This is a genomic window from Exiguobacterium sp. SH5S13 (genome assembly GCF_004337085.1).
In the GTDB taxonomy this organism is placed as follows: Bacteria; Bacillota; Bacilli; order Exiguobacteriales; family Exiguobacteriaceae; genus Exiguobacterium; species Exiguobacterium aurantiacum_A.
In genome coordinates, this window is sequence record NZ_SJUS01000001.1 from 229359 (window position 1) to 273313 (window position 43955).

General features: G+C 50.5%; 47 protein-coding genes (1 of these 47 only partly in view). 13 read left to right on the forward strand and 34 right to left on the reverse strand.

The features are described from left to right. Window positions 1-239, forward strand: partial view of a transposase gene (locus EVJ30_RS01185; protein ID WP_131467794.1) — the 3' portion only. It extends 301 nt beyond the left edge of the window; only the last 239 of its 540 coding nucleotides appear in the window; the start codon falls outside the window, past its left edge; its stop codon occupies window positions 237-239. A 121-nt stretch (window positions 240-360) separates the two neighbouring features. On the opposite strand, the gene lpdA is transcribed toward EVJ30_RS01185, so the two are convergent. The 4 genes from lpdA to pdhA all read right to left on the reverse strand — a co-directional run bounded on the left by lpdA (window position 361) and on the right by pdhA (window position 5225). After that, complete coding sequence (lpdA, locus tag EVJ30_RS01190) at window positions 361-1773, reverse strand: dihydrolipoyl dehydrogenase (protein ID WP_131457242.1); 1413 nt, start codon at window positions 1771-1773, stop codon at window positions 361-363. Between the two features lie 4 nt (window positions 1774-1777). Further along, window positions 1778-3082: a dihydrolipoamide acetyltransferase family protein gene (locus EVJ30_RS01195; protein WP_131467796.1), complete on the reverse strand. Its 1305-nt coding sequence runs from the start codon at window positions 3080-3082 to the stop codon at window positions 1778-1780. Window positions 3083-3158: 76 nt separating this feature from the next. After that, window positions 3159-4136 (reverse strand): alpha-ketoacid dehydrogenase subunit beta, encoded by a 978-nt coding sequence (locus tag EVJ30_RS01200; protein WP_070327596.1) that lies wholly within the window; start codon window positions 4134-4136, stop codon window positions 3159-3161. A 3-nt stretch (window positions 4137-4139) separates the two neighbouring features. Next, on the reverse strand, window positions 4140-5225 hold the full coding sequence (pdhA, locus tag EVJ30_RS01205) for a pyruvate dehydrogenase (acetyl-transferring) E1 component subunit alpha (RefSeq protein WP_131457246.1): 1086 nt from the start codon (window positions 5223-5225) through the stop codon (window positions 4140-4142). 332 nt (window positions 5226-5557) lie between these two features. Between pdhA and def the strand changes: the two genes are divergently transcribed. Both def and EVJ30_RS01215 read left to right on the forward strand, forming a co-directional pair. Beyond that, window positions 5558-6097, forward strand: coding sequence for a peptide deformylase (gene def, locus EVJ30_RS01210; RefSeq protein ID WP_131457248.1), 540 nt, complete (start codon window positions 5558-5560; stop codon window positions 6095-6097). 1 nt (window position 6098) lies between these two features. Further along, window positions 6099-7724: an alpha/beta hydrolase gene (locus EVJ30_RS01215; RefSeq protein ID WP_131457375.1), complete on the forward strand. Its 1626-nt coding sequence runs from the start codon at window positions 6099-6101 to the stop codon at window positions 7722-7724. Between the two features lie 402 nt (window positions 7725-8126). Here the strand turns inward: EVJ30_RS01215 and EVJ30_RS01220 are convergent, their stop codons facing one another. Together EVJ30_RS01220 and rnjA are read right to left on the reverse strand one after the other, a co-directional pair. Then, a complete protein-coding gene (locus EVJ30_RS01220; protein WP_131457250.1) occupies window positions 8127-9584 on the reverse strand; it encodes a phospholipase D family protein in 1458 nt (485 codons plus the stop codon). 61 nt (window positions 9585-9645) lie between these two features. Beyond that, a complete protein-coding gene (rnjA, locus tag EVJ30_RS01225) occupies window positions 9646-11313 on the reverse strand; it encodes a ribonuclease J1 (protein ID WP_070327600.1) in 1668 nt (555 codons plus the stop codon). Window positions 11314-11533: 220 nt separating this feature from the next. Here rnjA and EVJ30_RS01230 point away from each other — a divergent pair, with 220 nt between their 5' ends. After that, entirely contained in the window at window positions 11534-12310 is a 777-nt protein-coding gene (locus EVJ30_RS01230) for a Cof-type HAD-IIB family hydrolase (RefSeq protein WP_131457377.1), read from the forward strand. Window positions 12311-12339: 29 nt separating this feature from the next. Here the strand turns inward: EVJ30_RS01230 and EVJ30_RS01235 are convergent, their stop codons facing one another. From EVJ30_RS01235 to EVJ30_RS01255, 5 genes are all read right to left on the reverse strand, one after another. Next, window positions 12340-13002 carry a potassium channel family protein gene (locus tag EVJ30_RS01235; RefSeq protein ID WP_131457251.1) on the reverse strand — a complete coding sequence of 221 codons (663 nt, stop codon included), beginning with the start codon at window positions 13000-13002 and terminating at the stop codon, window positions 12340-12342. A 108-nt stretch (window positions 13003-13110) separates the two neighbouring features. Then, window positions 13111-14142, reverse strand: a complete 1032-nt coding sequence (locus tag EVJ30_RS01240) for a cytochrome d ubiquinol oxidase subunit II (RefSeq protein WP_131457253.1) — start codon at window positions 14140-14142, stop codon at window positions 13111-13113. A gap of 14 nt (window positions 14143-14156) precedes the next feature. Further along, window positions 14157-15545, reverse strand: a complete 1389-nt coding sequence (locus EVJ30_RS01245) for a cytochrome ubiquinol oxidase subunit I (RefSeq protein WP_131457255.1) — start codon at window positions 15543-15545, stop codon at window positions 14157-14159. 267 nt (window positions 15546-15812) lie between these two features. After that, the gene (locus EVJ30_RS01250) at window positions 15813-16934 is read right to left on the reverse strand and encodes an N-acetyldiaminopimelate deacetylase (RefSeq protein WP_131467798.1); all 1122 of its coding nucleotides are present in this window, start codon (window positions 16932-16934) and stop codon (window positions 15813-15815) included. Further along, a complete protein-coding gene (locus EVJ30_RS01255; protein ID WP_070327606.1) occupies window positions 16931-17809 on the reverse strand; it encodes a transcriptional regulator CcpC in 879 nt (292 codons plus the stop codon). Before EVJ30_RS01255 ends, EVJ30_RS01250 begins: the two co-directional genes overlap by 4 nt. Before the next feature lie 110 nt (window positions 17810-17919). On the opposite strand from EVJ30_RS01255, the gene EVJ30_RS01260 reads away from it, so the two are divergent. Then, window positions 17920-18309, forward strand: a complete 390-nt coding sequence (locus tag EVJ30_RS01260; RefSeq protein WP_131467800.1) for a disulfide bond formation protein B — start codon at window positions 17920-17922, stop codon at window positions 18307-18309. 460 nt (window positions 18310-18769) lie between these two features. On the opposite strand, the gene nadE is transcribed toward EVJ30_RS01260, so the two are convergent. From nadE to EVJ30_RS01295, 7 genes are all read right to left on the reverse strand, one after another. Next, window positions 18770-19585 (reverse strand): ammonia-dependent NAD(+) synthetase, encoded by an 816-nt coding sequence (gene nadE, locus EVJ30_RS01265; RefSeq protein ID WP_131457259.1) that lies wholly within the window; start codon window positions 19583-19585, stop codon window positions 18770-18772. Between the two features lie 116 nt (window positions 19586-19701). Then, complete coding sequence (locus EVJ30_RS01270) at window positions 19702-20499, reverse strand: BsuPI-related putative proteinase inhibitor (RefSeq protein WP_236635960.1); 798 nt, start codon at window positions 20497-20499, stop codon at window positions 19702-19704. A 101-nt stretch (window positions 20500-20600) separates the two neighbouring features. After that, window positions 20601-20795 (reverse strand): hypothetical protein, encoded by a 195-nt coding sequence (locus tag EVJ30_RS01275; RefSeq protein WP_131457261.1) that lies wholly within the window; start codon window positions 20793-20795, stop codon window positions 20601-20603. Window positions 20796-21035: 240 nt separating this feature from the next. Continuing rightward, complete coding sequence (locus EVJ30_RS01280; protein WP_201738308.1) at window positions 21036-22127, reverse strand: virulence factor; 1092 nt, start codon at window positions 22125-22127, stop codon at window positions 21036-21038. A gap of 70 nt (window positions 22128-22197) precedes the next feature. After that, a complete protein-coding gene (locus tag EVJ30_RS01285) occupies window positions 22198-22437 on the reverse strand; it encodes a hypothetical protein (RefSeq protein ID WP_070327611.1) in 240 nt (79 codons plus the stop codon). Window positions 22438-22504: 67 nt separating this feature from the next. After that, a complete protein-coding gene (locus EVJ30_RS01290; RefSeq protein WP_161566943.1) occupies window positions 22505-23776 on the reverse strand; it encodes an alpha/beta fold hydrolase in 1272 nt (423 codons plus the stop codon). Window positions 23777-23778: 2 nt separating this feature from the next. Beyond that, the gene (locus EVJ30_RS01295) at window positions 23779-24345 is read right to left on the reverse strand and encodes a GNAT family N-acetyltransferase (protein WP_131457267.1); all 567 of its coding nucleotides are present in this window, start codon (window positions 24343-24345) and stop codon (window positions 23779-23781) included. A 151-nt stretch (window positions 24346-24496) separates the two neighbouring features. Here EVJ30_RS01295 and EVJ30_RS01300 point away from each other — a divergent pair, with 151 nt between their 5' ends. Both EVJ30_RS01300 and EVJ30_RS01305 read left to right on the forward strand, forming a co-directional pair. After that, a complete protein-coding gene (locus tag EVJ30_RS01300) occupies window positions 24497-25228 on the forward strand; it encodes a hypothetical protein (protein WP_070327614.1) in 732 nt (243 codons plus the stop codon). Between the two features lie 272 nt (window positions 25229-25500). Beyond that, window positions 25501-25788 carry a hypothetical protein gene (locus EVJ30_RS01305; protein ID WP_070327615.1) on the forward strand — a complete coding sequence of 96 codons (288 nt, stop codon included), beginning with the start codon at window positions 25501-25503 and terminating at the stop codon, window positions 25786-25788. Window positions 25789-25801: 13 nt separating this feature from the next. On the opposite strand, the gene EVJ30_RS01310 is transcribed toward EVJ30_RS01305, so the two are convergent. The 4 genes from EVJ30_RS01310 to EVJ30_RS01325 are packed head-to-tail and all read right to left on the reverse strand — an operon-like array spanning window position 25802 to window position 27652. Further along, entirely contained in the window at window positions 25802-25996 is a 195-nt protein-coding gene (locus EVJ30_RS01310) for a hypothetical protein (protein WP_131457269.1), read from the reverse strand. Next, a complete protein-coding gene (locus EVJ30_RS01315) occupies window positions 25993-26517 on the reverse strand; it encodes a hypothetical protein (RefSeq protein WP_161568810.1) in 525 nt (174 codons plus the stop codon). The genes EVJ30_RS01310 and EVJ30_RS01315 overlap by 4 nt, the downstream gene beginning before the upstream one ends. A 5-nt stretch (window positions 26518-26522) precedes the next feature. After that, the gene (locus EVJ30_RS01320) at window positions 26523-27107 is read right to left on the reverse strand and encodes a phosphatase PAP2 family protein (protein ID WP_131467804.1); all 585 of its coding nucleotides are present in this window, start codon (window positions 27105-27107) and stop codon (window positions 26523-26525) included. Continuing rightward, a complete protein-coding gene (locus tag EVJ30_RS01325; protein ID WP_131457381.1) occupies window positions 27107-27652 on the reverse strand; it encodes a phosphatidylglycerophosphatase A family protein in 546 nt (181 codons plus the stop codon). Before EVJ30_RS01325 ends, EVJ30_RS01320 begins: the two co-directional genes overlap by 1 nt. A gap of 174 nt (window positions 27653-27826) precedes the next feature. On the opposite strand from EVJ30_RS01325, the gene EVJ30_RS01330 reads away from it, so the two are divergent. Further along, on the forward strand, window positions 27827-28336 hold the full coding sequence (locus EVJ30_RS01330; RefSeq protein ID WP_071399504.1) for a YjcG family protein: 510 nt from the start codon (window positions 27827-27829) through the stop codon (window positions 28334-28336). 2 nt (window positions 28337-28338) lie between these two features. Here the strand turns inward: EVJ30_RS01330 and EVJ30_RS01335 are convergent, their stop codons facing one another. Both EVJ30_RS01335 and fabI read right to left on the reverse strand, forming a co-directional pair. Further along, entirely contained in the window at window positions 28339-28527 is a 189-nt protein-coding gene (locus EVJ30_RS01335; protein WP_016510315.1) for a hypothetical protein, read from the reverse strand. Window positions 28528-28610: 83 nt separating this feature from the next. Further along, window positions 28611-29384, reverse strand: coding sequence for an enoyl-ACP reductase FabI (fabI, locus tag EVJ30_RS01340; protein WP_071399503.1), 774 nt, complete (start codon window positions 29382-29384; stop codon window positions 28611-28613). A 149-nt stretch (window positions 29385-29533) separates the two neighbouring features. Between fabI and EVJ30_RS01345 the strand changes: the two genes are divergently transcribed. Next, window positions 29534-30700 carry an FtsW/RodA/SpoVE family cell cycle protein gene (locus EVJ30_RS01345; RefSeq protein WP_070327622.1) on the forward strand — a complete coding sequence of 389 codons (1167 nt, stop codon included), beginning with the start codon at window positions 29534-29536 and terminating at the stop codon, window positions 30698-30700. A 41-nt stretch (window positions 30701-30741) separates the two neighbouring features. Here EVJ30_RS01345 and EVJ30_RS01350 read toward each other — a convergent pair whose 3' ends face one another. The 3 genes from EVJ30_RS01350 to yjbM are packed head-to-tail and all read right to left on the reverse strand — an operon-like array spanning window position 30742 to window position 33069. Then, the gene (locus EVJ30_RS01350; protein ID WP_131457275.1) at window positions 30742-31611 is read right to left on the reverse strand and encodes an RluA family pseudouridine synthase; all 870 of its coding nucleotides are present in this window, start codon (window positions 31609-31611) and stop codon (window positions 30742-30744) included. A 3-nt stretch (window positions 31612-31614) separates the two neighbouring features. After that, complete coding sequence (locus EVJ30_RS01355) at window positions 31615-32412, reverse strand: NAD kinase (RefSeq protein WP_070327624.1); 798 nt, start codon at window positions 32410-32412, stop codon at window positions 31615-31617. A 12-nt stretch (window positions 32413-32424) separates the two neighbouring features. Next, a complete protein-coding gene (gene yjbM, locus EVJ30_RS01360; protein WP_131457277.1) occupies window positions 32425-33069 on the reverse strand; it encodes a GTP diphosphokinase in 645 nt (214 codons plus the stop codon). Between the two features lie 108 nt (window positions 33070-33177). On the opposite strand from yjbM, the gene EVJ30_RS01365 reads away from it, so the two are divergent. Both EVJ30_RS01365 and EVJ30_RS01370 read left to right on the forward strand, forming a co-directional pair. Further along, window positions 33178-33759, forward strand: a complete 582-nt coding sequence (locus EVJ30_RS01365) for a CYTH domain-containing protein (RefSeq protein ID WP_201738389.1) — start codon at window positions 33178-33180, stop codon at window positions 33757-33759. Window positions 33760-34092: 333 nt separating this feature from the next. After that, complete coding sequence (locus EVJ30_RS01370) at window positions 34093-34617, forward strand: DsbA family protein (RefSeq protein WP_236633983.1); 525 nt, start codon at window positions 34093-34095, stop codon at window positions 34615-34617. A 226-nt stretch (window positions 34618-34843) separates the two neighbouring features. Here the strand turns inward: EVJ30_RS01370 and pepF are convergent, their stop codons facing one another. Genes pepF through cls form a run of 3 tightly spaced genes read right to left on the reverse strand, consistent with a single transcriptional unit; the run spans window position 34844 to window position 39249 of the window. Next, window positions 34844-36646, reverse strand: a complete 1803-nt coding sequence (gene pepF / locus EVJ30_RS01375; protein ID WP_131457279.1) for an oligoendopeptidase F — start codon at window positions 36644-36646, stop codon at window positions 34844-34846. Between the two features lie 17 nt (window positions 36647-36663). Then, on the reverse strand, window positions 36664-37725 hold the full coding sequence (locus EVJ30_RS01380; protein ID WP_131457281.1) for a competence protein CoiA: 1062 nt from the start codon (window positions 37723-37725) through the stop codon (window positions 36664-36666). A 12-nt stretch (window positions 37726-37737) separates the two neighbouring features. Beyond that, window positions 37738-39249 carry a cardiolipin synthase gene (gene cls / locus EVJ30_RS01385; RefSeq protein WP_131457283.1) on the reverse strand — a complete coding sequence of 504 codons (1512 nt, stop codon included), beginning with the start codon at window positions 39247-39249 and terminating at the stop codon, window positions 37738-37740. An 82-nt stretch (window positions 39250-39331) separates the two neighbouring features. Between cls and EVJ30_RS01390 the strand changes: the two genes are divergently transcribed. Then, window positions 39332-40057: an SDR family NAD(P)-dependent oxidoreductase gene (locus tag EVJ30_RS01390; protein ID WP_131457286.1), complete on the forward strand. Its 726-nt coding sequence runs from the start codon at window positions 39332-39334 to the stop codon at window positions 40055-40057. Window positions 40058-40120: 63 nt separating this feature from the next. Here EVJ30_RS01390 and EVJ30_RS01395 read toward each other — a convergent pair whose 3' ends face one another. The 4 genes from EVJ30_RS01395 to EVJ30_RS15255 all read right to left on the reverse strand — a co-directional run bounded on the left by EVJ30_RS01395 (window position 40121) and on the right by EVJ30_RS15255 (window position 42968). Further along, the gene (locus tag EVJ30_RS01395; RefSeq protein WP_131457288.1) at window positions 40121-41356 is read right to left on the reverse strand and encodes a DUF2254 domain-containing protein; all 1236 of its coding nucleotides are present in this window, start codon (window positions 41354-41356) and stop codon (window positions 40121-40123) included. 68 nt (window positions 41357-41424) lie between these two features. Further along, on the reverse strand, window positions 41425-42081 hold the full coding sequence (gene mecA, locus EVJ30_RS01400) for an adaptor protein MecA (protein ID WP_131457290.1): 657 nt from the start codon (window positions 42079-42081) through the stop codon (window positions 41425-41427). A 175-nt stretch (window positions 42082-42256) separates the two neighbouring features. Beyond that, window positions 42257-42655, reverse strand: a complete 399-nt coding sequence (gene spxA, locus EVJ30_RS01405; RefSeq protein ID WP_015881217.1) for a transcriptional regulator SpxA — start codon at window positions 42653-42655, stop codon at window positions 42257-42259. Window positions 42656-42830: 175 nt separating this feature from the next. Then, entirely contained in the window at window positions 42831-42968 is a 138-nt protein-coding gene (locus tag EVJ30_RS15255; RefSeq protein WP_167331259.1) for a hypothetical protein, read from the reverse strand. Window positions 42969-43191: 223 nt separating this feature from the next. Here EVJ30_RS15255 and EVJ30_RS01410 point away from each other — a divergent pair, with 223 nt between their 5' ends. Then, window positions 43192-43722, forward strand: a complete 531-nt coding sequence (locus EVJ30_RS01410) for an HD domain-containing protein (RefSeq protein WP_131457292.1) — start codon at window positions 43192-43194, stop codon at window positions 43720-43722. The last annotated feature ends 233 nt before the right edge of the window (window positions 43723-43955 follow it).

Genomic DNA, 43955 nt, shown 5'->3' on the forward strand with positions numbered 1-43955 from the left:
TCAACCCGTCCTCGCTCACGAAATTCCGCCGCCAACGCATGGACGACGACAAACTGCTCGACAAACTGCTCGCACACACGGTCGAGGTCGCGAAAGAGATGGGGCTGCTGAAGGGACGGACGCTGATCGTCGATTCGACCCATTCCCGGGCCCGGTACGGGCAGAAGCCGATTGGGCAGGCGATCATCGCGGTAAACCTGAAGCGGATCATCACCCTCTCAAAAGAAAAAACAGGATAAGGGCAAGGAAAAAGAGCGATTGTCCCGACTTGAGTCGGTCCAATCGCCCTTTTTTCTGTTCACGCTCGGATAGAGCGGAGGTTTTTCAGTGCCCTCCGCGAGTAGCGAGAGAGTTTTTGTATTACTTAACGACGTGGATTGGCATACCCATTGCGATTTCTGCCGCTTCCATTGCCATCTCACCGAGTGATGGGTGAGCGTGGATTGTGAGCGCGATATCTTCAGCTGTCATGCCTGCTTCGATGGCGAGACCAAGCTCGGCAATCATATCAGAAGCGCCTGTACCCGCGATTTGAGCACCGATCAAAAGACCGTCCTCTTTACGCGTGATGAGCTTCATGAAGCCGTCTGGCTCGTCGAGGGCGAGGGCACGACCGTTCGCTGCGAATGGGAATTTCGATACTGTGAAATCGAGTCCTTCTTCTTTAGCGAGCGGTTCTGTGTAACCGACTGTCGCAAGTTCAGGGTCAGTGAAGACGACCGCTGGGATTGCTGAGTAGTCGAGGTAAGCCGGCTTACCTGCAGCTGCCTCCGCTGCAACTTTTGCTTCGTAAGAAGCTTTGTGTGCGAGCGGTGGTCCTGGTACGATGTCGCCGATTGCATAAATGTTTTCGTTCGACGTCTTGCACTGGTCGTCGATCTCGATGATGCCGCGGTCGCTGATTTTAACTTCAGCATTCTCGAGGCCGATGTCGCCAGTGTTCGGACGGCGTCCGACTGTGACGAGGACGTAGTCCGCTTCAACAGTCTGTTCTTCGCCGTTCACTTCAAACTTCACGATAACGCCGTCTTCCGTTTCCTCGACGCCTTTTGCAAGAGCGTTCGTGTGGATCGTGACGTTGCCTTTTTGTTTGAGTTTCTTTTTGACGATTTGCGTCATTTGTGGCTCGAAGCCAGACAAGATGTCGCTTGCGCCTTCAACGACTACGACTTCAGTATCGAAGTTCGCATACGCTGTTCCAAGTTCCATTCCGATGTAGCCGCCACCGATGACGACGAGCTTTTTCGGAACTTCTGTAAGAGCCAATGCGCCAGTTGAAGAAAGAACGCGTTTTGACCATTTGAACGATGGGATCTCGATTGGTGTCGAACCAGTCGCGATGATCGCTTTCTTGAACTTGTAAGGAGTTGAGCTATCTTCTGTGATGACACGAACTGTGTCTTCAGCTGCGAAGAACGCTTCACCTTGAACGATTTCGATCTTGTTGCCTTTCAAAAGACCTTTGACGCCGCCAGTCAATTTGTTGACAACCGACTGTTTCCAGTCTTGGACTTTCGTGAAGTCAACTGACACGTTGTCAGATGTGATTCCCATTGTCGAGTGACCTTTAGCGTGCTGGAAGTTATGTCCAGCCGTAATCAACGCTTTAGATGGGATACAACCGACGTTCAAGCAGACACCGCCAAAGTTGCCTCTTTCAACGATTGTAACTTTGAGTCCGAGTTGTGCGCCGCGGATTGCTGCGACGTATCCACCAGGACCGGCGCCGATGACAAGTAAATCAGTTTCTTGTGCGAATTCTCCTACTACCATGTTCTTATCCCTCCATCATTAGAAGTGCTGGATCTTGAAGCAAGCGTTTGACCATGTTGAGCGCGTTTTGAGCAGTCGCACCATCGATGAGACGGTGGTCAAAGCTGAATGAAAGTGCGAGCACTGGTGCTGCGACAATCTCTCCGTCTTTGACGACAGCTTTTTCAGCAATGCGGCCGATACCGAGAATAGCAACTTCCGGGTGGTTGATGACAGGTGTGAACCATTGTCCACCAGCTGAACCGATGTTCGTGATTGTGATCGATCCGCCTTTCATGTCGTCCCCAGCAAGTTTGCCTTCACGGGCTTTGCCAGCAAGCTCATTGATGTTGTTTGCAAGTGCGTAGACTGATTTACGGTCCGCATCTTTGACGACAGGAACGACGAGGCCGTTATCCGTGTCAGCTGCGATACCGATGTTGTAGTAGTTTTTGTAGACGATTTCTTCGTTTACATCGTCGATTGACGCGTTGATCGTTGGGTAAGCTTTCGCTGCCGCTGTCAATGCTTTGACGACGAATGGCAAGTACGTGAGTTTCACGCCTTGGTCAGCCGCGACTTGTTTGAACTCTTTACGGAGTGCGACAAGTTTCGTGACATCGACTTCGTCCATGAGTGTTACGTGCGGAGCCGTATGTTTCGAGTTGACCATCGCTTTCGAGATCGCTTTACGGATACCACGGATTTTCTCGCGCGTTTCGAGTTCAGGTGTAGCTGACTCGTAAGGCTTGATTTCCGTCTTCGCAGCCGCTGCCGGAGCTACAGATTCTGTTTTCTCTGTTGTAGCTTCCGCTGTCGGTGCTTCACCGTTTGCGAACGCGTCGATGTCTTCTTTAAGAATACGCCCGTTGTCGCCCGTTCCTTTGACTTCACGGATGTCGACGCCTTTTTCGCGAGCGTACTTGCGAATCGAAGGCATAGCGATGACACGCTCAGACTTGTGAAGTTGAACTTCACGTGGACCGTCTTCTTTCACGTCTTCTTTTACGTCTTCTTGAATCTCTTCTGTCTTCTCTTCAGCTTTTGGCTGTTCAGGAGCTGCTGCTTCTTCACCGGCTGGTGCGTCACCTTCAATATCGAACGTGATGAGCACGTCGCCGACGATGGCAACTGTTCCTTCAGAGACTTTAACTTCCTTGACTGTTCCGTCAACCGGAGCAGGAATCTCAACGACGGCTTTGTCGTTTTGAACTTCGAGGAGGATGTCATCCTCTTTCACTGTATCCCCTGCTTTGACGAACCACTTGACGATCTCACCTTCGTGAATTCCTTCACCGATGTCTGGTAATTTAAATTCAAATACTGCCACTGGTTTTTCCTCCCATCAAATAATCATGTAAATACGACAAGGGAGACAATTCTCCCTCATCGTTAAATGAACACGATCAGAAGTTGATAACTTCTTTAACTTTTGCAACGACATCTTTATGGTCAGGTAACCATGCATCTTCACCTTGTGCGAAAGCGAAGACCGTGTCTGGTGCAGTTACACGAAGCACTGGTGCTTCGAGGTGAAGAATCGCGCGTTCTTGAATTTCAGTTACGACGTTCGCCGCAATCCCTGCTTGACGCTGTGCCTCTTGAACGACGATCGCGCGGCCAGTCTTTTTAACTGACTCGACGATTGTGTCGATATCAAGCGGGCTGATTGTCATGAGGTCGATTACTTCGACGTTGATGTTTTCTTTTTCAAGCTCTTCAGCTGCTTTGAGTGAAGTATGAACCATCGCACCGTATGTGATGATCGAAACGTCAGTACCTTCGCGTTTCACGTCTGCTTTTCCAAGCTCGATCGTGTAGTCGCCTTCTGGTACTTCGCCACGGAACGAACGGTAAAGTTTCATGTGCTCGAGGAATACGACTGGGTCGTTGTCACGGATTGACGCGATCAAAAGACCTTTTGCATCGTATGGTGTTGACGGGATGACGACTTTAAGACCAGGTGTCTGAGCCATCAATCCTTCAAGGCTGTCCGCATGCAGTTCTGGTGTTTTAACGCCGCCACCGAACGGTGAACGGATTGTAACCGGCTGGCTGTAAGCGCCGCCTGAACGGTAACGCATACGTGCCATTTGGGCAGCAACTGAGTCAAACACTTCGAATACGAATCCGAAGAATTGAACTTCCATGATTGGACGGAAGCCTGTGAGTGCAAGACCGATCGCGAGACCGCCGATACCAGACTCAGCGAGCGGTGTATCGAAGACGCGGTCTTCGCCTAACTCGTCTTGGAGACCTTCCGTTGCACGGAAGACCCCACCGTTTTTACCAACGTCTTCTCCGAAAAGAAGTACTTTCTCGTCGCGCTTCATTTCAACGCGCATCGCATCAGTAATCGCTTGGATCATTGTCATTTGAGCCATAACTTACTTCGACTCCTTTGCTGTATATTCTTCAAGCTGCTCTTTCAAGTTTGAAGGGAGTGTTTCGAACATGTTGTTGATGAAGTCCGAAACTTTTTGTTTTGGTTCTTTGTCCGCGAGGCTGATCGCTTCTTTCACGTCTGCTTTCGCTTGTTCGATCACTTCGTTCTCCATGTCTTCGCTCCAAAGCTTTTTGCCTTCGAGGAAAAGACGGAAACGTACGAGTGGATCTTTTTCTTGGTACTCTGAATCGAGTTCTTTCGTACGGTAACGTGTTGGGTCATCCCCAGCGAGCGTATGTGGTCCGTAACGGTATGTGAGTGCTTCGATGAGCGTCGGTGTCCCATCAAGTGCGTCTTTACGCGCTTGTTGTGTTGCGGCGAAGACAGCAAGTACGTCCATACCGTCAACTTGGATTCCGTTGATGCCCGCTGCTACAGCTTTTTGCGCGATCGTTTTAGCTGCCGTCTGCTTCTCAACAGGTGTCGAGATTGCGAAGCGGTTGTTTTGAACGACGAAGATAGCTGGTGATTTGAATGCGCCTGCGAAGTTCATGCCTTCGTAGAAGTCACCTTGTGACGATCCACCGTCACCCGTGTAAGTAATGGCGACGTTCGTGTTGCCGTTGCGTTTGAGGCCCATAGCCACACCCGCTGCTTGAATGATTTGTGCGCCGATGATGATTTGCGGCATTAAGACGTTAACGTCTTCTGGGATGCGGTTTCCTGCCACGTGACCACGTGAGAACAAGAACGCTTGATAAAGCGGAAGTCCGTGGAATACGAGTTGTGGGATATCGCGGTAACCCGGAAGAATCCAGTCTTGCTTGTCGAGCGCGTATTGCGTCCCGATCATCGTTGCTTCTTGACCTGCCACTGGCGCATAGAAACCTAGGCGTCCTTGACGGTTAAGCGAGATGGCACGCTGATCCCAAATTCGAGTATAGACCATGCGGCGCATAAGCTCCTGAAGTTGCTCGTCCGTTACATCTGGCATTGCGTCTTGGTTGACGACCTCGCCCTTCTCGTCGAGAATACGGAACGTTTGGAAGTTTTCTTCCACGTTTTGAAGTACCTGAACGTTGTTCATTCGTTTCACCTCATCCTTTCAACTATGAGACAATTGTCTTTTTTTGTGATCAAACACTACCTCAAATCTTAAGTGTATCTGTCTAAAAAAGCAATCTGTATTAACGTGATTCAGGAAAGTATGACTTCTCCTGCCGTTTCCTAGTCAGTATAAAACGGGTTGTTACAATAACGCAAAAAATATGCTCACTCCATAAAAACGCTTACATGAACACATTTTTCGAATGTTTTACGCTCTGTATCATTTTCATTTCACCTTCTGTACCATCTGAGCGATTCGCTCATTAAATATGATATAATTGGACATATCGCAATTGGAAAGGAAGTTTACCCATGTTAACAATGAAAGACGTGATTCGTGAAGGAGATGAGCGGCTCCGTAACCGTTCAAGTGAAGTCTCGATTCCACCTACGGCAGAAGACCTCGCCCTGCTCGACGAGATGGAAACGTTCCTCGTCAACAGCCAAGACCCTGAGATCAGTGAAAAATATGAGCTTCGCGGCGGTGTCGGGATTGCCGCACCACAACTTGGTGTCAATCGCCGGTTCTTCACCGTCCTGCTAAAAGAGGAAGAAGAGACGTTCAAGCTGTCGATCTTCAATCCGAAAATCACGAGTCATTCGCTCGAACAGACGTATTTGAACGGCGGTGAAGGCTGCTTATCTGTCGACCGCATCGTCAAAGGCAACGTACCGCGTCACCGTCGCATCACCCTCGAAGGATTTGACCGTGACGGCAATCCGATCAAGTTACGTCTTCGCGGGATGCGAGCCATCGTCTGCCAACACGAACTCGACCACTTGGACGGAGTCCTGTTTTATGACCGCATTAATACGACCAATCCGCTAGAAACATACGGTGAACCGATCTGAGGTGACGAGCGTGAAAAAAAAGACACTGTTGTTCCTATTCCCATTCTTGTTTCTTTTAATCGGTGGATGCGTCCGGATCGAATATGACGCCACCGTCCACTATGATCAGTCTGTCACGCTCGAGACGACGTATGCATTCCGCGATCACCCGGTCATGAAGCTATTAAACTTACGGCTCGACTGGGAAACGTGGAAACAACAAGCGAACGATAACGGCTATGCGACTCGAGACTATTCGAGCGAAGACGATTACGAAGGTATGGTGTTAAAGAAGACGTTCAAAAACGCCGATGAACTGCGAAACATTAAACAGGAATGGAAGACCGGACCGGCCGGTGTCCTCGTTCCCCCCGACGTGAAATTTGACGTTCAAAAGGAAGACGGCATTTGGTTCGATTCATACGTATTGAAGACGAACTTGGATTTACGTCTCGATCGCGTTGACTTGCCTGGTGTCAACTTGAGCGGTTCCCCGAAAGAACTCGCCGAGCGTTACATCCGCCAAGCCGACATCCGTTTCAATTTGACGGTACCGACCGGTGTGTTCGTCGAGGACGGGACCGGTCTTGACCCTCGTTCAATGAAACAAGTCGAGTGGCAAGTGTACGGCGGACGCCAAAACAATATGATGCTTGTTGCGCACGTACCGAACGTCAAAGCGTGGACCATCACGATCGTCGTTGCCATCATTGCTAGTGTGACTGCTTTCTTCTTTTGGCGGAGATCTCGGAAAAATGTCGGAAACCCCGACCGGACATCGATTCGTTCGCGCGTGCTCGGTATGTTGATCATCCTGTTAGCGTTAGCCATCATTATCGTGACCGTACGTGAAGAGCTGACGAACGATCGAAAAGTCGAAGCCATCCGTCAAGCCGCCCAAACCGATGAATTCATCCCGACGTTCGCCGTCCACGGCCTGCTTGGGACCGACCGGACGTTCCTCCGCTTCTCCCAATACATGGAGCAGCGCGGACTCGCCAAAGACGGTGCGCTTTGTACGGTGACAGCGAAAGGAGCGGTCGACTGCGTCATCAATGATTACAGTTCGAACCGCCCGATCGTCCGGATTGAATATGAGGATGCTGAAGCGTCCTTGAACAACCAGACGAAATGGTTGAACCTCGCCATCGAAGAGTACAAATCGGAACGAAACCGTTCGTTCGACCGCATGTATGTGATCGGTCACAGTATGGGCGGTGTCGCCGCAGCCAACTACATTTTGAACCAAGACGAGTATATCGTCGATAAGCTCGTTACGTTCGATAGCCCGTTCGCCGGGACGCGCCTCGCCAACTTCGGTTTATCCGCCAGCAACTTCGGTGTGAACACGGGCAGTCCGGCCATCCGCGACTTGTCGCCGAGTTCTGATGGGCTCAAGTCGTTCCAGGCGAAGCTTGAGACGTGGCCCCGCTCCGTCCAAGTGTATTCGTTCTCAGGACGAGGCGGCGAGTTCAACTTGATCGAACCGTCGAGCTCGCTCTTGCTTGAGGAATACACGAACAATATCGGTACCGAGACCGTCCCATACGATCACTTCTCACTTCATCGGAAGACGGACGTGCTCCGTGAGACGGGCGAGTTCTTATACGAGTATTCAAATGAGTTCAATCCAGTCGAAACGCAATAAAACAAGCCCGTCCTCTGATGAGGACGGGCTTGGGCTGTTGACGAACCAATTCGCTTTTCGCGAATTGGTTCGTCTTTTTTATGTTCGATGACCTCGAGTCACTCTGCCCGACATAAAATTGAAAAACTGTTATGTATACGGTCTTTCTAGGCCAACAAATTGGCCAGTTCTTTCATAATTTATGCGGTGACCGCCGCCAGATGGCGACCGTGTGCGTTGCCCGTCCGATGGCGCCCCGTCCCCTGCAGGATAGCAATCCAACGGAGACCCAGCAGCGACGCGAGTCGCGATGCGGCTCCGGGATTGCCTGCGGAAAGCGTGGGCGCCGAAAGGACGAGCGATAGCAATCATGTTAGTCAACAAGTTGAAGCCCGCCCTCTGTTGAGGACGGGCTTGTTTAGGTCAGTAGGTCATCGTCCACGTCAACTTCTGTAACCAGTAGAGCAAGTACTTGCCAATCGGCAAGTCGGTCTGAATCTCATCATAAGCGACGGTGTACGTCCCGTCCTCGTTGTTCCAAAGCCGTTTGAAATAGCTATCGACTTCGCGCATGAACTCGGTCTCGGTCGCAGTCGTCACTTCGACGTCCGCCTCGAGGTTATAGTCGTTCATATTCCGGGTCGTATAGTTGCCAGACCCCATCACGACAACACGCTGCTCGCCTTCGACGTAGAGCATCTTCGGATGATATTGTTCTTTCCCGACTTCGTACCAGCGGACCTCGATCTGTTCCGGATTGACTTCGACGAGCTCAGCCGTGACCGGCAAGTTCGGGAGACCCGACTTATTACGCCCGAACGCGTTCGTGTTCGGGTCAAGGATGAGCTTGACGAACGCGCCGCGCTCGGCGGCGTCGTGGATCGACTGGATGATGTTCCGGTCGGCCAAATAGAACATGCCGATCCAAATCGTCTCGCCCGCTTTCGCCTCTTCCATCGCTTTCAGGACGGCTTCTTGAATTTTCGACTCGGTGACGTAACGAACCTGCATCGGTCCGTCCGAGTCCTCGTCACGTAAGGCGGCAAGTTTTTCTTCACTCGGGAAACGACTCGCATCCCCTTTCGAGAACCGGGCGATCGCCTCTTCCCCTTCAAGAATGTCAGCTAGGATCGGACCGTCGAGTCGGACACCGACATTTGAATGGTAACCGGACGCGTCATGCGGATTCGCCGAGAGGACGAACCCGTCGTTCTCCGTCACCATGACTTTGCGATGGTTCGCTTTCACGTTCAGTAACCGTAAATAAGAACGAATCGTGATGTCCGGTGCCGATTTCGCCATCGGGTTCGAAAGCCAACCGTTCTGGCTGTCCCCGAACCATTGGAAGCCGATGCGATACAACGTCGAGTACAAGATATTCGGGTCACGTAACGCGTCGAGGTTCGTGTAGACGACTTCAGCGCCCGCTTCCTTGAGCACGTCTAAATGGTCAGACGCGTGGCCGTTATACGTCGTGTTGATCTCGTCTGTGATCAACACGACGTTCAAGTCCGGATACAGCTCCATCTGTTCTAAGAGTGCTGACGACAGGCGGGCCGTGATGTCCGGGTACTGTCGATCTTCATTTGAATATGGATTGAATAAGAAAAAGTCCATGACGATATATTCGCTTGCTTCCCGAATCGATCGCTCGACATCTTGGAAGATTTCTTGCTCGGTCACTTCCGTATCTTCCCCTTGGTATGTCAAATCAGACAAAAAATCGATTTGGTCATCCGAGATGTTTACCGATTCGGATGCTCGAGACACCCCTTCTGGTAGCGGTTTTACTTGATGATAAATCATCGTGACTAAAAATAAGAGCGCAAATGCGGCAAGTCCCCATTTGAGCCATCCTGTCTTATGCTTCTGCCGTTCCATACGCACCGTCCCCTTTTTTATGCTCTAAAAAACGGGCTGTAGTCACCTACAGCCCGTTCGTTCATACTTCCATAATGATCGGAAGAACCATTGGGTGTCTTCGTGTTTTTTGAGCCAAGTATGGTGTGAGTGTATCCGAGACGAGTTGTTTCATCTCTGACCACTTCATCTGCTTATTCGACAATCCTTGTTCGACCGTCTTCTTGAGCAAGCGCTCACCGTCACGAATCAAGCTACCCGATTCGCGCATGTACACGAATCCGCGCGAGATGATGTCGGGTCCGGAGACGAGTTTTCGCGTCTTGCCGTCGATGCTGATGACGACGACGACAAGTCCATCTTCTGACAAGATGCGGCGGTCACGTAAGACGATATTGCCGATGTCACCGATGCCGTTTCCGTCAACATAGACGGCGTTCGCCGAAATTTTGCCTGTGATGGCAGCCGAATCGGCGTCGACGGCGAGCACTTCGCCGTTGTCCATTACGAACGTGTTCTCTTTCGGGATCCCGACCGACTGCGCGAGCTCGGCATGTTTCACTAACATGCGGTACTCTCCGTGAATCGGCATGAAGAATTTCGGGTTGAGCAACCGGATCATGAGCAGTTGCTCTTGTTGCGATCCGTGACCTGACGTATGGATGTTCGTGAGTTTACCGTAGACAACGTCAGCGCCCGCTTTGTATAGTTGGTTGATCGTTTTACCGACCGACACGGCGTTACCTGGAATCGGTGACGATGAGAAGATGACCGTGTCGCCAGGGATGATCGAAACTTGACGGTGTGTCCCGTTCGCAATCCGGCTGAGCGCAGCCATCGGTTCACCTTGTGATCCTGTACAGAGAATCGCCACTTCATGTGGTTGGAAGTTGCGCATCTGGTTCGTCTCGATAATCATTCCTTTTGGTACGTTGATGAAGCCGAGATCTTGTCCGATCGTCATGACTTTTTCCATCGAGCGACCGAAGATGAGCAAGTGGCGGCCCGTCTCAGCACAAGAGTCGATGACTTGTTGCAGACGATAGATGTTCGAGGCGAACGTCGCGAAGATGATGCGCCCTTCCGCTTTACGGAACGTCTCACTGATCGTCCCGCCGACGACTTTTTCACTCATCGTGAACCCTTCGATTTCTGCGTTCGTCGAGTCTGACAAGAGACAAAGGACGCCTTCTTTCCCGATCTCAGCCATTTTGGCGATATCAGCCGGCTCGCCGACCGGTGTGAAGTCGAACTTGAAGTCGCCGGTATGGACGATGTTGCCTTGTGGCGTCTTGACGACGACACCGAGCGAGTTCGGAATCGAGTGAGTCGTCCGGAAGAACGAGATACTCGTCTTTCTGAACTTAACGATCGTATCCTCATCGATTTCATGCAATTCGGCCTCGCGAAGCAAGCCATGCTCCTCAAGTTTCACTTTGATCAACCCAAGGGCGAGCTTTGTCGCATAGATCGGCAGTTTGACTTGTTTCAACAAGAACGGGATTCCACCGATATGGTCTTCGTGACCGTGGGTGATGAACACCCCTTTTACTTTTTCTTTGTTTTTGATCAAGTATGAGTAATCTGGAATGACGTAGTCGATCCCAAGCAAGTCATCCTCTGGGAACATAATCCCGGCGTCGATGACAATGATCTCATCTTGAAATTGAGCGACGTACGTATTCTTCCCGATTTCTCCGAGTCCGCCTAATGCGAACACAGCGGTTTGATGGTTCTTTACAAACTTCATTTAATCTCTCCTTACTTCTAGTTAGTTGATTTTCATCTATGTGATACATAAGTGATTCTCGTGATAAAGTTATGTCTCCGTAAGATTCTTTCTTCATTATAGCTCATATTGTGACAAAATTTCACTAATGACGTCAGATTGAGGGCTGTTTCTTGATTTCGTGGTATGCTTTTTTGTATAGACATACCCTAAACAAGACAGAGAAAGCATGGTGATTCGAATGGAAGATAAAAAAGTAGTCTTTTTTGACATTGACGGCACACTTCTCCACGAAGGGACGTATATTCCGCCTTCGACGATTGCGGCGATCGAACAACTTCGTGCGAACGGAGTCGAGACGTTCATCGCGACGGGACGAGGCCCGGCGATGCTCTCAGACATCCCGCAGCAACTTGGAATCGAGAGCATGGTGTGCTACAACGGCCAAATCGTCGTCCACCGCGGGGAAATCGTCTATCGGAACACGCTACCGACTCATGCGCTCAGCCGTTTGACGGACCATGCGGGTACGAACGACCACACACTCGTCTATCTCGGACAAGACCGTGGCGGCGCGACGAAACCGAACGACCACGTCGTCGAACAGTCGCTCGGTGAACTCGATATACCGATCCCGACGTACGCGCCAAACTTCCACATTGAACAGGACGTCTATCAGACGTTGCTCTACTGCACGCCTGAAGAAGAGCATCGTTATCTCGACGCTTACAGCGAATTCGATTTTATCCGCTGGCACCCGCATGCGATGGACGTCATCAATCGCGGGGCGAGCAAGGCGGACGGCATTCGCCACTTCATCGAGACGAACGGCTATCGCCTCGAGAACACATACGCCTTCGGTGACGCGTTGAACGACTTGGCGATGCTCCGATACGTCGGTACAGGCATCGCGATGGGCAACGGACGAGCCGAGGCAAAAGAAGCGGCCGACTTTGTGACGAAATCGATTCTTGAAGACGGTATCGAGTATGGACTAAGAAAAATGAAATTAATCTAAAAACAACGAGAGGCGCGCGCCTCTCGTTTTTATCTTGACCGAAGCGAGCGTTCGAGCCGGTCGAGGTCGGTATCTTTTCCGATGATGATCAAAATATCTTCCGGCAGGATCATCTCGTCGGCTTGAGGGGAAATCAAGACGTCGTCACCACGACGGATGGCGACGATGTTGACTCCGTATTTGGCACGAAGGTCCAAATCAATCAGTGATTTATTCGATAGTTTTTCAGAAGCCTTGATCTCGACAATCGAATGTTCATTTGAAAGTTCAAGGTAATCCAAAATACTTTGGCTCATCAATCCGTTGGCGATCCGGACGCCCATATCGCGTTCCGGGTGGACGATGTTATCCGCACCGATTCGACGTAGGACTTTTTCGTGGTAGTCGTTCGTCGCTTTCACCGTGATGATTTGGACACCGAGCTCTTTCAAAATCAACGTCGTCAAAATCGAGGCTTGAATGTTTTCTCCGATTGCCACGATCACATGTTCGAAGTTACGAATCCCAAGACTCTTTAAGACGTTCTCATCGGTCGTGTCGGCGATGACCGCGTGCGTGGCTAGACCCATGAACTCATTGACGCGTTCTTCATCCACGTCGATGGCGAGCACGTCATATCCGTTCGACGACAGCTCCCGCACGATCGACCCACCAAACCGACCTAAGCCGATGACTGCAAATTCACCTGTCATATTCAAAACATCCCTTTCCCTACAGCTGGTTCTGTTCCCGATTCTTCGTACAGTGTAACCGATTCGCCCTAAAAAAACTATACAAAAAAAGACCGGGAAATCCCGGTCTTATGCTTTACCGCTTGAACGTTTTCCACGCACATAGTCATTGTCGAACAAGAACAGACGAAGCAATAAATACAACGCCGGTACGAGTAAGAGCAATCCTAGAATGAACACGATGACGAGCGCGATCGCCATCGACTCGTTGACGACACTTCCGTTAATGTCGATATACGGATAGAGGATATACGGCAAATGCGTATAGCCATATCCGAACCACGCCATGAAGAACTGACCCATGACCATTAAGAAAGCGAGTCCGTAGTTGCGTTTCAAGTAGACGAACGATACGGCAATGATGAAGAAGACGAAACTCGCGGCGAACCACCACCAGTTACCCGCCAAAATGTTTTCATAATGCCATGCCGCCTGCGACTTTAAGCCGAAGAAGACGAGTCCCGAAGCGAGGATCGTCGGAACACTCCAGAAGAGCGCCCACTTACGCACGAGGCCGACTGCTTCGACATCACGTGCCTTGTCCGCATAGAACAAGAGGAACATCGCACTAATATAGAGCACCGACACGATCGCGAGGATCACGACTGTCCACGAGTAAAAGTTTGTGAACAACTTCAATCCGTTAAAGAACACACCCGACTCTGTCTCGTTAATGAATCCGCCTTGACTGACCGTGAGCACGGTCGACATCGCTGCCGGAATCAATAGACCTGTCGCACCATACAAGAACACGTAAAACGTACTCTCTTTCGAACCGTAGTTCGCGAACGCATAAAAACTTCCGCGAATCGCGAGCAAAATCAACACGACAGAGGCCGGTACTAACAAGGCCGTTCCATAATAGTAAGCCGTATCCGGGAAGAACCCGACGATTCCGACGAAGAAGAAGACGAAGAAGACGTTCGTCACTTCCCATGTCGGCGACAAATACCGTTGAATCAGGCGATTGATTTTTTGGTCTCGCTTCGTGTACTTACTATAGAAAGCGAAGAAGCCGGCACCGAAATCAATCGATGCAACGATGAGATAGCCGTATAAAAACGTCCATAATACGGCAATCCCTAATTCTTGAATTTGCATGTCATATCCTCCGATCACACTTCATCCGCAAACATCGCTTCGCCGCGATGTTCCGATTGTTTTAGTTCTTTCCCGACTGGGTTGTCCTTGAACAGACGTGTCAAGACGAGCACTGTGACCACGCCAAGAACCGCATATAGGATCGCGAAGGCGATGAGCATCCAACCTACGTTAGCCGACGTTGTCGCTGCCTCACTCGTGCGCATCAAATCATAGAGCGCCCATGGCTGACGGCCAAACTCGGCGAAGAACCACCCGAACTCGATTGCCATCATGGCGAGAGGGCCTCCCGCCGCAATCGCGATCAGCATCGGTTTGCTGAATTGAGGCAATCGCTTAATATAGCGTCCGAGGACGAACAGGAATGAGATAAGCGCAAGAAGCATCCCGATTCCGACCATTGCATCAAACAGATAGTGGATGAACAGTGGCGGTTGGTCCTCTTTCGCAAATTCATTAAGACCCGTCACTTCATAGTTTGGGACACCGCCCGCTAAGATTGACAACGCATAAGGGATTTTAATGGCCCCGCGTACTTCGTAACCACCTTCACCATCGTCTTCGAGCCATCCGCCCAAGATGAGTTCGGCTTCGGAGGAGGTGTCAAAATGCCACTCTGCCGCCGCCAACTTATCCGGCTGATACTTCGCCAAGTACTTACCTGAGAAGTCCCCGACGAGCGCAGTCGCAATCGCAAAGATGAGAGCGACGGTCATCGTTAAACGAAGACCTTTTTTGTGATACTCGACTGACAATTTGTCGAGCTGGTTACGACGTTGGCGCAATAACTGCACGGCCGCAATCGCCGCTAAGATGAACGCCGATGTCAAAATGGCAGACGTTAATACGTGCGCCATCTTCGTCGGCATCGCCGGGCTGAACATCGCATCGAGCGGACTCACGTTCGCAAGTTTTCCATCGACGATGTCAAATCCGACAGGTTGGTTCATAAAGCTGTTGACTGTCGTAATGAAGAAACCTGAGAACAGTGCACCAACGGCGACTGGAATCCCGATCAGCATATGGTGCCATGGGTTTTTAAAACGATCCCACGTGTACAAATAAATGCCGAGGAAGATCGCTTCAAAGAAGAACGCGAACGTTTCCATGAACAACGGCAGCGCGATCGTCTGACCGGCGACGCGCATCAAGTTTGGCCAAAGCAGTGATAACTGCAGCCCGATGGCTGTACCGGTGACGACACCGACCGCGACGGTCACGACATAGCCCCGCGACCACCGACGAGCCATCAAGATGTATTTCGGATCTTTCTTTTTAATACCTAAAAACTCTGCCAATAAAATTAAAAGTGGAACCCCGACGCCGATTGTGGCAAAAATCACATGAAAGCCTAACGTGAGTGCCGTTAACGCCCGACTCATCAGGACCGGATCTTGAAACATCTATTGATTACCTCCTATCTCTCTCTAGCGCTTCACACCGATGCGTGAAACGAAACATCACAGATGATTTCCTTTGGATAACCCTATCATAATGATTTTATATAGCGCTGTAATGTCTCAATGCTTGAGTTCGCAAAATGTTCACATTTGAACAAGCTTAACAATATCGACGCTTTACAATCATAATAATTTCCCTTTTTCCTCACATCGGAAGCACAATTCAACACATTCCAATAAAAAAAGCGAACCGCAACGCGTCCGCTTCGTTCACTTCACAATGACCGTTCTAAAGAAATGGTCGAACAGTTCGACCGCGACATCGATCGCCCGCTCATCCGGATTGAGCGTCGCTTGATGAAGACCTGAACCCATGTCGTTCACCCCAAGCCACACCATGAACCCCGGCACTTGTTTCAACATATAGCCGAAATCCTCACCGGTCATGGCCGGGACGCACGTCTTATACGAATAGCCGACGTCTTCGACCGCTTCCTCGAACTGGAACAAATACCGTTCGTCGTTCACTACTTCATGGTACCGGTTGCCGAACTCGAGGTCGATATGGACGTTATACGTCATCTCGACACCGGCGATGACTTGACGGATCCGGCGCTCAAGGACGACCATTTCTTTATCCGACAGGGCCCGGATCGTCCCATCGAGCTTGGCCGTCTCGGCGATGATGTTCTCTTTCGTGCCGGCAGCGACTTTACCGATACTGATCACGGCGCTCCCCATCGGGTCGATGTTGCGAGAGATGATCGTCTGCAGCTGCATGATCAGTGCCGCCTGAACGATGACAGCGTCAATCCCGGCATGCGGGAAAGCGCCGTGCCCACCCTTGCCGTGAATCGTGAGGTGGAGCTCACGTGCACTCGCGAACAAGACGCCCGGCCGTGAGGCAATCGTGCCGACCGGGTATTCCGGCGCCACGTGGAGACCGAACATCGCGTCAGGACGGAAATGATAGAACAACTCCGACATCGCCATCGGTTCCGCACCGCCCGGCCCTTCTTCGGCCGGTTGGAAGAAGACGACGAGATGATGATCGAGCGGCTCTTCGATTGCGCGTTTGATCAAGCCGAGCGCGATTGCCATATGGACATCATGGCCACAGGCATGCATCATGCCTTCATGGACCGAGGCGAACTCAAGTCCCGTCTCTTCCGTGATCGGCAATCCGTCCATATCGGCCCGATACCCGATCGTCTTATCGCCGACAAGACCGTCGACACGCACGAACAGTCCGGTGCGCCAATGCGAGATATGGACCCGTGACGAGTTAAACGAACGAATCAACTCCTCAAGCGTCGCTTGTGTTTTAAACTCTTTGTAACCCGGTTCTGGAATCAAATGTAACTGTCTTCTAGCTTCTATGACCCAACTCATTCCACACTCTCCTTTGTCACTTCTTCAACGATTTCCCAAAACGCTTTCACTTGCGCGAGCTCGAGCATCGAGTCGGTCGACAACATCCACGTGTCACGCACGAGCGGTGTCCCGTTCGACGACGTGAGCGGGATCTTATTGATCGCCTCGACATCGCGAATCGTCGACTCCGGCAAGATGGCAAAACCAATCCCATGCAGCGCCATCTGTTTGCACGTCTCGATTTGATCGACGACGAGCGTTGTGAGCGGAGGACTCGAGAACCGCTCTTGCCACCATTCAAGGATTTCTTGATAATAGGTCGAGTCACTTTTAAACTGAATGAACGAGCGCTCGTTATTTTTCAACTGCTTTAAATCGGTCATCCGCATATCAACGAGGTGAAGTGAATCTGAGAACAGTTTCATCTTTTCTCCGCGCCAGTCCGGATTACCGCGAATGATCCCGATATGGAAACTCTCTTCGAGCATATAGCGCATCATCTCGCTCGACCATCCTGTCACGAGCTTGACCCGGACGGACGGATACCGTTCCATGAATCGTTTCAAGACGCGGGGCAACCAATACTGTCCCATGATCGAGGCGACCGCGATTTTGAGCGTCCCATACACTTCGCCTTGCTTGGCCGTCAACTCTCCCCGAAGTTCTTGCTCTTCGCTATACATCTTTTTCGCGAAGTCGATGATTTTCTCACCGTCCGGGGTGAGGGCGAGGCCTCGCGTCGAGCGGACGAAAATCTTCTTGCCCCACTGATGCTCGATCGTGACGAGGCGTTGGCTTAAAGCCGGTTGGGAGACGAACAACCGCTCGGCGGCTTTTCTCATATTCAACTCTTCGGCGAGGACGATCAACACTTCCACTTCTGATACTTGCATGACGTCACCTGTTTCTATATCGTTTCTAAGACTGTATACTAAATCCATTGTTGCTAAACTGTATCATATCATGTTCATTCGCAATTTTTGAGTCGTCAGGAGGAAATCGTATGCAACGTCATCATTTTGCCTTTATTGTCGCGACCGTCGCGACGCTCGGAAGTTTGTACTTCTCCGAAGTCATGCTTTATCTGCCCTGCAAGCTGTGCTGGTTTCAGCGCATATTCATGTACCCGCTCGCGATTTATTACTTGACCATCATGTTGACGAACCGTGAGGTCAACCGTCTCTTCATCGGACTGATGGCCGGTTCCGGCTGGCTGATCAGCTTATACCACGTCGTGCTCGAACGGATTCCGAACGGGGACGCGTTTTGCAGCAACGACTGTCTCATCCGTTGGGTGAACTACTTCGGGTTCGTCACGATCCCGCTCTTGAGCTTCATCGCGTTCACGCTGATTTTAGCTATTCAATTCGTTCCAAAACGTACTGCTCGTTGAATGGAAAGAGGAGACGCGGTCGAAATACGACCGCGTCTCCTCTTTATCAAAATTAGGCGAGAATACTCCCACTTCTAAACGACGCGGGCGAAGCCCTAGTGAAAGTGGGAGATGAATCGCCTTCGAACCAGGCGTGTCTTTCGATACATCAATGGTTCGACATCGTGTTTGAACTTCCTGAAATCAGGTAAAAAAATAAGTGTCACGTTCCTTGAAAACTGAAGATATAGGGTTGTGGCAGGAAGTTCGTCTGTCACGTAAAATCTTCAACGTTCACCTAGCGGATGACCGAATTAGCGAAAACCAAGCAAAGTAGGCATCCGCACTAAAGAAACGGACAAGATCAACTTTCAACCGTCGGGACGACGGGGTTAGCCTGATTAGGTTCCGGCTGATAGGTCGGATAACTCAGGAATCCTTCACCTCTAAGCAAAGCGTAGGTGGGGGTAGTTCAATTAGCTCATTGCCACCACTCGTCATAGAGCGACGCCGGCATATGGTGCTTATGGCGCGACCGCTTAAAGATCGTCTCGATCCGCTCGGCGATAGCCGGGTCGACGGCTTTCCCTTCTAAATAATCGTCGAGTTGGTCATACGTCATCCCCAGTGCGACTTCATCGGGAAGACCCGGTTTGTCGTCCTCGAGGTCAGCCGTCGGCACTTTATAAATCAGACTCTCGTGCGCTTCGAGCTCATGGAGCAACGCTTTCCCTTGTCGCTTGCTCAGTCCCGTAAGCGGCGTCAAATCGGCTGCCCCGTCCCCGTGCTTCGTATAAAATCCAGTTACATACTCTGCCGCATGATCAGTCCCGACGACAAGCGCCCCGAACGTCGCTGCGATGTCATATTGGACTTTCATCCGTTCACGCGCTTTCGTGTTTCCTTTATGGAAATCGCCGAGTTCGAGCGTCGTCGCTTGTTTGAACGCCTCGACCGAAGCATCGACGGCCGGCTTGATGTTGACGGTGAACGTCTTGTCAGGCCGGATGAAATCGAGTGACCGCTTGGCGTCGTCTTCATCATGTTGTTCGCCGTATGGGAGGCGGACCGCATAAAACGTATAGTCGCCGCCGGTCTCAGCCCGCAACTCTTCCATCGCATGTTGGCATAACTTGCCCGCGAGTGTCGAGTCTTGTCCACCTGAAATGCCGAGGACGAGTCCTTTCGCCCCCACACGTTTGACGTACGTTTTTAAAAAGTCGATTCGTCGGCGGACTTCTTGAACTGGATCGATGTGCGATTTCACATGAGTCGATTCGATGATGTGTTGTTGCATCTTTCGTTTCCTCCTTGTTTGTAAGTCGGTTTGCCTTATTGTCTGACAATCTGGTTTTGTCGTCAATACGTTTGATTACCAAAAAAAAGACGGAAACGTGAGTTTCCGTCTAACGCTTATTGAATGCGGAACGATGCGACGTCTCCGCCGATCGGTGTCATCTCTAGGAAGAGCGACTGCCCTGATGTCGGTTCCTCGTCTAATAACACGCCGAACGTGAAGCCGCCGGCCGTCGGTTGCGACGCCCCTTGCGCAAACACGTTGTGCCCGTCCGAGACACTCCATTCGAACTCCTCGACGTTCGTGTACCCAGCCACTTCAATCAAATTCCCGTTTCTCTTAATCGAGACATCGCTGAACGCACCGTCCGTCTGGGCCGGTTGCTCGCTCGACTCATCCGTTGGTTCTTCAGAAGGCTCTTCCGCAGGCGGCGCCTCTACCGCTTCAACTGATAACGTCTTTTGATCGGTGGCCGCCATCTCTGGTGCACCTTCGACTTGAGCGAGGCTGACGAAATCAACCGTATACTCTCCGCTCTCGAGTGTGAGCGGGAACACTTCGTCAAACACTTTCGTCTCACCCGGTTCCCACGTCTCTTCGATAATTGATTCAGTGAACATATATTCGCTGCCATAATCAAAAACGGTCGTTTCTCCGTTCATGACCGTCAACTGAAAACGTTGCGATGAATTGAAGGTCACCTTGACCGGTCCTTCATTCGGGTTCGTCATCGAAACCGTCGCCGATAATTGTTTTAAATCGGCATTGTAGCTCGCGTCCGTCTCAAGCGTCAATAAAGCTGGAGCTGCCGACGAGTTCCCGTCCACATCGCTCGGAGTTGCTTCTTCTTTACCACACGCCGCCACCACGAGCATCATCGTAGCGACCACGACTAGCAACCAAGTTTTTTTCACGTATTCCACTCTCCTCAACAAAATAAAAAAAACGTCTATAGCACTAGTGTATACGTTCGTGCAGACGTTTGTAATGGATTTCCCTATATTATTTACCTTTTTTAAGAAACTTGTAGGTTTTCCACGTATTGCTGCCAACCGGTCACGAACAACGAGTCAGCGACGTCGATGTCAGAACGAACTTGTGCAGAGATTGAGAACGTCTCACTATGAATCGTCTCAAAAGTGACGGTGATCGTGCCATCGACCACTTCTTTGTAAGCTACGAGTTCAGTTGTTTCTGCAAAAAGAATCATGAGTGTGGCTCCTTTGTCCATATAAGATATATTCAGTGTACCAACGTTATTCAAATAAAAACGTCTTATCGTTCGACAGTCCCGCCCCGAGCTCGACATGTCTGTCGAATAACTGGCACCGATTGTTAACCGATTGGTTGAATTATGTAAGGACAAACGAAAAAGAGAGGCAATTCGCCAAGCGAACTCCTCTCACTTCCTATAACTGTAAATTTGAACAAACTTGGCTTGTCGAATGGTTTATTTCGAACGGTTCGAGATTTGTTGCCATACCGTTCCGAGTGCCGTTTCTCCGCTCGTAATTCGCTCTTTGGCGAGCCTTGCCTGAAGGGCGACTTCGAATTCACGGTCTTGTTCGGCGATTGTAAGTGCCGGCACCGATTGCTCGTCCCCACAGTCAAATAGGAAACGGGCGGCCCGCCAGCGGACAAGCTTACTTTTATCTTTGAGCGCCTCGATCATCGATGGCTGAGATTTTGACAACGCCCAATCAGAGACGGTGTCCCCCGCGGTCCGTCTCACAATCGGTGACGGATCGACGAGTGCCTGCTCGATATAGGTGACGTAATCCTCCCGATTTTCTTCAAACATACCAATCATGACGACTGCTTGACGACGGATCGCCATCACCTTGTCCTCGAGTGCCCGGCGGAAGTAATTCATGTTCTCCGGTTCGATTTGCAGTTCATCCAAGAATGCCATCCGCGCTTTCCAGTCTTCCGACTGGAGTTGCGACACGTTGGCCTCGTAATCCGCTTCGCGCCCGAAAGCACGGGCGACAATCCGAGCAACGCGATCTTCTGGATAGGCCGCTTCAAGTTCTTCTTGGGCGACGCCGCTCACGTCTTCAAGCTCTCCGTAGCGAGGCGCTTGTTCGACCCAGCGGCGATCTTGAATGACATTTTTCACTTGCTGCTGCACTTGCATCGCTGCGTCGACAAAACGTTTAGACAAACCGACCCGTTTCTCCTCGTCACCTTTGACGAGTTTCAACTGCATCGGGACGTCTAATACGAACTGGACTGATACGTGGACCGGCTCATAGTCTGCCGTCAACTGGCTCGCTTCTCCTTCAGCGACGTCTTCGCCGAACGCACGACGGATGTCGTTCATGACGTCGTGCCAATCGTGTTTCGGATGCCGTTCGACCGCTAAAAAATCAGAGACGGCGTATACCGATTTGACGCCTCGTAGTGCGATGATGTCTCGGATCGTCTCCGGGACGTCTTGACTCGCCTTGTCATATGTGATCCCGCGGCCAGAAAAAGCCGGTTCGACAATGATCTTTAAATTGTTCGGACTTGGCGTTGGTTCAATTGCCACAAGTTTCATCTTCATCACCTCACACCAATCGTGACGAAAACAACAAAAAAACGCAAGCGAGTCGCTTGCGTCGTGAACATCAAAATAGGGCGATGAACTGTTGGAGGGAATAGCGCTCTCCTTCGACGTCGAACGTGTCATCTCCAGCAATCGGTTCTAGGAAGAAGCGTTTCTCCCCGTCAGCTTTCACGTAACCGAAGATGTGGTTCGTCTGATAAAATAATTCCACAATCGTGACCCGGCCGAACGTCATCCCGTCATTGATGACTGCCTGGTCCCCTAACTCGCCGCCGTTGTACAGTTCGATATACGTTTCCATGTGTTGTCGCTCCCTTTGTGTTTGTTTTCACAATTCATTTCTATCAGACAAAGGTCGTGACTTCAAGTTATTTTTTTGCGTTACGCTTCCAAAAATCAATCCAATTATAATACTCAGATAACACTCTATCAATTTGTTGGATTGACGGTTCATGTTCAAGTCCTTTAGCACCAATCTTCTCTTTGCAATGCGTGATAAAGATTTCGTTTCCTGGTAAAACGTTTGCCCGATTTGTGGCAAATACTTGTCGGAGGTGGACTTGGCATCTTACCGTCCCGAGCATGCCTGGCGAGGCACCAGCAATCAAGACCGGTTTATCACGAAGCGGCGTTCCCGGTTCGAGTGATAGCCAGTCGATCGCATTCTTTAAGACGCCGGGTATGCTGTGATTGTATTCGGGGGTAACAACGAGCAGACCGTCCGCTTCTCTAACCACTTGCTTGAACGCGACAACGACGTCCGGTTCATCCGGGTCGATCAAGTCGTCATTATAGAGCGGCAATTCGATGGATGCGACCTCCACGTCAAACCGATCACGACCGAGTTCGATGATCGAATGAAGTAGCGCCGTATTGAACGATGCTTTACGCAAACTTCCTGATACGGCGATCAGCTTGAACTTATGCACCGAGCGCACTTCCGCGTCGAGCCAAGCGTTAATGAGTTGCGCTTCGGTTTCAGGCGCCTCCATCATCCCCATATGACTGGCTTGCACCGTCTGTTTTGTATGACGCTCCGCCCCTATGAAAGCTCGTTCCGCGTCCATGTTCGGGTCTTTCGAGCCGTAAATAAACAATCCGGGCAGGTTCGTCTCGCGCACCGTTCCTGTCTCGTCATTCCGGTCCCGAATCGCTTCTTGAGCTGAAATGATTCCTTCTTTCGACATCTTGAAGCCGATTCGTTTCGCACGTTCGATGAGTGTCTGATCAGAATCCGGGGCGAACACGCCTGGGATCATCTCGTCGATGAACGGATGGACACCTTCTTCGATCACTTTCTCAATCGCGGCGTTTCGTTTCGCCTTCGCTTGATCCGAATCCGCGCCGGCCGTCGAATGAATCAACCCGAAGCCCGATAATTCATCCGGATAGCGTCGAACAAGGTTCGTCGTGATGTATCCGCCGAACGAATGTCCCAGTACGACCGGACGATCGAGCTCGCGCAAACGAATCTCTTTGATCACCCAATCCGCGAATTGATCGATCGTCTCGGGACCCGATTCGGTGTCATCATGTCCCGGAAGCGTCAACGCGTACACATCCGCTTCAAGCATCGGGACGAGCTCGTCAAAATAATCCGGTGACCCACATAGGCCGTGAAGCAATACAACTTGTCTCATCGTCATCTCCCTCTCTGTGACCATTCGTCTTTTAGTAGACGGTACATCGTCAAGTCCATAAAACGGCCGTGACTGTAAGCGTAGTCGTGTAGCAAGCCTTCCTCGGTGAAGCCGAGCTTTCGCACCAACCGATTTGACCCATCGTTCTCTGGCGCGACGAGCGCCGAGATCCGGTGAAACTTGAACTCGTCGAACCCATACCCGATGACGGCTGTCGCCGCTTCAAAGGCGACACCTCTGCGCCAATAACTAGGCGCGACTTCAAATCCGATTTCAGCCCTGAAGTATTGAGGCGTCCAGTTATGAAAGCCGATCGTCCCGACGAGTTCATCGGTCACACGGTCACAAATCGCCCATCGAATCGCTTTCCCTTGTTGGAATTGATCTTTAAAATAGGCGATGACGTTCTTCGCCTCATATACGGCAAGCAACGGATCCGATCCGTAATAGCGCATGACTTCCTCGGTCGAGAGAATCACGTAGAGTGCCCGTGCGTCCCTAGGCTCGAGTTCTCTCAGGATAAAGCGATCTGTAGCGAGCTCTGGAAAACTCTTCTTCAACCCCCACATGCTGAACCCGCCTTTCTTCTACCTTTTCTCTAATTATACCTAGTTTTCCTCAAAAACCATCATCTCAATCATCTCGACCGCTCCAACATGGCACACTCGGGACGGATTTGCTAAAATCAAATTGTAGTGACTTCGAACTGAGGGGATTAATATGTCAAAACAGTTGTTCTACATTAAACAAGACCGGGAACTACAACGTTTTACCCTTCATGGGGTGACACTGACGGATGTCGTCGAAGCGTTATCACTCGCCCGACCGATGATCATCTGTCGAACAGACATTAAAGGGATGAGACAATCATCCCGGACGAGGTTTCGCTATATCGAGGCACACGAACTCTCAACGTTCTCGACGAAATATTTGAATAACCAGACGAGTTTCACCGCCATCGATTTTCCCGACTATAATTTACTCGAGTCATTATCAGACCATGAGATTGCGGAAATATTGTTTTTGAGCCACATGGAACGAGGGCTGAAAGCGCCGTTCCTCAACTCGATTCAAAATGAGATCGCTTATTTCAACGAGTCGAACGATCGTCACAGTAGCCTCTACATAAAAGACTGGTCGACGATCAATCAGTTCCTGCAAAGCGTGCTTCAAAGTAAACTCGATCGTGACATCCGTAATATCAGCTTCGTCCCGATCCCGCTGCCTGTCATCGATGAAATCGTGGCTTTATCCCCACAAGGGCTGATTATCGATTTCGACCACACGAAACGCAGTCTGTTCAATCGACAAGTCGCCATCTCGTTTTACGTCGCCGGACGATACGAGGACATGTCTGTGCTTGAAGAAGACTTTGACGCCAAAAAAGAATCGATCGCCTTAAAAGGGCAATTGACCTATCGCCGCCGAACATGGGAAATCGAACGATTTTAAGTTCATACGTGTATGAAAGTCAAAAGAGCCTGTACAATTCAGGCTCTTTTTTGCTATTGCGCTCGTCTTTATTTCGTTCCAAATCGCTTTGTCTAACGACTTTATCGTTATTTTTAAAAATTGATAACAAATTGTCTTAATTTTTCGTTAAATTAAGTCTTTTCTTTTAACGACAGGACGGTATACTAGGAATAACCTTCTGGAGGGACGGAAGGCAATATAGAGAAAGCGAGGTGAAAATCTATTCATCTGTCGATGGATAGATCTACGAAATGGAACAACTGAAAGTACAGGGAATCTCTTCGTTCACCAAGTTTGCGACGAATGGAAACATGCTGAAATTAAAAGACGCAATTGCCGGCGAGCAGCGGATTTCGCTTCAAGAAGCGACCGATATTCAAGTCTCGATGCTCGACGAGGACCATTCGCGCTTCACTATATTCGGTCAGTCGCGCCCACTCGTGGAACTGACCCTTCCTCACCATTCTTGTGAAGTGCTATATGCATGGCTACTCCACAAATTAAAACGACAAAAAATCAAATTGGCTTCAAACGCTTAATAAAAGCGCGTCCTCATGAGGAGGGCGCGCTTTGTTCATTTCTCCGATAGATGGTGACGCCCCCATGTTTGGCGGCGCCCACGACTTGGAACAACCACTCTTTCTCGATCAACAGTGACCGTACTGTCAAAAAGTCGTCTTTCGGTACGAGCAACTCATCGATTGAGCCGTCGAGTAACGCTTTGACCTTTTGTTCCCACTCGTTCATTTTGCTTCATTCCTTTCCTTCTGTGCTTCGTTCGCCCAGGCAAATAAGTACTCACCCGTTTGAATCGCGTCGCCCGGTACGAACAGTTCCATCGGCACGTGTGCATGCGACGGAATCTCTCGATTGATTGCGAGCACGACCGGTTCACCGAGTGCTGCTTCGATGTAGTCGGAAGCAAACGTGATCACTTCATCCGCAGACATTGTTCCCTCGTTCGCAAGAGCCGCTGCATAGGCCGCGTCCATCTCATTATCTTTCAACAGAACACGTCCGTGCTCGAGCAGCGCGAACGGTGGCTTCGCGTCGACATGAAACACCTCATAGGCGCGATAGCCCGTTTCATCACATGATAGGAGCGGAACGAAACGGCGTTGTCCCGTCCATTTCTTCAATTGAAACAACGTCCGCATCGACGCAAATGACTTCGCGCCAGTCGCATCTTTTTCGACCAATATCGTCGGCGAACTCGCCGCGTCCGCTTGATCCCTTCCCATAAACAACCAACTTTCAACTTCAGACACGAGTATCAACGATTCTTCCTCCCTATAATCCATTCTGATCCGGCAATCACCGTGAACGCGACGAGCCATCCGCCCATGACGTCACTGAAATAGTGAACGTTTAAAATGACCCGACTGAACGAGACGGCTACGAGTAGCGCGACGAGCACCGCGACCCAAACGGGCGAGTACTTTCGCCGGTATAAACTAAAAGCGAGCAAACCGTACAAGGCGAGCGAACCCGAGGCGTGCCCGCTCGGAAAACTATACGTCGTCGCATCGAGAGCGGCATCGATGAGCGGCCGGTCGATCCCGTACACTCGCTTCAATAGTTGAGTCACAACTAACGTCCCGATGACGACGAGCGGTAACCGGAACGCTTCAAGTTTGTCCCCGCGCCATAACCAATAAAGCATGCCGACAAAGGCAAGGGCGATCAACACCTTCACGCTGCCGAGTTCCGTCACATAGACAAACAGCGGGCCAGACAACGGCGCGACAGTCCGATAGACGAACCCGTCGAGCGAAACCGCCCCACCTAAAATGACAATCACCGAGACGATGGCGAAGCCAAGCGTCCCGGCGATTGTCATTGCTTTTGCGCGATGCATCAATATAATCCTTTGCGTCCACGCATCTCGTCTTCACCGAAATCGTTCATGTCGCGCAACCGGTGCGCGAGACGGCCCGATGCGTTAGCCGCGATCGCACCGACAAGGTCGTCCATGAACGTATGAACTTGACCGTCGTCCATCTTCGTATCGAGCTGCTTGATGATCCCGATCTTCGCTTTATCTAAGTAACCGAACGTCGTGACGGCAATCGATCCGTACGTGTTGACGGCCCCGATCGCGATCGTCTCATCGACGCCGAATAAACCTTCATCTGAAGCGACGATTGAAAGGAGCGGTTCTGACAACTGCCCTTTTTCGGCTAACATATCGAGCTCTGAACCGACGAGAATCGCGTGTTGGAGTTCGCGTTTCTCAAGGACGGCCTCAACCGACTCGATGCAGTCTTTTAATGATAAGTGTGGTGAATAGGGCGCCTGCATTTGGTAAACGATCTCTGCGATCGATTCGATCGATACGCCCCGTTCAATCAAACGGGCCCGTGCAGCCTCTGTTACGTCTCGTGAGTGTGGTACTTGTTTCATAATTGTTGCGGGCAATTACCCGCGTCACATCCCTTCATCTCGAGAAAAGCATGTCTCGAAGTACTCATTCTCTATTATACTGAAAACTTGAAAAAAAACACTAAGCCCACTTTGACTTCATTCGATAAATCGGTCATCATAAACTAGTAGACCATTCATAAAGGGGGAACTGGAATGAAGATTGGGGTAGTCTTATTTCCATCAAAACAAGTTCAAGACTTCGCCAACTCGTATCGAAAACGGTACGATACGAAGTACGCTTTGATTTCGCCACACGTGACGATCAAAGAACGTACCGAAGTCGACGAAGCCGAGTTACCAAAAGTGCTCGAGTATTTACAACAAATCGCTGAAACGACGAAGCCGATTCAGTTGAAGATCGACGGTGCCCGCTCGTTCGCGCCGACGAACAACGTCCTTTACTTAAAAGTGTTACCGACGCGCGAACTCGAAGCGCTACAAACTCGCTTACACGAAGGTGCACTCGATCAGCCTCCGAAGTACGAGTTCCTCCCGCATATCACGATCGGACAAGATTTGACCGACGCCGAGCTGTTCGATGTGCTCGAACGGATGCGGATGGAACAAGTCCATTTTGAAGAGACAATCAACCGTATGGCCGTCATGTATGAGCTCGAAAACGAAACATGGAACGTCTATGAGACGTTCCGGTTCCGAGGTTAATATTATACGCTCCGGTCGACGAAACGACCGGGGCTTTTTTCTTGTTCAGCTTCTAACCATTCTTCTTGACGCGGAATAATCCGTTGGACCCGCTGGATGCGAGTGACCGGTTCGATGTTCGCCCGTTCTGTCGGTTGGACCTGGCGATTCCCATATTGGACGACCGTAAAATCAATCTGATAAGGACCCATGATCTTCCCTCCCTCACAAGTCCTTACCCCAAACGGTTACGCTATAATACAAAAAGAGCGCATTTACGCGCCCTTTCCCAAACTTATAAAATATGGTAGCCGCTGTCGACGTGGATGACTTCTCCCGTGATGCCACTCCCCATACCCGATAACAAGAACAGACCGGTCGAGGCGACTTCTTCGGCCGAGACGTTCCGGCGCAGTGGTGCCTTTTGCTCGAGCTCAGACAAGATGCTGTTAAAGTCGCCGACACCTTTCGCCGACAACGTCCGAATCGGTCCAGCCGAAATCGCGTTGACTTGCACGCCTTGCGGGCCGTATTCGTTCGCCAAATATTTGACGCTCGAATCGAGCGCGGCCTTAGCGACACCCATCAAGTTATAGTTCGGCACGACCCGTTCCCCTCCGAGATACGTGAGCGTGATGACCGAAGCGTTCTCTGCGAAGTAAGGTTTTGCCGCCTTGACGACCGCCGTCAAACTGTACGCCGAAATATCGAGCGCTTGTGCGAACTGACCGCGCGTCATCTCCGAGAATTCACCGCGCAACGCTTCTTTATCCGCGAAAGCGATTGAATGCGCAATCCCCTGAATCAGACCGACTTGCTCATGGATCGAACGGAACGTCGTGTCGATCGCTTCATCGTTCGTGACATCACACTCAAGCAACAGTGCTTCTTGGCTCAATTCAGCAGCGAGTGATTCGAGACCTGACTTGAAACGTTCAGACGCATAAGTGAGCACGAGCTTCGCTCCTGCCGCGTCGAGCGTTTTCGCGATCGCCCAAGCGATCGAGCGTTTATTGGCAATCCCCATGACGACGTACGTCTTGTTCGTTAACGTTGGATAAATTGACATTGTGAACTCCCCTTTTTAGTACCTGGTTATAACATCTGTTATCAGATTACAGAATGGTGTCTGTTTTGTCAACCGCCTCGTAACGTATTGCGATTTTTTATAGTTACGGTAAGATAAACTACGTATAGAAAGGGTGAGACGACTTCATCATGAACCACATTCAATCTTATTTAAAAAGTTTAGACACGACACTTCTGACAATCGTCTTTTTCTTGATGGTCATCAGCCTTGGTGCCATCTACACGGCACAACCGATGTTGCCAACTCGTTTACAACATATTAACTTCGCCTTCGATCAAGGAATCCGTTACATCATCGGATTCGTTGCCATGTTTGCCATCATGACAATCGAATACGAGCAGTTGCGAAAAATTCATTGGTATCTCTATTCCTTTGGTTTATTGCTTTTAGTTGGCTTAATTCCGCTCCGGGATACCACACTCGTTCCAAATATTAATGGGGCGTATGGATGGTACAATGTGCCTGGTTTTAGTTTTCAACCAGCTGAATTTATGAAGTTGTTTTTACTTATTTCCATGGCCACAATCGTCTACGACCACAATAAACGTTACGGTTCGTCTCAACAGGATGCGTGGCTGTTAATGAAACTAGTATTACTCGCCATCCCACCTCTTGGGCTGATTGTCACGCAACCAGACTTAGGGACCGGGCTTGTTTTAATCACGATGCTCGGTGCCATCATCATCGTGTCAGGGATCGGTTGGAAATGGTTGCTCGGCCTATTTAGCGCTGCCGCCGTGACAATCGGTGGGTTCATGTACTTGTTTTTCTCGCATTTCGAGGTGCTTCAAAGCTTCGTTCCGGGCCACGCCTTGAATCGTTTCCAAGCATGGATTTACCCATATGAGTACTCTGACGATTTAGCGTTCCAGTTGATCAAATCGCTTCAAGCCATCGGTTCTGGTCAAATGTTCGGAACTGGCTATGGTCAAGGTTTAGTCTATCTACCAGAGTCGCAGACCGATTTTATTTTCGCCGTCATCGCTGAGCATTATGGTTTTATCGGTGCAGCAATCGTGATTATCGTCTTCTTCTTGTTCTTGTACCGGATGATTCATATCGCGCTCGAAGCGAGCAGTCCGTTCGGAAGTTACATCGTGACCGCCGTCATCGCCATGTTCACGTTCCAGATCTTCCAAAATATCGGAATGACAATCGGTGTCCTCCCGATCACCGGCCTAACCTTGCCATTCATCAGTTACGGGGGTACCGGGATCATCATGAACATGATTGCCATCGGGCTCGTCATGAACGTCGCCTCAAAATCAAAAACGTATATGTTTGACGACGATTGAAAACAGCCCCGCACTCATTTGAGCGCGGGGCTATGTTTTGTTCACTCGTGTTCAAGTTGAAAGTCGTCGGGGTAAGCCGCTTCGATTACAATACTCTTCCCTGTCAACGGATGATCGAACGCGGCAGACGAGCTGTGAAGCGCGTGACGGGCGAGCACGGGACGTCCGCCATACATGGTATCCCCGAGTAACGGATGACCGATGTGGCGCATGTGGACGCGTATCTGATGGGTCCGTCCGGTCTCGAGTTGAATCGTCAACGCCGCATAGTCACCTTGCGACTCGACGTGACGGACGTGTGTGACGGCTCGTTGCCCGTCGTCTGTGACGACGCGTTCCATGATCGAGTGTTCGGCCCGACCAATCGGCGCATCAATCGTCTGTCGTTCGACCAATCCTTCGACGAGGGCGATATACGTCCGGGACAAACCACCTCGCTTTTGAAGTTCGCTGAAGCGATGGTGCACGTACGCATATTTAGCGAACAAGACGACACCAGACGTATCCCGGTCGAGCCGATTGATCACATGAATCGCCGAGTGCAATCCAATTCGTTCATAGTAACCGAGCACAGCGTTCGCAAGCGTGTCGTCAGGATGAAGCCGAGACGGGATCGTCGCGATGCCTGCCGGCTTATCGACGGCGAGCAAATAGTCGTCCTCGTAGATGACCGTGAGCGGACGCCGCGAACGGACCATCGTTTCCGCTGGCTGCTCAAGCGGAAAATGAACCGTCACTTCATCGCCGCTCGACACATCAAAGCGAACAGTCCGCGGCTCCCCGTTCACTAAGATGAGGCCACCGTGTTTGACTTGCGTCAACATCTTGCGTGAGATGCCACAATCCCCCATCAAAAAATCGCGCAGCGGGACGTTCGTCTCCGCGACACGACGTAATGTAAAACCGTACATATGTTACTTCCCTTCCTCGATGAACGATTCGCGCACCCGACGCCAAAATGGGAACGGGCGGAACCGGGCGAACGTCACTTTTTCTCTCGCGACCGCGCAACGGATCGACTGGACGTTCGACCACGACAGTGCTTCCTGATGGTCGAACGCGAGCTCAAACTCCGTTTTCGTGTGCGGTTTGATTTTGACTTGGTGGTGCTTCGGCAACAACAGTGGTGAGCCGATCGTCCGGTAGACGAGATTATTGATCGACGCCATCTCGGTCACTTGGATCGCCTCGATCGATGGATGGACGATCGCACCGCCGAGCGCTTTATTATAGGCGGTCGAGCCGGACGGTGTCGAGATGCAAAGCCCGTCTCCGCGGAACGTTTCAAAGTAATCGTCACGGATCGACAAGTCACACACGAGCGTACGCTTGTAATTTTTAATCGTACACTCGTTCATCGCCAACTGCCGCTCCGTCGTCCCGTCCTCATAGTCGATCAACACTTCGACGAGCGGATAAGATACCGGTTCGAACGACTCGCTCGTGATCATCTCTGTCAATTCATCGAGCTCGTCCGGCTGCCAGTCCGCGTAAAAACCGAGATGGCCCGTATGGATGCCGACGAGAAGCGTGTCGTCTAGCCGGTCGACATATTCATGGAACGCCTGTAGCATCGTCCCGTCCCCACCGACCGAAACGACGATCCGAGGTTGTTCCGAGACGGAATGTCCCGCCTCGGTCAACTTGTCTGTCAACTCACGCGCGATTTCCGCGGAACGCGCATCTCCCCTTGACACAATCGCAAACTGCATACACTCACCCCCCTAGTCTTGGTCCGTTTGGACGTTCATTTCTTTATCACGAAACACTTGCTGCGCATCTTGAATCTCGACGCGGAGCTGACTCATCTCAGCATCGAGCAAAAACGCCGCCTCCGCGGCCCGGCGCAGCCGTTCTTGGACTTCTTGCGGCATGTCGCCATCGTATTTATAGTTCAACGAGTGCTCGATTGTCGCCCAAAAGTTCATCGCGAGCGTCCGGACTTGGACTTCGACGAGCGTCGGGAATTCCCCGTGGATCGTCTGGACCGGGTATTCGATGATGATGTGATACGATCGATAACCCGATTTTTTTTGATTCGTGATGTAGTTCCGTTCCTCTACGATTTTAAAGTCGGTCCGGTGGTGCAACAGCTCGAGGACCTGCACGATATCATCCACAAATTGACACATGATTCGAAGCCCGGCGATGTCTTGCATCTCGGTCGACAAGTGATCATAGGCGATCTGTTTTCGTTTCGCTTTCTCGAGGATGCTTCCGACCGGCTTGACCCTGCCGGTAACAAACTCGATTGGAGAATGGTCATTTTGCGAGTTGTATTGCTTACGGATCGCTTTAAACTTCACTTTCAGTTCATCGACCGCAATTTGATACGGCACTAAAAATTGATCCCAGTCCACTGATTGCATATGCTGTCACCACTTTCGTTCGTTTCGGAAAACCTTGCATTTTTCCGTATGTATCCGATTGTATGGTATCATAAACCAACAATTGTTCATAGAATGGAGCGATGACGAATGACCCAAGAAGTGGAAATTGAGTTTAAATCGATGCTGACGAAAGATGAGTATGAGACGTTGCTCGAATCGTATCAGTTATCCGACCAAGTCAAATGGCAAGCCAACGATTATTTCGATACACCCACGTTTGAACTGCGCAACCAAGGCGCGGCCTTGCGCATCCGTGAGAAGAAGACCGGTCAAGTTTTGACGCTCAAACAACCGCACGATGTCGGACTGCTCGAGACGCATGCACCGATCAATGAAGAAGCGGCGGAAAATTTGTTCAAGTACGGCATCGTCCACGACGAACAGATGAAACAAGCCCTCGCCACGTTCAATTTGACCGGACCGCTCGAGCATTTGGGCCGGCTCGAGACGAAGCGTGCTGAAATCGAGACGGCAGACGGTCTGCTCGTGCTCGATGAAAGTCATTATTTGGAGATTTGTGATTACGAAATAGAATTCGAAGTGACGGACGAAACGGCAGGCCGAATCGCGTTTGAACAGCTGCTCTCGAGCCACAGTATCCCGTTACGTCCGGCCAAAAATAAAATCGTCCGATTCATGGAAGAAAAGATGAGACGGAGTGAAGGTTGAGCAGATACGTTGCCAACCTTTTTTTTTCGTTGCTACAATGAGCATACGATATAGTTGATTTTGTTTACGAGAGGAGGCGACACAATGGAACTTGAACAATGTAATGAGTCATCCTGTTCACTGGAAGAATCTTCTATCCAAGTAACATATAAGCCATTAGAGTTATTCTATTTCATGGACATCTCTGATCCCGACGGTTTCCACGTGATGACACTCATTAAAAAACTCGAGCTCGAATACGGACACTTGATTCGTTTTCGGATGGTCTCGACAGTTCCTAGTTGTGTTGGCGGATGTCAGGAAGAGGTTCGCCTTCTCACGATGATCAAGGCTATGGAATTACAAGGAAAACGCCATGCGATGCGTTTTTTGCGTCACCTTCATATTAACGACGCCTTTACGAAGGACGCTTCTAACGATGCCGACCTGTGGGAGATTGCGCGCTCTTACGCCGGATACGGGCTCGATATCGATGAGTTGGCGGCAGATATGCAGTCGGATCAACTCTTGAGCGCCCTCGCTGTCGACCATCAAATATTAAAAGACTGGGAAATCGAATCACTTCCTGCCATGACGTTCGTCACCCGTGACGAGGCGCTCAAAATCGAAGGCGTCTATCCTTACGACGTGTACCAAGCCGTTATGAGTGAACTGCTCGGATACGTACCGAATCGGCAAACCGGTTGGAACGTTGAAAAAGTGTTACGTCACTACGACGCCTCGACAATCACTGAGCTCGCGTTCATCTTAGAGCTCGACAAGCCGATCATCGAACGGGAACTGAAAAAACTGTCGCTCCAGCAACGTTGCCGCCCTGTCCCCGGCTGCAGCGGTCAAGCATGGGCCACACAAAAATAAACGGATACAAAAAGAAACCCACGGCCGGGGAGCCGTGGGTTTTTGACGTCTCAAGCGGGGACAAGAGACGCCGATCTTAACACCCGGGGAAGGTGTCAAGACGGGAGAAAGTTTACGGTCAATAAAGGGGTTTGTGATTGATTTCACACTTATAATATAACCATAGGCTCGCCTGTTGACAAGCACTTTGTTCATATTGTCACATAATGTTCACGCACGTGCACGCTTACGAAAACAGGAGTGATTCCATTTCATCGAGGACGGATTCAAACTGATCGAGCGCTGCTAACACAGGTGCTTTCGTCGTCATGTCGACACCGGCTGCCTTCAACACCTCGATCGGGTAATCACTCGATCCGGCTTTTAAGAACTTATCGATATAACGTTTAACGGCAGGCTCGCCTTCGTCCATGATTTGTTGCGACAACGCCGCTGACGCCGAAATTCCTGTCGCATACTGATATACATAGTAGTTGTAGTAGAAGTGCGGGATACGGGCCCACTCGAACGCGATCTCTTCGTCGATGACGATGTCGTCGCCGAAGTAACGCTTGTTCAACTCAAGATACGTCTCGTTCAAGTATTCTGGTGTGAGCGAGATGCCATCTTGGGCCGCTTGATGGATCTTATGTTCGAACTCAGCGAACATCGTCTGACGGAACAGCGTCCCCCGGAACGTCTCGAGTTGATTGTTGAGCAAGTAAAGGCGCTCGGCTTTGTCCGTCCGTGTCTTCAACAAATAGTCGTTCAAGAGCGCCTCATTCGTCGTCGAGGCGACTTCTGCCACGAAAATCGAATAGTCCCCATACGGGTACGGTTGCGTGGCACGCGTGTAGTGACTGTGTACCGAATGACCGAACTCGTGGGCAAGCGTGAACAAGTTGTTCACGTTGTCTTGCCAGTTCATCAAGATGAACGGTTGCGTGTCGTACGCGCCAGACGAATAGGCACCGCTACGTTTGCCGCGTGTCTCTCGGACGTCGACCCAACGTGAATCGAGACCGTCTTTGACGATTTGGACGTACTCGTCCCCGAGTGGAGCCAGACCTTGGACCATGAGCTCTTTCGCTTCTTCATAAGGCACTTTCATCTCGACGTCTTTGACGAGTGGCGTGTATAGGTCATACATATGCACTTCGTCTACACCGAGCGCTCGTTTACGAAGCGCGACATAACGGTGCAACAGATCGAGCCGTTCATTCACCGCTTCAACGAGTCCATCGTATACCGATTCAGGAATCGAGTTGTTGTGGAGTGCCGATTGACGCGCGCTCTCAAACTTGCGAACCGTCGCATAAAAGTTGTCCTTCTTCACGCTTCCAGACAGAGTTGACGCGAACGTGTTCAAGTATTGTTTGTACGTCCCATACATCGCTTTGAAAGCCGTCTCACGCACGCTGCGGTCTGCCGACTCTAAAAACGTAATGTAACGTCCGTGTGTCAGTTCGACTTCTTCTCCTTGCTCATTCTTCACTTTAGGAAATTTCAAATCGGCGTTGTTGAGCATGCCGAACGTCGAGCTCGATTGTCCGAGCACGTCGCCGGCTTGGGCGAGGATCGCTTCTTCCGCTTCCGTCAAGACGTGGGGCCGCTCTTGCGCCAACTCATCGAACGCATGACGGTAGACGGTCAACCCTTCGTGGCCGTCCATGAACGCCGTGATCTCACTTTCATCGATGGCGAGCAGTTCTGGTGTCATGAAGGCGAGTTGAGCCGAAATTTGAGCGGCGAGTGACCCGGCACGGTCGTTCAGCGCCTGATAATGGCTGTTGGCCGTATCTTCGTCATAGCGCATATGGGCGTATGTATACAGCTTATGCAGTTGACGCGAGATCTCGTCACGGAGCTGCAGCGCCGCGTAAAGTGTCTCGGCCGATTCCCCGAGTTTCCCTTTGAATTCAACGAGTTCAGGGATTCGGGCTTTGAGTGTCTCAAAGTCTTGCTCCCACGCTTTGTCGTCTGCATAGATGGTTTCTAAGTTCCACGTCTCCTCGACGGGTACTTGTTGTCGTGTTAGTACTTCTGACATATGTCCACTTCCTTTTCTCAGTTTATATACGATTTCGCCATGAATCGCTGAAACCCTTGAAACAAACGAATATCGTCACGAAGTGCTGCTTCGAGCGTGACCGGGACTTGCCAGTCGATGACATACTCTGACAAGCCGAATACGTTCAAGAGTTGTCTCCATTGTAACTGAAACGAAGAAACAAAGTCGCTTGTCGGGGTCGCGTTGAACTGGCGGCATGTCTTCTCGATGCTCCAAGCGAGCGAATCCTCAGGAGCTTCCCGTCGATTTAAATACAAGACCGTTTGAAATTCGAACGGATGAACATGAACACCCCACAGCGCCGGGAGCGGCAAATAACAGACCGTCGGCAATAGCGACGGTAACATGCCGAGCGGATAGAGACGATTCAAGATCAGCCGTCTGAAGAGCGGCGTCGGATAAGGCGGCGTCATACGCTTACGCCGCACAAGTTGAATCCATCGGTGCGCATCAAATCGATAAAACGGCTCAAACGGCGAGACGTCAAAAGATGTCGCCGGCACCCACGTGCCTTGTGCCCGTCTGAGCGAGATCGGACACCCGACGAACCGGTACAACGCGTTCTTGACCGGAACGATCAGCGTACACCGCCGCGCGATCTCACACCTCATCCACGGTGAGAAGGACGGCACCGGTTCAAGACGTAATCCGCTCGCGATCCAGATGACGGCAAGACCGTTTCGCTCATAGTGTCTCGTCCGTTCTACGTAAGAATCGACTGCTAGCGGTGAGGACTGTATTTCGACGACGAACGACGCCCCGGCTTTTGTCGCGATTAAGTCAGCCCGTCTCCCGTTAAGGTCCACTTCTTGCTCGACATCATATCCGCCCGCCTGCAGCCATTGTCTGACGCCCCATTTATCGGTTCGGTGACCAGCCGACTCTCCGCTCCCACACGTTTGAACGTGAGAAAAATGGAGCCTCCGTTTCGCTCCTCGTTTTACAATGACCCGTTCTCCGCACTGCGGACATGAAAAAGGGGCAGCCGGTTCGATTTGCCTCCGACTCAACGTATGGGCATCCACGTACTCCCCTGTCTGATCGATTGCGAACCGCATCCCGCTTCCCCCTCATAATAATGGTGAAAACATTCGTGCCAAAGATTCAACGAGTTTGATGAAATAAGATCGTTCTGCGAACGCGCCCAACTCCAACTCGTGAGACCCTTCAAAATCTTTGTAGATGTCTTGCTTGAGCTGATGAACCGAGTTCGTGTTGTACAGCAGTGCGTTCACTTCAAAATTGAGATGAAAACTACGGAAGTCCATGTTCGCCGTCCCGATCGTCGCTAGACCGTCATCGATGACGATGACTTTCGAGTGCATGAATCCTTCCTCGTACAAATAAATCTTAACGCCAGCGCTGAGCAAATCCTCATAATAAGATCGGCTCGCATAGAAGACGATTTTATGGTCCGGGAAGCTCGGTAAGACGATGCGGACATCGATCCCCGACAAAGAAGCCGTCTTCAACGCACTCATAATATCCTCGTCAGGAATTAAGTACGGTGACGAGATGTATACCGATTTTTTTGCGGCGTTGATGAGCGCGAAATAAATCGACTTCATCGTCTCGTACGGCTCGTCCGGTCCGCTGGCGACGATTTGAACACCGCCGCTCGCGCTCCGCACCGTCTCGAGCGGCTCTAGGTAGAACGGTGTGAACAAGCGCTCACCCGTCATATAGTACCAGTCTTGCAGGAAAATCAGCTGCAGTTCCGATACCCCTTCCCCTCTGACGTATAGATGCGTGTCACGCCAAAATCCGAACTTCGTATGCTCTCCTAAATACTCGTCCCCGACGTTCAAACCGCCCGTGAACGCTTCTGTCCCGTCGATGACGACAATCTTCCGGTGGTTCCGATAATTCGTTTTACTCGAGACGAGCGGTAAGACGACGGGAAAGAACGCCTGCACGTGGACACCAGCTTGTCGCATCTCTTCGAAAAAAGAACTGCTCGTATGAATCGACCCGACCGCATCATACAAAAACCGGACCTCGACCCCAGACCGCGCTTTTTCGATCAAAATCCGTTGAATTTCCCGAGAAATACGATCTTCCCGGAAAATGTAGTACTCGAGGTGAATGTGACGCGTCGCCCCGTTCAAGGCTGGCAATAGTTTCGAAAACTTTTCTTTTCCGTTTGTGAGGATTTGTGTATACGTATTCGACGAGACGGGTAATTGATTCAATGAAGACGTTAAGTGGAGCAACTTCTCGTAATCATCGTGCGGAAACACGAGCGATGGCGAGAGTGTCATCGCTTTTTGCCGATAAGCGAGATACGTTTCTTCATCCAACATCGCCTTCTCATTGAACATGCGTCTCCGCCGATAGTTTTGACCGAAGACGAAGTATGCGAATAAACCGACGACCGGAAATCCGAGCATGACGATTGCCCAGATGAGCGTTCGTTGCGGATTACGGTTCTCGAGCAAGATGACGAGCAGGATGCTAAACGTCGTCAGAAAGACGAGGATCGAGAACAGCCCAATCACTTGCGAGCTCCAGTAATAAGATAATACGGCAATGAGCCCTGCGAGCAAAAGAAGGGATAATAGTACTTGTATGCGTCGCAACATATTATAAACTGACCCCGTTTCTGTCATGTATTATTATTAATTATACATCGGAACGATATCTTTTTGAGGGAGTGGAGAAAATATGGGAACTTTTCTAGTAACGGGGGCGACGAGCGGCATCGGTCGTGCGGTCTCCTTACGGTTGGCAGAAGAAGGACACGACGTCTTAGGCGTCGGACGTGATGAGACGAGAGGTGCGGCACTAGAACTCGAATCGGATAACACCATCACGTTCCTGAAATGTGATTTATCTCAAGCTGACGAGGTCGAGGCACTCATGGACCGCCTCGCAGCCGATCAAGTCGTCCTGCACGGATTATTCAATAACGCCGCGACGTTCGGTCGCCCCGGTACGCCTGAACGGTTGCCAGCCTCTGCTTTTGACGAAGTGTTCGAACTGAACGTGTTGGCGACAAACCGCCTCATTCAACGCGCAATCCCGCTCCTCGCGACCGGTTCTAGCGTGGTCAACAACGCAGCGATCGTCGGACACGTCAAATTCCCGCCGATGCTTGGTCCATACGCCGCTTCGAAAGCGGCCGTCATCGCCTTGACGAAGACGTTCGCCCACCGGATGAAAGGAAAGATTCGTTTCAACGCCGTCTGCTTCGGACCAGTCGATACGCCGCTCAGCCATAAGCTGTACGGCGGCGAGGCAAAATTCAAAGACGCGATGAGCCACCATTTCCGCGGGAACGCCGCTTCACCGGAAGAAGTCGCACCGGTCGTCACGTTCTTGCTAAGTGATGCGTCGAGCTATATTAACGGCCAAGCCATCACCATCGATGGTGGTTACAGCCTGTCTTGAACGCGAAAAGGGGTCGTCTACGAATTAGACGGCCCCTTTCGCTTTTGTGCGAACAGCTATATATTATGCCTTGATTTTCCTCGCTTGCATCATCTGGGTCGTCAAGAACGCCTTTTCGCGCGGATGCAAATCATCCCATGCGAGCACGTCTTCAATGTAATCGACGAATTCTTCAAACGTGTCGTGATGCGTTGGATGAGCGCGCAGGCGTCCGATCCGGATCGCCTCGAAAATCGACGCCATCACGAAAATGTCATGGCTCGCGTACGTTTTGATCGGCGCGAGCGCCTCGAATAACGTCGCTTCCATCGCTTTCCGTTTGATGTGCCAATCACTCTTACCGTTTGAGAAGACGAAATCCCCTTCCGGAAGTTCGCTCAATTCCCGTAAGATATCCCCGATATAGTGAATCGCATGAATCGCCGTGTTCGGGTCGTTAATCCCCGGTGATACTCCTTTAAGGGCGATCTCACTCAATTTTTCAATGACGAACGCCGGGTCTTGGATCGATGAACGGACCTCGCCGATTTGAAACACATCTTTGTCGAGAGCGTCATCCCCTAGCCAATATCCGAGAATATCTCCTTCCGCCACAAAGTCGCCGACCGCGACGACCGATTCGAAACTGATGTCGTGATCTTCTTGTTTCTCGCTCGAGAACAATTGAACATAGCCGGTCCGCGAGGCGTACACCGCTTGCCCTGTTTCGAACGTATGGACCGATCGTTTCAGCACGATGCTCACCTTTCCGTCTTCGACCGCTTGCTTCTGTTTTACGATGACGGATAATGCTTCTCGATGTAAGGACGATAACAGGCGTTCAGCTTGAATCGAGACGCTAATCGTCTGAATGAACTTGACGAACGCCCAGATCGAACTGACGACTAATACGACGCTGACACCTGAGGCGAGGACGGCGTCCTCTTCCGATGTCCGAATGAGAAATAAATTCGTGATCCCGTATACAGTAGTCATGATGAAAATACCGAGCGTATGTTTCGAAGCCGAGTTCGTTAAAAAGTTATTGATTGTACGGGGCGAAAATTGAGATGAATACGTCGTCAGCACGACTAAAATCGTCGAGAAACTGAACGTCATCATCGTCATGAGACTCGTGAACGACGACGAAAGGACGGAAGCGGCTGAATCCTGATCCAAATAAATGATTTTTGGCAACAGTTCGCGGAAAAAGCTACCGAAGTATTGCGTCAGAAACGTTAATACGATACCGCCTGTCCCATACAAAAACGGGACGAACCACGTACTGTCTGACAACATCAATTGTAAACGCTTGAACATCAAGTCACCTCTTCATATGTATCAATTAGTAAAAAAGTCGCCTGTCCGTTTGAACAGGCGATTCGAGTTTAAAAATAGTGGCGTACTTTCGAGAACACGTCGCCGTCGAGAATTGGTTTACCGTACTCCTCGAGCATAGCGAGGGTTTGCGTACTGAACGACAAATATTCGGCTAAAAGACTGAGGACGTTCTCTTCTTCTTCCGGCTCCATCTCGTCCGGGAAGTCAATCCACAAGTAGTAACGGTTTTCATAATGGAATAACTTGAGGGTGACGTTATCCAACGTATCACCGGCCCGTTTGCTCAGAGCGATAATGGCCTCAAAGTCATCCGTATCCATGGCTAACGGAGCCCACGCCTCCGGTTCAGTTTCGACTTCATCGAGTTCACTCAACTGGTCAAGGACAGACTGTTGATCACGCGCTTCGTCGATCGCGTTGCGCAAGAGCGAGCCGAGTTCTGCGTCGTCTTCTGTGTCGATCACATTTTTGGCGATCGTGACAGTCACTTCAAGCCCTTTTTCAAACGCTTGTACTTGTATCCATAGTGGACCATCGAACGAGATATCTTCCCGTTCGTGCGCTTCGTCCATCATCTGCCAGAACAGCTGCTCACCACGTTCTCGGTTGTACCAAATTTCATCCCGGGCGAATCCGCGTTTCTCGATATCGACATAAGTGATGAAAAACTTGACGGTATTGTCATTGATGCGCTCAATTTTCACGATTGTCCACTCCCTTCTGACCTCACTCCTACTTCTTAAGGAGGAGAGGGGAAATTGTCTTGTTATCATAGTACCCTTTTTTTCACCTGTCAATCTATTGATGATGGGGTGTGCATCACTATTTTATCGGAAAAACGAGATAATAAAAAGCACACTGCTTGGACAGTATGCTTCCTCACTCGTTGACGAGTCGTTGCGCTTCTTGAAGTTGGAACGTACGAACTTTACGAGGCAAGAACCGACGAATCTCATCTTCGTTATATCCGACTTGAAGGCGTTTTTCATCAATCAAAATCGGACGGCGAAGGAGGCCCGGATATTCTTGAATCAAATCGTACAACTGCTGAAGCGAAAGTGCGTCGACCGATACATCAATTTTCGAGAAAACTTTTGAGCGGGTTGAGATGATCTCATCTGTGCCGTCTTCTGTCATGCGTAAAATCTGTTTAATCTCATTGAGTGAGAGTGGTTCTGAGAATATGTTTCGTTCTGTAAATGGGATATCATGCTCTTCGAGCCAAGCCCGTGCTTTTCGGCACGATGTACAGCTCGGAGACGTATAAAGTGTGACCATTTTCGTTCCTCCCTGATCAAATGTTCGTCCATTTTTTCGTGACTCTTCTTGTATACCCAAAATCTCGTTCACGTAATTATAATAATTCTTATTTACTGAAACTTCAATGATATTCTTTCTCATCCGGGGAAGAAAAGAGGACGCATTCAGAAGAATGCGACCTTGATCGACCGTTCTACGAAGCTGGAATCCGAGAAACCGGTTGTGACACCGTTTCTTTCCCTGGCTTCACTTGCAAGTCTTTCAATTTCTTCTTGAGCACTTCTTTTAACAGTTTCTTTTTCTGTTGCAGTACTTTGTCACGCTCTTTCATGGTCTCTCACCCCCCATGGACGAAAGGAAAAAACAACCATTACTGTATCTGAAAATCTTAAAGTTGCACTAATCTATAGTTAAATTATAGCACATCCTATTGAAAAATGTTGAACAATCTCGTAAAAAATCATGATTTCACACGTTCCAAATTTGCATTTACTTATCCATTCCCGTATAGTTAATAGAAATAATCTTTGAAATCACCAAGGAGGAGAGCACGAATGAGAATCACGTTAGAAACGATCATGCAGCATCACGTCACCCAGAAATACTTGACACGATCTGGATTAAAACATGCCGTCGACGTCTGTGAACGCGCTCTCGAATTGGCGACACGACGAGGACTCGACACCGATCTAGCAACGAAGGCTGCACTGCTCCACGACATCGGTCATTACGAATGGTACACCGAAGGCAAGTGGAACTATGACTTGTATCGTCAAAACGATATCCACGCCATCAAAGGCGCGGAACGCGCGCATAAACTGTTGATCCGGCTCGGAGAAGACCCGGCTCGGGCCAAGGAAATTTCCGTCATGATCCTGCTTCATACGGATTCTTACCTTCCGCCTAGCCGCATCCAACGGACCCCGCTCCAACAACTCGTCCATGATGCCGACACGTTCGTCGAACAACCGGGCGGCCTTCACCATTATGAAACAATGGAGATTGAAGATGCGCTTGCTCGCGTCCGCTCCATCGATGCCGTCGTCGAGCGTCTCTCGAACTTGCCGCGCATCTCAAACGCTTAACACCGTCCGGGTCTCCCACGGTGTTTTCATTTGAGCAAAAAAGAGGCTGGGACATAACTCAGTAGATTTATAAGAAAGAGGCCACCGGGAGCGACTTGTTCGCTAACGGTGGCCTCTTCTCATTTTTATGGGTTCGTTCACGCATTTCGGACTAAACAGATAGGGGCGACCTCTGATAAAGTTAAAGTGACCAAACCATAACTTTGGAGGTGCCCCTATGTACAAAAAGTATA

Coding starts and splice junctions, on each gene's coding strand:
- EVJ30_RS01255 (WP_070327606.1), bottom strand. CDS start 17,809: ATGCAAGTATCAGAAGTGGAAGTGTTGATCGTCCTCGCCGAAGAGTTG.
- yjbM (WP_131457277.1), bottom strand. CDS start 33,069: ATGCAATCAGTGGACTGGGATCAATTTTTAGTGCCGTATCAAATTGCG.
- EVJ30_RS01285 (WP_070327611.1), bottom strand. CDS start 22,437: ATGGAAACGTATATCGAACTGTACAACGGCGGCGAGTTAGGGGACCAG.
- EVJ30_RS01200 (WP_070327596.1), bottom strand. CDS start 4,136: ATGGCTCAAATGACAATGATCCAAGCGATTACTGATGCGATGCGCGTT.
- EVJ30_RS01395 (WP_131457288.1), bottom strand. CDS start 41,356: ATGTTCAAGCGTTTACAATTGATGTTGTCAGACAGTACGTGGTTCGTC.
- EVJ30_RS01240 (WP_131457253.1), bottom strand. CDS start 14,142: ATGCAAATTCAAGAATTAGGGATTGCCGTATTATGGACGTTTTTATAC.
- EVJ30_RS01310 (WP_131457269.1), bottom strand. CDS start 25,996: ATGAACGAGTGGGAACAAAAGGTCAAAGCGTTACTCGACGGCTCAATC.
- EVJ30_RS01370 (WP_236633983.1), top strand. CDS start 34,093: ATGGAATTACAAGGAAAACGCCATGCGATGCGTTTTTTGCGTCACCTT.
- EVJ30_RS01355 (WP_070327624.1), bottom strand. CDS start 32,412: ATGCAGTTTGCGATTGTGTCAAGGGGAGATGCGCGTTCCGCGGAAATC.
- pdhA (WP_131457246.1), bottom strand. CDS start 5,225: ATGAACAACGTTCAGGTACTTCAAAACGTGGAAGAAAACTTCCAAACG.
- EVJ30_RS01320 (WP_131467804.1), bottom strand. CDS start 27,107: ATGCATCGCGCAAAAGCAATGACAATCGCCGGGACGCTTGGCTTCGCC.
- EVJ30_RS01410 (WP_131457292.1), top strand. CDS start 43,192: ATGAGAATCACGTTAGAAACGATCATGCAGCATCACGTCACCCAGAAA.
- cls (WP_131457283.1), bottom strand. CDS start 39,249: ATGTTGCGACGCATACAAGTACTATTATCCCTTCTTTTGCTCGCAGGG.
- EVJ30_RS01235 (WP_131457251.1), bottom strand. CDS start 13,002: ATGACAGGTGAATTTGCAGTCATCGGCTTAGGTCGGTTTGGTGGGTCG.
- EVJ30_RS01305 (WP_070327615.1), top strand. CDS start 25,501: ATGGAACAACTGAAAGTACAGGGAATCTCTTCGTTCACCAAGTTTGCG.
- nadE (WP_131457259.1), bottom strand. CDS start 19,585: ATGCAACAACACATCATCGAATCGACTCATGTGAAATCGCACATCGAT.
- EVJ30_RS15255 (WP_167331259.1), bottom strand. CDS start 42,968: ATGAAAGAGCGTGACAAAGTACTGCAACAGAAAAAGAAACTGTTAAAA.
- spxA (WP_015881217.1), bottom strand. CDS start 42,655: ATGGTCACACTTTATACGTCTCCGAGCTGTACATCGTGCCGAAAAGCA.
- EVJ30_RS01345 (WP_070327622.1), top strand. CDS start 29,534: ATGAACCACATTCAATCTTATTTAAAAAGTTTAGACACGACACTTCTG.
- EVJ30_RS01325 (WP_131457381.1), bottom strand. CDS start 27,652: ATGAAACAAGTACCACACTCACGAGACGTAACAGAGGCTGCACGGGCC.
- EVJ30_RS01295 (WP_131457267.1), bottom strand. CDS start 24,345: ATGTGGGGGTTGAAGAAGAGTTTTCCAGAGCTCGCTACAGATCGCTTT.
- EVJ30_RS01275 (WP_131457261.1), bottom strand. CDS start 20,795: ATGATTCTTTTTGCAGAAACAACTGAACTCGTAGCTTACAAAGAAGTG.
- EVJ30_RS01220 (WP_131457250.1), bottom strand. CDS start 9,584: ATGGAACGGCAGAAGCATAAGACAGGATGGCTCAAATGGGGACTTGCC.
- EVJ30_RS01300 (WP_070327614.1), top strand. CDS start 24,497: ATGTCAAAACAGTTGTTCTACATTAAACAAGACCGGGAACTACAACGT.
- rnjA (WP_070327600.1), bottom strand. CDS start 11,313: ATGAAGTTTGTAAAGAACCATCAAACCGCTGTGTTCGCATTAGGCGGA.
- EVJ30_RS01280 (WP_201738308.1), bottom strand. CDS start 22,127: ATGAAACTTGTGGCAATTGAACCAACGCCAAGTCCGAACAATTTAAAG.
- pepF (WP_131457279.1), bottom strand. CDS start 36,646: ATGTCAGAAGTACTAACACGACAACAAGTACCCGTCGAGGAGACGTGG.
- def (WP_131457248.1), top strand. CDS start 5,558: ATGTTAACAATGAAAGACGTGATTCGTGAAGGAGATGAGCGGCTCCGT.
- EVJ30_RS01380 (WP_131457281.1), bottom strand. CDS start 37,725: ATGCGGTTCGCAATCGATCAGACAGGGGAGTACGTGGATGCCCATACG.
- fabI (WP_071399503.1), bottom strand. CDS start 29,384: ATGTCAATTTATCCAACGTTAACGAACAAGACGTACGTCGTCATGGGG.
- EVJ30_RS01330 (WP_071399504.1), top strand. CDS start 27,827: ATGAAGATTGGGGTAGTCTTATTTCCATCAAAACAAGTTCAAGACTTC.
- EVJ30_RS01245 (WP_131457255.1), bottom strand. CDS start 15,545: ATGTTTCAAGATCCGGTCCTGATGAGTCGGGCGTTAACGGCACTCACG.
- EVJ30_RS01335 (WP_016510315.1), bottom strand. CDS start 28,527: ATGGGTCCTTATCAGATTGATTTTACGGTCGTCCAATATGGGAATCGC.
- EVJ30_RS01365 (WP_201738389.1), top strand. CDS start 33,178: ATGACCCAAGAAGTGGAAATTGAGTTTAAATCGATGCTGACGAAAGAT.
- EVJ30_RS01230 (WP_131457377.1), top strand. CDS start 11,534: ATGGAAGATAAAAAAGTAGTCTTTTTTGACATTGACGGCACACTTCTC.
- EVJ30_RS01260 (WP_131467800.1), top strand. CDS start 17,920: ATGCAACGTCATCATTTTGCCTTTATTGTCGCGACCGTCGCGACGCTC.
- EVJ30_RS01250 (WP_131467798.1), bottom strand. CDS start 16,934: ATGAGTTGGGTCATAGAAGCTAGAAGACAGTTACATTTGATTCCAGAA.
- EVJ30_RS01350 (WP_131457275.1), bottom strand. CDS start 31,611: ATGTACGGTTTTACATTACGTCGTGTCGCGGAGACGAACGTCCCGCTG.
- EVJ30_RS01390 (WP_131457286.1), top strand. CDS start 39,332: ATGGGAACTTTTCTAGTAACGGGGGCGACGAGCGGCATCGGTCGTGCG.
- EVJ30_RS01290 (WP_161566943.1), bottom strand. CDS start 23,776: ATGAGACAAGTTGTATTGCTTCACGGCCTATGTGGGTCACCGGATTAT.
- lpdA (WP_131457242.1), bottom strand. CDS start 1,773: ATGGTAGTAGGAGAATTCGCACAAGAAACTGATTTACTTGTCATCGGC.